Raw genomic sequence first — 57,671 nt, 5'->3', positions numbered from 1 at the left:
TGATAGAGCTAGTGTTTTGATGGATGCTTTCACTTCAGAACTAGATTGGAGAGACCAAGTTGCGTATGTAAATGATTTGTCTAAAATTAAAAAAGAAGACATCGTAGCTTTTGCCAATAAATATTTTGGTGACAATTATGTAGCTGTTTTGAAAAGAAAAGGAGAATCTCCTGCAACTGTAAAAATTGAAAAACCATCAATTACACCAGTAGAAACCAATCCAGATAAGCAATCTTCATTTGTGAAAACAATAAATGAAATGCCTGCAACTGCTGCGAAACCAGTTTTCTTAGATTACAAAAAAGATATTCAGAAATCTAAATTAGGAAAAGCAGAAGTACTTTACGTTCCGAACAAAGACAATGATATTTTCAGATTAAGCTACCGTTACAAAATCGGTTCTTTGAATGATAAAAAACAAGGTTTAGCTTCACAATACATTCAGTTTTTAGGGACTGATAAAATGACAGCCGAAGAAATTTCTAAAGCATTCTACAAAATTGCATGTAGTTTCAATGTTTCTACAGGAGAAGAATATACTACGGTAAACATTGAAGGTTTACAAGAAAATTTCGAAAATGCAGTGAAATTGTATGAAGAAGTGGTAAATAATGTAAAAGCAGATGACAAAGCTTTAGCTGCACTTAAAGCAAGACTAAATAAAGCTAGGAAAGATGCTAAAGCAAATAAAGGAGCTATTTTACAAGGTTTAACAAGTTATGCGCTTTATGGTTCAGAAAATAAATTCAATAATGTTTTGACCAATGAAGAACTGAATGCGGTAACCGCTCAAGAATTAGTAGACAGAATTAAAAATCTTAATAATTATGAGCAAACAGTAATTTATTACGGGCCAACTCCTGTTTATAACGTTGTTTCTCAGTTGAAAACATTGCACCAAGTTCCTGCAAATTTTGCAGTAGCAGCTCCTGCAAAAACTTTCAAACAAGAAGTTCCTGCTAAAAATCAAGTGCTTTTTGCAGATTATGATATGGTTCAGGCAGAAACCAGATGGATTAGAAATACCGAAACTTACAATCCAGAAAAAACGACGATGGTTAATGTGTTTAATAACTATTTCGGTGGAGGTATGGGAAGTTTAGTATTCCAAACGATTAGAGAAAGTAAAGCTTTGGCTTACAGTACTTACGGATATTATGTGCAACCACAGAAAAAAGACCAAGATTACTATTTATTAGGTTATGTAGGTTCTCAAGCAGATAAATTTAATGATGCTACGGTTGCTATGAACGAATTGCTAACCAAAATGCCAGAATTGCCTAAAAATTTAGAATTGGCTAAAAATCAAGTGAAAAAAGATATTCAGACAGAGAGAATTACTCAAGATGGTATCATTTACAACTATTTAAATGCTAAAAATTTAGGTCTTACTGATGATATTAGAAAGAAAATGTACGAAACAGTAGATAAAATTACGATGGCAGATGTTAAGAAATTCCACCAGAATTATTTCTCAGGAAAACCTTACACTTATGCAATTGTAGCTTCAGAAAAAAGAGTTTCTATGGACGATATGAAAAAACTAGGAGAAGTGAAAAAACTTTCTTTAGAAGAAATTTTTGGATACTAGAAACTTTCAAAATATTTTAAAAAAGACCGCAATTTTGCGGTCTTTTTTGGTGAATCATCTTCTTTACATAACAGATTTTTTTCTCGGAATTTTATAAATGCTTACTTTTAAGCATTAATTTTAAACAAGACTTGTCATGAATATGTATACACAACCTATGCTTCAAGAGAACGCATTAAAAGATAAAGTAGCCATCGTTACAGGTGGTGGAAGTGGTTTGGGAAAAGCCATGACTAAATATTTTCTACAACTGGGAGCCAAAGTAGTGATTACTTCTAGAAATTTAGAAAAATTACAAGGAACTGCCGCAGAATTAGAAGCAGAAACTGGCGGTAAAGTGCTTTGTGTTTCTTGCGATGTAAGAAATTGGGACGAAGTAGAAGCGATGAAAGAAGCTGCGATTAAAGAATTTGGTAGAATAGATATTTTGCTCAATAATGCTGCTGGAAATTTTATTTCACCCACCGAAAGATTGACGCATTCTGCTTTTGATTCTATTTTGGATATCGTTTTGAAAGGAACCAAAAACTGTACACTTTCTGTAGGAAAATATTGGATAGACAATAAAATTCCGGGAACTGTGCTTAATATTGTTACCACTTATTCTTGGACGGGTTCTGCTTATGTAGTTCCTTCAGCTTGTGCAAAAGCAGGAGTTCTAGCGATGACCAGGAGTTTAGCTGTAGAGTGGGCGAAATACAATATTCGTTTTAATGCAATTGCACCGGGTCCATTCCCTACAAAAGGAGCTTGGGAAAGATTATTGCCGGGAGATTTAGCCGAAAAATTTGACATGAGAAAAAAAGTACCATTGAGAAGAGTAGGAGAACATCAAGAATTAGCAAACTTAGCAGCATATTTGGTTTCTGATTATTCAGCGTACATTAACGGAGAAGTAGTAACCATCGATGGTGGAGAATGGTTGCAAGGTGCTGGTGAATTTAATATGCTAGAACAAATTCCGCAAGAAATGTGGGATATGCTGGAAATGATGATAAAAGCGAAAAAGAAATCATAAAATATACTTTTAATCCCGGAAATTATTTTCGGGATTTTTAATTTTAAATCCCTAATTTTATCCTTCCAAAAAATGGAGGTTTTGTGAAAAAAAAATACTTTAAATTCCTTTTATTTCTGATTTTTTGTTTTTTAGGAAGAGCAATTTCTCAGACATGTGGAGGTTCTTTTGGAGCCCCTATTTTTATTGAAGATTTTGGTAGGGTAAATAATTCTAATCAAACTATTTCTCCAGCTTTAGTTTCTCCAGCATTTACCAATTATATTTATTCATCAGTAATGCCACCCAATGATGGTTATTATACTATTTCTAATACTACGGAATATTTACCTTGGGGTTGGCAAAAATCATTAGATCATACCAATGATCCGTCTGGAACTTATGGAAATATGTTGGTAGTAAATGCAGATTACAGCCCAGGAGAATTTTATAGAAGAAGGGTTTCTAATCTTTGTTCTAATCAGGTTTACCGTTTTTCTGCTTGGGTTATTAATTTACATAGAACTGGAGCAAATGTGATTAAGCCCAATGTAACTTTTCAAATCAGAAGTACTACTACTGGAGCTATTTTAGGCTCTATTTCTACAGGAATCTTGTCTGAAGAAAACGGAGAAGTTTGGAAAAATTTTTATCTAGATTTTAAATCTGATCCATCATCTTCTGAAGTAGATGTGGTTTTAATAAATAACGCTGCAGGTGGAATAGGAAATGACTTGGCGATAGATGATATTAGTTTTTCACCCTGTGGTCCATCTACATCTATCACTGCTACTTTAGGAAATCTTTTCACTACTGGAGTTTGTGATAATTCACAGAGTTTTATTCTAACTGCGCAAATGAGTTCTAATACTTTTCAAAATGTAAATTTCATTTGGCAAAAAAGTACAGATGGCGGAAATACCTGGTCGAATTTAACTGGCGCAACAAGTAATCCTATTATTACCATTCCCGCAGGTAGTTATCAGAATAATGACCAATTTAGATTTATTGTAGGTGAATCTACTAATATAAATTTGACTTCTTGTAGGGTAATGTCTGGTATTTCTACGGTGAAAATCAATGGATATCCTAATGCACCAAGCAATAGAAGTTTTAGTTTTTGTAAGAACTCTACCGCAACTCTCACGATTCCAGAAAATAATATACTTTGGTATACTTCTGCAACTGGTGGGATAGGAAGTATAAATACTCCAATTATTGATACTTCTGTGGCTGGAACTAAGGATTTTTGGATTACCCAAACGGTTAATGGATGTGAAAGCGCAAGAGCAAAAATTACAGTTAATATTCTTGATAATCCATTGGCTCCTATTGTTTCAAGTTATGAATTTTGTCAAAATTCCACTGCCTCATCTTTGTTAGCAGTTGGAACTGATTTGAAATGGTATACTAGTTCTACAGGAGGTGTAGGAAATACAGTCGCTCCAATTGCTAATACTTCAATTGTTGGAGATTTTTCTTTTTGGGTTACACAAACTATAAATGGCTGCGAAAGTGAAAGAGCAGAAGTAAAAGTTAAAATTCTACAAGCTCCATTTTCTGCTGCTTTAAAAGATACTTCTATTTGTGATGGAGAAACTTTAGAGTTAGATGTGGGGGATGGTTTTATTGCAGAATGGCAAGTAGTGCCTCCTGTAATAAGTAGAACTTTGCCTATTTCTAGTCCAGGCAAGTATTCCGTAAAACTTACAGATGGAAATGGTTGCGTAGCTGTTCAAACAGTAAATATTACTACAGGAATTACTCCGATAATTACCCAAGTGAAAAGTGGAGAAGATTTTCTAGAAATTTTAGCAGAAAATGGGAATCCGCCATATTTTTACTCATTAGATAATGTAAATTGGCAAACTTCTAATATTTTTAAAAATTTGTCCGCTGGGATTTATCAAATTTATGTAAAATCTCAAACCAATAGTTGTACAGCAGTTGCAACTTCGGCTGTGCTTTTTATTCCAAATGCTTTCACACCTAATCAAGATGGTTATAATGATGTGTGGAGAGTTTCTAATATAGAGTTTTTCTCTAAAGTGAAACTTAAAATATTTGATAAATTCGGCACTCAAGTTTTTATGGCAGAAGATGTTTTAAAATTCAATTGGGATGGTCTATATAACGGAAGAATATTACCTTCAGAAACTTATTGGTATGTTATGGAAATTGATGGACATTATACTAGAACGGGTTGGATTTTTCTAAAAAACAGATAAAATAAGAAAGCCGAATCAACGATTCGGCTTTTCTCATTAATGTATAGGATTTTTTATAGATTTCTTAAACCTGCTCTAGCTCCACCTGCAGCTACTACAGCTTGCATTCTGTCTTTTTGACCAGCAGAGAACATATACATTGCAGCATCATCTACATAATCCATGTAGTTCATGAACATTACAGATCTTTGTACACCACCACAAGTGTTGTATAATGGATAAGTTGGTTTGCCATAATTAGCACCTGTTTGAGTAGGAGTATCAGTTACGAAATCATTTCCACAAGTTGCATCTCCCCAAATGTGACGAAGATTTAAGTAGTGACCTACTTCGTGAGTCGCAGTTCTACCTAAGTTATAAGGAGCAGAAGCGCCAGTTACACCTACGAATGGAGCAGCTAATACTACACCATCATTCCATAAACCAGCAGATTCTGGGAATGTAGCGTATCCTAAGATTGAAGACATGTCACCAACTACCCAAATGTTGAAGTATTGAGTAGGATCTGTAGCATCAATTCCTTTAGTAGAAGATTTTTTCATGGCATCGTTAGTTCTCCAAGATCTTACAGTAGTTGATTTTCTTACAGTTTTTACTAATCTAAATCTTACTTTAGTATCACCAGCTGCTACTGTAGAGAATTCTGAAGGGATTTTAGATGCATCCGCATTAATTCCAGCGTAGTCTGCATTTAAAACAGCAATTTGTTCGGCGATTCTTGCATCTGAAATATTTTCAGCGCTTGTTCTGTATAATACATTGAATACAACAGGGATTTCTACAGTTCCATCAGCTAATACTCTTCCTAATTTTTTAGCTTGAATGAATCTTTCAGTTCCTGCTTCAATTGCAGCAAATCTTGCTCTTGCTTTTGCATCATTTTTAAGTAGTTCTGCTCTGATTTCTTCAGACGGACAAAATTTTCTAGATGCAGTTGCTGTTTTTGCGGTACTGTCTGTTAAGTTTGCGGTTTCCTCAGTTGTGTTACAAGCGGCTAACATTCCGAGTGTTATAACACCGAATAATAATTTCTTCATAAAAATAGATTTTAATTAACAATGCGAATATATAAAGTTGTAAATTATTTTGCAATATTTTTTTTTAATTTTTTTTAAATTATACTTGTTTTATATTTAATTTTTTAGATTTTTAATTGTTAATTAACTATCTAGAAGTTTATTATGTTTGTTTATTTGTTAAATATTTTTTTAATTTATTTTTGATGATATTTTATTTTATAGTGTTTTTTTTAGTTTTTAAATTTGATTTTAATCTGATATATTGATAATTTGTTAAAAATAGAAAAATCCGCCTGAAAAATTCCAGACGGATCTCCTATGAAAAACTTAAATGGTTAGTTTTATATGAAAAATATGAATGTTATATTTCAACTGGTCTGAAAACCAGTCCGCTTTCTTCGAAATAATCTAAAATGATTCTGTCTCCATCATTTATCTTTCCTGCGAGAATTTCTTTAGATAATCTGTTCAGGATTTCATGTTGAAGCACTCTTTTCAATGGTCTAGCTCCAAATGTAGGGTCGTAACCTTTGTTGGTTAGGTATTTTAAAGCGTCTTCAGTCGCAGTTAAGATGATGTTTCTCTTTTCTAGCATTTGATTAAAGCCTCTTAATTGGAAATTCACGATTTTACCAATTTCTGATTTGCTTAACGGTTGGAAAAGCACCACTTCATCTATTCTGTTTAAAAATTCTGGACGAAGAGATTGTTTCAATAATCCGAAAACTTCTTCTTTGGTTGCTTCTAGAGTTTCAAAATCGATATTATCATCTTTGTCACGCTGTGCAGCGTCAAAACGTCCCTGAATAATATGCGAACCAAGGTTGGAAGTCATTATAATGATAGAGTTTTTAAAATTCACTACTCTTCCTTTGTTATCAGTTAATCTTCCATCGTCTAAAACTTGTAAAAGCGTGTTGAAAACATCTGGATGCGCTTTTTCTATCTCGTCAAGTAGCACTACAGAATATGGTCTTCTTCTCACTGCTTCGGTTAATTGTCCGCCTTCATCATAACCTACATAACCTGGAGGCGCACCAACTAATCTAGAAACGGAGTGTCTTTCTTGATATTCACTCATGTCAATTCTGGTCATGTTGTTCTCATCGTCGAATAGGAATTCTGCCAAAGCTTTTGCCAATTCTGTTTTACCAACACCAGTGGTTCCTAAGAAAAGGAAACTTCCGATTGGTTTTTTCTCGTCATTTAATCCTGCTCTATTTCTTCTAATAGCATCTGCAACTGCAGATATAGCTTCTTCTTGACCTACTACTCTTTGGTGGAGTTCGGTTTCTAGATTTAATAATTTTTCTCTTTCAGATTGAAGCAACTTGGTTACTGGGATTCCAGTCCATTTTGCGATGACTTCAGAAATATTTTCAGCGGTTACCTCTTCCTTGATGAGCTCATTCTGATGATTTTGCATTTCGAGTTCTAATTTTTTCAAATCTTCCTCTTTTTCTCTAAGTTTACCGTATTGTATTTCGGCAACTTTTGCGTAATCACCGATTCTAGAAGCTCTTTCTGCTTCTAATTTTAGAGACTCTATTTCTTTTTTAATGGCAGTTAAATCTTCAGATTTTTGTTTCTCACCAAGCCATTTTGCATGGATTTCGTTTCTTTGTTCCTGAATTTTCGCAATATCTTCTTTCAGATGATTGATTTTCAATTCGTTTTTTTCTCTAGAAATTGCTGCAAGTTCTATTTCTAACTGCATTAGTTTTCTGTCAAGAATATCGAGTTCTTCAGGCTTAGAATTGATTTCCATTCTTAGTTTTGCTGAAGCTTCATCAATCAAGTCGATGGCTTTATCTGGTAAAAATCTGTCTGAAATATATCTTTGAGACATTTCTACGGCAGCAATAATGGCTTCGTCTTTTATTCTTACTTTGTGGTGTGCTTCGTACTTGTCTTTAATTCCTCTCAGGATAGAAATCGCAGATTCTGTGTCTGGTTCTTCTACCATTACTTTTTGGAAACGTCTCTCTAAAGCTTTATCTTTTTCAAAATATTTTTGATATTCATTTAAAGTAGTTGCACCTACTGCTCTTAATTCACCTCTTGCTAAAGCTGGTTTCAGAATATTTGCAGCATCCATCGCACCTTCGCCACCGCCAGCTCCTACTAAAGTGTGAATTTCATCGATGAAGAGAATGATTTGTCCATCGCTTTTAATGACTTCATTTACTACAGATTTCAAACGCTCCTCGAATTCACCTTTGTATTTTGCGCCAGCAATTAATGCGCCCATATCTAGTGAATAAATGGTTTTGTCCATTAAATTTTCTGGAACGTCTCCTGAAATAATTCTGTGAGCAATTCCTTCTGCAATTGCGGTTTTACCAACACCAGGTTCACCGATAAGAATCGGGTTGTTTTTGGTTCTTCTTGATAAAATTTGTAAAACTCTTCTTATTTCTTCGTCTCTACCAATTACAGGATCTAGTTTTCCTTCTGCTGCGAGTTCGTTGAAGTTTTTAGCATATTTATTTAAACTTTGATAAGTTTCTTCTGAACTTGCCGAAGTTGCTTTGCTCCCTTTTCTTAATTCTTTGATGGCGGCTTCTAATGAATTTTTAGTCACTCCAAAATCTTTTAAAATTTTAGAAACTTCAGAATTTACCTCTAAAAGTGAAAGCCAAAGATGCTCAATGGTTACATATTCATCGCCCATTTTTTTGGCAACATTCGGTGCGTCTAAAAGAATTTTATTTGCTGGTTGAGAAAGGTAAATGTTTCCACCTTCTACTTTTGAAAGTTTTTCTAAGGCTTCACGGTTTTTTTCTCTAATAAGATTAAGGTCTGCTTCTGATTTTTTCATCAAGAATGCAGAGATATTTTCATCTACTTGAAGAATTCCTTCTAATAAATGTTGAGGTTCAATGCTTTGATGGCCGAAATCAAGCGCAATTTGTTGTGCTTTTTGAATGGCTTCTTGTGATTTTGTGGTATATTGATTTAAGTTCATATTAATGGTTTTGATTGGTATGCTTCAAAATGTATTCTAAAGTTATTTTTAGGTCAAAATTTCCTGATTTTTGTAATTTCTTAGGTTTTTTAATGACAAAATTTCTGAATTCTATATATTATTGAGTTTGGATGTTGACATTGTTTCTGATTTCTGGTTAGGTGTTTGATAAATATAATTCATAATTTTTATTTGTTTTATTATATAATGTTAATTTTTTTTAGAAAATTTATATTGTATATTTGTTGGAAACACAAATACCAATGAAGAATCTCACTCCGAGACAACAAGAAATACTAAATGTAGCTCTTGAATTGTTCTATAAAAGAGGTTTTGCAGATACCTCTATGAGAGACATAGCAGAAGTGATGAATGTAAAAGCTGCATCACTTTATGCACACATTAAATCTAAAGAAGAAATTATGGAATGGATTAGTGATGATGTTTCTAACAGATTTATGAAGATATATAACGACCTTAAAAATCCTAACCTATCTGCTTTTGAAAAAGTTAGAATCTTAGTCATCAATCATCTTACCGAAATGTATAATAATGTAAAGATGTTCGATGTTTTTTTTACCAATATTTATAGATTAAAAGTAGATTTTAAAGAGCAGCATATATATTTAGATAGAATTAATGCTTACAAAGATCTTGCAGAAAAAGTGATCAGAGAATATTTACTTTCTTTGGGTTTAGCAGATGACGAAAATTTAATGTTGACCACCAAGTTTTCACTTAATGTCCTGAATAACGTTTACCGATACATTCCCGAAGAAAATTTTGATTTAGAAAAGCATATTCGTTTTCTTCAAAATGTTTTACTCTATGGCGTGATTGGTAAAAAATAAATTTATCTTTTATTTTTCGCATAAAATATTATATTTGTTGACATCGGGTTACTACCGAAGAAATGAATTGATATGAACCATTTTTATACATTAAAAGTAGCTAAAATTCAGAAGGTTACAGGTGAAGCGGTAAAAATCACCTTCGAAATACCTTCTTCTATACAAGATAAATTTAAATTTAAACAAGGGCAATATCTTAACCTCAAGTTTAATTTTGGGGAAGAAGAGTTTCGCCGTTCTTATTCTATCATAGATGCACCTTCCGAAAATTCTCAAACGCTTTCCATTTTAGTTAAACAGATGGAAAATGGTACTATTTCTACCTATCTTAATCAAAATCTTAAAGAAAATGATGAGGTAGAAGTGCAACAACCTATGGGAAATTTCTGTACGAATTATCACTTGTCTAATCACAAAAACTATGTAGGAATTGCAGCGGGAAGTGGTATTTCTCCGGTTTTGTCTAATCTCAAAGAAGCATTGTTTCAAGAACCTAATGCTAAAGTTTTATTGTTTTTTGGCAATAAAGATTCACAAAATATTTTGCTCAAAGAAGAATTAGATGCCTTGAAAGAGCAATTCTCAGAGAGATTTCAGGTTACGCATGTTTTGAGTAGAGAGCCCCAAGAAGATGCTCTTTTTGAAGGAAGAATCACCACTGAAAAGTTAGGTCAACTTTTAGATAAAAATTCCGAAATAAAACCAGAAGATTCTACGTTTTTCATTTGTGGACCTACTGAAATGATTAAGTCCACTTCAGATTTTCTGAAAAAAGAAAGAAAAGTTCCTGCATTGCAGGTTTTATATGAATATTTCTCCGCTCCAGATGATGAAGATAATGCAGAAATGAGCGAAGAATTCAAGAAAATACCCAACTTAGAAAGTTTTGTGACGTTAATTATAGATGATGATGAATATTCTATTCATCTCAATTCTAAAAAAGAAAGTATTTTAGATAAAGCATTGAAAGAAAACTTACCGGTTCCGTTTGCTTGTAAAGGTGGTGTTTGTTGCACCTGCAAAGCCCAAGTGATGGAAGGTGAGGTTTTTATGGAAAAAAACTTTGCGCTTACCGAAGACGAAGTCGCGAGAGGTTTTGTATTAACTTGTCAGTGTCACCCTACTACTAATATCGTGATGCTGAATTATGATGTATAATTCATTCTAAAAAATTAAAAAAATGGTCAATTGGAAATTCGCAAAAGCCATCGATGAAAACGAAGAGTTTAAAATAAATGGCACAAATATTTGGAATCATTATTGGCATTGTGTCAACAAAAAAGTAGAAGTAAAAGGACCTTATGAAGGGCAAGTTTACTTTTTTAAAGAGTATGAAATTACCGACGGAGACCAAAAAATAAACTTCGTTGCAGGAGAATTTGTAAATTCTAAAGTCGGGATTTATATAAAAGACGATTTAAGCGACGGAAAGTTATGATTTGGCTTATCGCTGTCTGCTTTCTGCAACCAGCTGAAAAGAGCTCATAATCAAAAAAATATTGTATTAAAAAATTTAAAAAATGCTGAAAGCAGATTGCCGAAAGCTGAAAGCAAAAATATGGATACAGAAAAATTTTTACAATACGTTCAAGCCGAAAATAAGGTAGAACCCAAAGATATGATGCCAGAAGATTACAGAAAACTTCTGGTAAGACAGATTTCTCAACATGCTCATTCTGAAGTAGTGGGAATGTTGCCAGAAGCCAATTGGATTACCAGAGCGCCAAGTTTGAGAAGAAAAATGGCACTTTTGGCAAAAATTCAAGATGAAGCAGGTCACGGTTTGTATTTATATGCCGCTACAGAAACTTTGAACAACGGAGAAATAGCCGCAGATAGAGATTCTACCTATAATGATATGCTTTCTGGAAAAGCCAAATATTCTAGTATTTTTAATTATCCCGCGTTAAGTTGGGCAGATATTGGAGCGATTGGTTGGTTGGTAGACGGTGCTGCCATTATGAATCAAGTAATGTTGATGGGAAATTCTTACGGCCCTTATTCTAGAGCTATGCTAAGAATTTGTAAAGAAGAATCATTTCATCAAAGACAAGGCTACGAAATCCTGATGACGCTTTGCCGTGGAACCAAAGAACAGAAACAATTGGCTCAAGACGCTTTAGACAGATTTTGGTGGCCAGCTTTGATGATGTTTGGTCCGAATGATGAAGCTTCTCCTAATTCTCAAAAATCAATGAATTACCGAGTAAAAAGAGAAAGTAACGATTCACTCCGCCAAAGATTTGTAGATGTTACCGTTCCTCAAGCAGAATTTTTAGGGCTGAAAGTTCCAGATAAAAATTTAAAATGGAACGAGGAAACGGGACATTATGATTTTGGCGATTTACCTTGGGATGAATTTATGGAAATCTTAAAAGGAAACGGACCGTGCAATAAAAAACGCCTCGAAACCAAGAGAAAAGCACAAGCAGAAAACGCTTGGGTAAAAGAAGCTGCGATTGCGTATGCTGCAAAACAGGAAAATTTAAAAAAAAATAAAATATTATGATGTTATACTCTGAAAATAATAAAAAATTAAAAATTATATTATTAAATATTTGTATTTTGATGGTTTTCAAAAATTTTAGTATTAATTTTAATGAAAACGGGGCATATAATTTTGGATTTTTCTTTGGTCTGTTACTTAGAGCTTATGTTGTTTATTTAATTACAAAGTTTTTTTTAAATAAATACCTTAAAATAATTATTTAAAATTTAAAATATTCATTAAGGCTTAAACAGGGAATAGTGAAAATATATATGTTTTGAATAACAAAATTTTTTACGAAAAAATTAGCTTTAACAAAAACAGCTCCATAGAAGTCGTATTAGAGTATGAAATTTTAAAAAAAATAGTTGTTTTAAACCTTGCCTAAAAACAAAATCAGTGTATCTGTGCGAGCTATGGTAGCGAAAAGTAGGCACTTGAATTAAAAGTAGCTATCCGAGTTTTCGTTTATGTGATTTTGAGGAGCAAAACAAAAATAATCTAAAATCTAAAATTTATAATTTAAAATAATGAATAACCTTGATATGTGGGAAGTTTTTATCCAAACCAAACCAGGACTTTCTCACAAACACGCAGGAACGGTTCAAGCGCCAACTGCAGAACTGGCACTTCAAAACGCTAGAGACGTTTATACAAGACGCGGAGAAGGAACTTCTATTTGGGTAGTTCCCAGCAAATATGTGGTAACAAGCGAAGGAATAGACAAGGAAGCATTCTTTGATCCTGCAGATGACAAACTCTATCGTCATCCTACTTTTTACCAAATTCCTAATGATGTGAAAAACATGTAAAAATTGGTAATTAGACTTTTGGTAATTAGTATTTGGTACTAATTACCAAATACCAAAATACCAACTACCAAAAGTTATGAAGAATTATATCCTAAAACTTGCAGATGATTCCCTGATTATGGGGCAAAGATTGGCAGAATGGTGCGGAAAAGGTCCGTACTTGGAAGAAGATATTGCGGTCATTAACATCGCTCTTGATCAATTGGGTCAAGCCAATAATTTCTACAATTTAGCGGCAAATTTATTTAATGACGGCAGAACTGCTGACGATTTTGCCATGCTTCGTGTAGAAAAAGAATATCTCAATGCACAATTGGTAGAATTACCAAACGGAGATTATGCACAGACTATTATGAAGGCTTATTTATTTGCGGTTTACCAAAATTTATTGTACGAAAATTTAAGCAATTCTGCAGATGAAGAACTGAGAGCTATTGCTCAAAAATCTCTGAAAGAAGTAAAATATCACTACACACATACCGAAACTTGGATGCGTATTTTTGCTCAAGGAACTGAAGAAAGCCGAAAAAGAATAGAAGCGGCTCTCGAAAATCTTTGGGAATACACAGGCGGACTTTTTGATGAAGTAGAAGAAGAGGAAAATTTGGTGGCACTGAATTTAATTCCTTCTTCTAAACAACTTCATGAAGAATGGAAAGCTAAAATCGTAGAAGATTTTGCCAAATTTGGTTTAGAAGTTCCAACTTCAGAATTTATGCAAAAAGGCAGCAGAAAAGGAATTCACAACGAATATTTTGGATATATTTTGTGCGAATTGCAGTACATGCAAAGAACGTATCCTAATTGTGTTTGGTAAAATTGCTGGAAGTCAGAGGTGAGAAGCTGGAAGTTTACAATCTTAGTGCACATTGCAGAACATCTTTGATGTTCCTTTGCGAACTTAAAAATATTTTCAAAGTAGTAAAAAATAAATCTTTGCGCTCTTTGCGTTGAAAAAATATTTAGAATCTTTTTGTGAGTTTTTATAACGATATCACTACCAACTTTAATAATTAAAAAACTTTTGTGCCTTTTGTGGTTTTAAAAAAAGAAGAAATATTGCGGTTACTTAACCAAATTCCAGACCCCGAAATTCCAGTAATTAACATCGTGGAACTCGGGATTGTTCGTGACGCAAAAATGATTTCTGAAACAGAAGCAGAAATCGTCATTACGCCTACTTATTCAGCGTGTCCCGCTATGTTTAATATCGAAGAAGATATTATCAAACTATTTAAAGAAAAAGGAATTTCTGCAAAAGTAGTTACCAAAATCTTTCCGATTTGGACTACCGATTGGATGACTGATGAAGCCAGAGAAAAACTGAGAGCTTACGGAATTGTTCCACCAGAAAAAGGCGCAGATGAAAATCATCTTCACATTCCCAAAAAATGTCCGAGATGTGGCAGTGAAAACACTACGCAAATCAGCAGATTTGGTTCCACACTTTGCAAAGCCAGTTATCAGTGCCAAGATTGTTTAGAACCTTTTGATTATTTTAAATGTCATTAACGTAAAATTGTAGAACTGTAAAGTTGCAAAATCGCAGAACCAAAAAAAATCACATAAAAACATTAGATTTGTAAAAACGACTTTACGATTTTACAAATTAACAATTCTAAAGAAAATGTACACTCAAATAGAAATAGAAACCCATTTCGAGGGTAAGTTGAAAATCGCTTATCTCAATCAGCCCGAAACCTATAATTCACTCAATAAAATTTTACTTCAAGAGTTGAAAAATTTCATTGTAGAATGCAATGAAGATGAAAATGTGCGTTGTGTAGCACTTTCTGGCAGAGGAAAAGCTTTTTGTTCGGGGCAAAATTTGAAAGAAGCACTTTCACTCGGAAATGTAGAGGAAGAAAGAGTGATTCAGAAAATGGTGGTAGACTATTATAATCCTTTGGTTGAAGAAATTGCACATTGCAGAAAACCAGTCGTTTCTTTGGTGAATGGTCCTGCAGTTGGAGCTGGAGCAATGTTAGCGCTGATTTGTGACATTTGTTTGGCTACAGAAAATTCCTATTTCTCTCAAGCTTTTGTAAATATTGGTTTAATTCCAGATACAGGCGGAACGTATTGGTTGCCTAAATTATTAGGACGTCAACAAGCGAATTATCTTGCTTTTACAGGAAAAAAACTCTCGGCAAATGATGCTTTGAAACTGGGGTTAATTGCAGATGTTTTCGGTGATGCAGAATTTTCTGCAAAATCTATGGAAGTGCTGGAAACACTTTCTCATTTACCAACAAAAGCGATTGCGTTAACCAAAAAAGCATTCAATCATTCTTATGAAAACGATTTAAAAGAGCAATTGGATTTAGAAGGAATTTATCAACAAGACGCAGCAGAAACCCAAGATTTCAAAGAAGGCGTTACTGCATTTTTAGAAAAAAGAAAACCGAATTATACAGGAAAATAACAAAGATGCAAGAATCAAGAATCAAGAACCAAGAGTCTAGAGTCTCGAATCTCGAATCTGGAATCTCAAAAATAGGAATCATCGGCTCAGGAACTATGGGAATTGGCATTGCGCAAGTAGCAGCTACTGCACATTGCGAGGTTTTTTTATACGATGCCAACTTCTCACAAACCGAAAAATCGCTTAAAAATTTAAAATCCACATTAGATAAATTAGCGGAAAAAGGAAAAATTTCTATTGAAAAATCCTTAGAAATTTTCAGCCAAATTAAGCCTTGTCAAGAAATCAAAAAATTAAAAGACTGTGATTTGGTTATAGAAGCCATCATCGAAAATAAAGAAAGCAAGCAAAAAGTTTTCGCCGAGTTAGAAACTTATGTTTCAGAAAAATGTGTTTTGGCTTCTAATACTTCGTCTATTTCCATTACTTCGCTTCAGTCAGAACTTAAAAATCCTGAACGTTTTATCGGAATTCATTTTTTCAATCCAGCGCCATTAATGCCCTTAGTTGAGGTAATTCCTGGGTTATTGACTGAAAATAATTTGGTTCAAGAAATCGTAGATTATATGAAATCTTGGGGCAAATCTCCTATCATTGCTAAAGATGTTCCTGGTTTTATTGTCAACAGAATTGCAAGACCTTTTTATGGTGAAGCATTGAGAATTGTAGAAGAAAATTTGGCAACACCAGAACAAGTAGATGATGCGATGAAATCTCTTGGAAATTTCAAAATGGGACCATTTGAATTGATGGATTTAATCGGAATTGATGTTAATTTTTCGGTAACGAAAACGGTTTATCAGGATTATTTTTTCGATCCCAAATATAAACCTTCCTTGCTTCAACAAAGAATGAATGAAGCCAAATTACTTGGCAGAAAAACAGGTAAAGGTTTTTATGATTATTCTGAACAGAGCCAAGAATCAAGAACCGAGAACCAATATTTAAAAACCGAGAACCAACAGCTGATAACCGATAACCAAATCTTTATGAGAATTATTTCTATGCTCATCAATGAAGCGGTGGAAGCAAAAAGATTAGGAATTGCCAATGATGAAGACATAGAAACAGCAATGCAAAAAGGCGTAAATTATCCGAAAGGATTATTGAATTGGGGAAAAGAAATTGGCTTTTCAAAAATTTCGGAAGTCTTACAAAATCTCTACGAAGAATACCAAGAAGAACGCTACAGACAAAGTCCGTTGCTTAGAAAATTGAATTAAAATCTATTGATTATGAAAAAAGAATTGATAAAAAGTCTAATCCAATCCGTAACCTTTGTTTTGATTTATTCTGTTCTGGGATATTTTTACAACGAAATTGATGTATCAATAATAGAATATTTTAAAAACGAATTAAATAAAAACTTGGTTGTTCTAGGATTAATGTTTATACTTTTTTTCATAGGAAATTACATCAATAGAAATAAAGAAATCACTTGGGAAACTATATTTAAAAAACATAAAAGAGAATGAATCCAAAACTAATTATTGCAATCATAAACGCAATTGTATCTTTCGTCATTATTGTTCCGATGAGTTTTTTCATGAATAAATTCATCAACAATTCTGAGGATACTTTTGTACAGTTTTTCCAAGATAAATGGTTGATTTTAACAGTATTTGTTTTAATTTTTACCATATACAACAGCTTTTTAAAAGGCAGAAAACTTAAATAAATCAACTACACAATTTTACAAATTAACGACTTTACAATTTTATAATAAATGACACCATTAGAAACCGCACAATACATGCTCAATCAAGATTTTTTCTCTCAATGGATGGAGATAAAACTGGTTGAGGTTCGTGAATATTACTGTTTGATTGAAATGCCCATCAAAAAAGAGATGATTAATGGCTTAAAAACGGTTCATGGCGGAGTAACTTTTGCTTTTGCGGATTCTGCATTGGCATTTTCTTCTAACAATACGGGAGATGCAGCAGTTGCGCTCAATTGCATGATTAATTTTACCAAAGCGGTACGTTTAGGAGATACGCTTTTTGCCGAGAGTATTCTCATGGCAGATACCAGAAAAACAGCAGTTTATGATATTACGATTACCAATCAGCATAAAGTGGTGGTCGCAAGTTTCAGAGGAACTGTTTATAAAATTGATAAAAAAGTAGTTGATTTATAATTTCGAAATCAGATATGAAACAAGTATACATCATAGATTATATCAGAACACCGATTGCTAAATTTCAAGGTGGTTTATCAGAAGTAAGAGCAGATGATTTAGCAGCCATCGTTTTGAAGGAAATTGTAAAGAGAAATCCACAAATTCCCGCCGAAGAAATAGAAGATGTGATTTTAGGTTGTGCCAATCAAGCAGGCGAAGATAACCGAAATGTCGCAAGAATGGCTTCACTTTTGGCAGAACTTCCTGTAAAAATTGGTGGAGAAACCGTGAACAGATTATGCGCTTCTGGAATGGCAGCAATTACCAATGCGTACAGAGCGATTGCAATTGGAGAAGGCGAAATTTATTTGGCTGGGGGAGTTGAACAGATGACTAGAGCGCCTTATGTTTTGAGTAAATCTGCTCAGCCTTTTGGCAGAGACGTACAGTTGTTTGATAGCAGTTTCGGGTGGAGGTTTGTTAATCCTAAAATGAAAGAACTCTACGGAGTAGATGGAATGGGTGAAACCGCGGAAAATCTAGCCGAAATCTATAAAATTTCCAGAGAAGCGCAAGATGAATTCGCTTTACATTCTCAACAAAAAGCTACTTCTGCTCAAAATTCAGGAAGATTAGCTCAAGAAATTGTAAACGTAGAAATTCCACAAAAAAAAGCCGAGCCAAAAATCTTTTCACAAGACGAATTTGTAAAATCAGATACTACTTTAGATATATTGGCGAAGCTAAGACCTGCTTTCAAAAAAGATGGAGGAAGTGTTACTGCAGGAAATTCTTCGGGCTTAAATGACGGAGCTGCTGCCATGATTTTGGCAAGTGAAGACGCCGTAAAAAAATATAATTTGAAGCCATTGGCAAAAATTATTTCAAGCGCAGTGGTTGGTGTAGAACCTAGAATTATGGGAATAGGTCCAGTAGAAGCGACTAAAAAAGCACTTTCTAGAGCCAATCTTTCGTTGGAAGATATGGATATTATTGAACTCAACGAAGCTTTTGCAGCTCAAGCATTATCTGTTTTACAAGAATTAGGAATCGATGCAAACGACGAACGCCTAAATCCAAATGGTGGCGCGATTGCATTAGGTCATCCTCTCGGAATGTCAGGAACTAGAATTGTAGGAACTGCTGCTTTAGAATTACAGAGAAAAAACAAAAAATATGCACTTTGTACACTCTGCATCGGAGTGGGACAAGGTTACGCAATGATCATTGAAAACGTAAATCTGTAAAAATGAACATTTATTCATACCACGGCATAAAACCCATCATCAAAAAATCAGCATACATTCATCCTCAAGCGGTAATTATAGGAAATGTAGAAATTGGGGAAGAAGTATACATCGGCCCCAATGCTGTTTTGCGTGGAGATTGGGGAAAAATCATTATCAAAGACGGCGCAAACGTTCAAGAAAACTGTACGCTTCACGTTTTTCCGGGAATTCCTACTGTTTTAGAAGAATCGGCGCATATTGGTCATGGTGCGATTATTCATTCGGCGCACATTGGCAAAAATTGTTTGGTTGGGATGAATGCCGTAGTAATGGACAATGCCAAAATCGGAGACGAATGTATTATTGGTGCTTTGAGTTTTGTTCCCACTGGTTTTATTTCGGAAAATAGAAAATTGATAGTTGGTAGTCCTGCGAAAATTATTCGCGAAGTTTCAGACGAAATGATTGCTTGGAAAACCAAAGGAACCGCTATTTATCAAGAACTGGCTCGTGAAGGTCACATTGCCATTCAACCGTGCGAACCGTACACAGAATTTGTAGAACAAACTCCCACAAAAATTGTAGATTACTCCGTTTGGACTAAGTAATAGCGCCAAATTTCCAGCTTTCCACTACAATCTTTTATTTTTCCACTTCTGTCAGTCTGAGCGGAGTCGAAGACAAAGAAAAATAAAAGGATTTCCGTTGCAATCTGGGGCGCAATTTCGTTGCAATTTCACCATTTTCCCAAAATTTAAAATTTGAGTATCTTAACAACGAAAAATAGATTAAATAGAAACGGGCTTTAGCAAAATTTAAAATGAAATATTCAAAAACTACACTTTTGTTAATTTTCATAGTATTGATTCTCATTAATATTATTTCATTTTATTTTCTGAGCGAAAGTATTAGAATTGCTGATACTTTAGAACATATAGAATCAGATACTACTGAAAAAACTTTAAGACTTAAAAAAAACTTATTTGAATTTTTTATTTATGTTACAATAATATTGGATTTCGTTTTTTTAATATTAATTATTTATTCAATATTTAAAAAAACATCCATCACCAAACATCAAACACCCCACATAAAATGAAACTAAAAAACTACATATCAGGACAATGGATTGAAGGAAACGGACACGAAATTCCTCTTTACAATGCTGTAAACGGAGAATTGGTCGCCATTTCAGATACTTCGGGACTAGATTTTGAAGAAGCATTGCATTTTGGTAGAACCATAGGTTATAAAAACTTGTCTTCTATGACTTTCTACGACCGTGGAGAAATGCTCAAAAAAATTGCATTGTATCTTTTAGAAAGAAAGAAAAAATATTATGAACTTTCTTATAAAACAGGAGCCACTCATGTTGATTCTTGGGTAGATATAGAAGGAGGTTTCGGTACTTTTTTCACCTATTCAGGTTTGGCGAAAAGAATGCTTCCCAATACACCATTTTGGGTAGATGGAGAAACTCAGAAAATTTCTGCCAGCGGAACGCATCTCGGAACACATATTCTCACACCAAGTGAAGGTGTTTCTGTACAAATCAATGCGTATAATTTTCCAGTTTGGGGAATGTTAGAAAAATTATCTACATCACTTTTGGCGGGAGTTCCAGCCGTTGTAAAACCTTCGCCGTACAGTTCTTATCTTACGAATGAGGTTTTCAAAGATATGATAGAAAGCGGTTATCTTCCTGAAGGTGCAGTTCAATTGATTTGTGGCGAACCTGGCAATATTTTGGATTTCGTAAAAGATGGAGATTCTGTAGTTTTCACAGGTTCCGCAAATACTGGTAGAAAACTGAAAGCGCTACCTTCAATTTCGGGAAATGCAGTTCGTTTTAATATGGAAGCCGATTCTTTGAACTGTTCTATTCTTGGGTTAGATGCCAAACCGGGAACTCCAGAATTTGATTTGTTCATCAAAGAAGTTAAAAATGAAATGACCACCAAAGCAGGACAAAAATGTACGGCAATTCGTAGAATTATTGTTCCTGAAAATTTAGTTGGTGATGTTCAAAATGCGTTATCAAAAGCTCTTGACCAAACAAAAATTGGAAATCCATTAAGCAGAGAAACCAAAATGGGCTCTATTGTTGGAAAAGAACAAATGCAGATTTTAGAAGAAAAAGTAAATCTTTTAAAAGCTGAAACAGAACTCATCTACGATGGAAAGCATGATTTGGTAGAAGCAAATTATGAAAACGGAGCTTTCTTTACTCCGAAAGTTTTCTATAATGATAAACCTTTTGAAAAAAATATATCTCACGAACTCGAAGCTTTTGGTCCAGTTTCTACCATTATGCCATACAAAGATGCTGAAGAAGCTGCTGCTTTAGCAAAAAGAGGAAAAGGAAGTTTAGTTGGTTCTATTGTATCTCACGATGAAAAATTTGTGGCAGAAACTTCTTGGAAAATGGCGAGTTCTCATGGTAGAATCTTTGTTTTGAATAGAGATAATGCCAAAGAAAGCACAGGTCACGGTTCTCCGTTGCCAACTTTAATGCATGGTGGTCCTGGTAGAGCTGGTGGTGGCGAAGAAATGGGTGGTTTAAATGGACTTCACTTTTTCCTTCAAAAAACGGCGATTCAAGGTTCGCCAGATGTTTTAACGGCGATTACTAAAGTTTATACACAAGGTGCAGAAAAGAAATTCAGTGATAAACATCCTTTCCAGAAATATTTTGAAGAAGTGGAAGTTGGAGATTCTCTAGAAACCGCAGGTAGAACTGTTACGGAAGCAGATATTGTGAATTTTTCTAATGTTTCTTGGGATCATTTTTATGCACATACAGATGCAACCAGTTTAAACGGAACTATTTTTGACAAGACCGTTGCACACGGATATTTTATCCTTTCTGCAGCGGCAGGTTTATTCGTTTCAGGGAAAAAAGGGCCAGTTATTGCGAATTATGGACTGGAAAATGCAAGTTTCTTTAAGCCAGTTTATGCTGGAGATACCATTACCGTTTATTTGACGGCGAAAGAAAAAATCAACAGAGGTGTAAAAGGTAGAAATATTCCAAGTGGAGTAGTAAAATGGTTGGTTGAGGTAGTGAATCAAAGAGAAGAAGTGGTTTGTGTCGCTACCATTTTGACTTTGGTGGCAAAAAAATCTCCTTTCATTGAACTAAATAGAAGAAATATTCAAAAATTATTGAATGGTTTAACTGAAAATACGAAGCCGAATTGGGGAAAAATGACTGCTCAACAAATGTTGGAACATCTAGAAACTACATTGTTGTACAGCATAGGTGAACCAGAAGCTGAGAAATGTTTCACTCCAGAAGAACATTTAGAAAAGTATCAAGATTCTCTATACAATCACCGAAAAATGCCAAAAGATTTTCCTGCGCCGTTCCTTCCAGAAGATGGAACTTTACCAGTGTTGAAGTATAAAAATCTGGAGCAAGCCAAAGAGAAATTTTTAGAAAATCTTCAGAAATATCAGATTTATTATAGAGAAAATCCAGAAGCGGAGCATATGCATTTTGTCTTTGGAAAACTCAATAAAGAAATGATGGAGTTGATGCACAGAAAACATTTTACACATCATTTTGAACAATTTAATCTAATTTAAAAAAACTAGTTATGCTACCATTTGTAACATCAGAAATTAAAAATAATATCTCCGAAATCACTTTCGGGACGCCAAAAAGTAATTCATTGCCCGGAGAAATTTTAGAAAAATTAGCACAAACCATATTAGACGAAGCGGCAAAAGAAGAAGTGAAAGCTATTTTACTAAAATCTGAAGGAGAAAAAGCGTTTTGTGCAGGAGCAAGTTTTGATGAATTGTTAGCAATAAACGATTTAGAAACATCAAAAGCTTTCTTTGGAGGTTTTGCAAAAGTGCTTAATGCCATGAGAACTTGCCGAAAAATTGTAGTGGTAAGAGTTCAGGGAAAAACGACTGGAGGTGGAGTAGGAATTGCATGTGCTGCAGATTATTGCTTCGCTACAGAAAATGCAAGTTTAGCACTTACCGAAATTAATCTGGGAATCGGTCCGTTTGTGATTGGACCTTATGTTGAAAGAAAAATCGGTAAATCACAATTCACTGCGATGGCGATAGATGCCGATTTCCGAAGCGCAAATTGGGCAGAACAGCATAATATTTACCATTCGGTTTCTCCAACGATTGCAGAAATGGATTCGGAAATTGCTCAATTTTTAGAAAAATTAGCAAGTAGAAGTTCAGATGCTTTAGCTTTAATCAAAAAAGTTTCTTGGGAAGGAACAGAGCACTTTACAGAGCTTTCTCCAGAAAGAATTCACATGAGCGCAAGTCTTATTTTAGAAGATACAGCCAAGAAAAATATTGAAATGATAAAAGAAAATCTTAGAGCTAAATAAGAAAGAAACTGCAAATTAATTTTGCAGTTTCAAAATAAATAGTAACTTTGTATTTCAAAGTGCTTTATTTATGGAAAATAAAAACTACCAAGAAGACTTGCACCACATCAGAAAAATGATGGAAAAAAGCTCTCGATTTATTTCTTTGAGCGGAATTTCTGGCGTTTTTGCAGGATTATTTGCTTTAGCTGGTGCTATTTATGTTTATTTCTTTTTCAAAAAAAATGGAGTAGATTATTTCGAGGGAACGGTAAAATACTATGAAATAGATATCATTACTCATTTGGTTATCGTAGCGATGGTTGTCATGGTTTTAGCGATTTCTTCGGGAGCCTATTTTACCATTAAAAAGAGCAAAGCCCATCATCTCCAAATTTGGGATGCTACCACCAAAAAATTGTTGTATAATTTTGCCATTCCATTAGGAATTGGAGGTTTATTTTGCGCAGGATTATTGTATCACGGTTTACATAGTTTACTTTCTCCAGCCACTTTAATTTTCTATGGATTAGCGCTATTTAATGCAGGAAATTACACTTTTTCTGACATTAAATATTTAGGATTGTGCGAAATGGCATTAGGAATTGTATCACTGTTCTTTTTAGGGTATGGTTTATTTTTCTGGGCGATTGGTTTTGGAGTTTTGCATATTGTTTATGGTTTGATAATGCATAAGAAGTATAAGTAAAATCAAAAATAAATTAGTAAAAGAATTGATTAAATGTTAAAGATTTCTCAACTCAACAAAGAATTTGAAAGCCGTGTCAGATTGGGTATAATGTCCGTTCTGATGGTTAACGATTGGGTTGATTTTAATGAAATGAAGCAACTTTTAGAAGTAACAGACGGGAATTTAGCAAGTCATAGTTCTGCATTAGAAAAATCTAATTACATAGAAATCAAGAAGGAATTTGTAGGCAAAAAACCAAAAACATCTTACCGAGTTACACAAGCAGGAAGAAGAGCTTTCGAAGAACATTTATCTGCGCTGGAAAGATTACTTGGAAAGTAGAAAACTATACATTCAGTTTGTCATGCTGAAAGCATCTAAATTATTTAGATTCCTACGGAATGACAAATAGACTGCAAAAATTTAAAAAGGAAATAACTTCCTTTAATTTTTTAGAAATTAACTTTGTAACTCAAAGTACTTTAAGTAAAATTTAAATTAAAAATTATGATAACAAACAAACAAAGAAGCTTCGTCATTTATGGATTGGCAGCTTTACTATTAGTTATTCCGTTTATTGGGATGCAGTTTACTAAAGAAATTAATTGGTCTGGTATTGACTTTTTAATCGCTGGAATTCTTCTTTTTGGAACCGCATTTTGCGTAGATATGGTTCTAAAAATGGAGAAAAAGAATGCCAAAAGAATGTTTTACATCGTAATAATTCTTTTAGCATTATTTCTGATTTGGGCAGAATTAGCGGTAGGAATTTTCGGAAGTCCAGTTGCGGGAAGTTAAAATGAAATTCATAAAAATGGATCGTAGGGATTTTTTGAAAAAATTTACTCAATTGACTGTTTTAGGAGCTTTCCCTTTTTTATATTCTTGGCAAATTGAACCTTTTTGGGTAGAATTTGTATATAAAAAAATGCCTATTAAAAATTTACCTGAAGAATTAGAGGGAAAAACCTTGATTCAGATTTCCGATTTACATGTTGGAAATCGGTTCGATTGGAAGTTTCTAATTGATTCTTTTAGAAAAGCACAGAAGCTGAAACCTGATTTTGTAGTTTATACGGGAGATTTTGTTCAGCATGGAAATCAATCCGAAAGAAAAGATTTAGAAACTGTTTTACAAAATGCCGTTTTCGGAAAATTGGGGACTGTAGGAATTCTCGGGAATCACGATTATGGGAAAAATTGGTCGGAACCTGATATTGCTGATGAGATTGTGAAAATTGCTGAAAATTCCGGAATAAAAATGCTTCTTAATGAAGAATTTGAAGTTTTTGGGTTGAATTTCATTGGTTTTGAAGATTTATGGAGTAATAGATTTCAACCTGAAAAAGTAATGCAGTATTTCAGTTCTGAAAAAGCAAATTTGGTGCTTTGTCACAATCCAGATGCTTGTGATTTGGATATTTGGAACGGTTATCAAGGCTGGATTCTTAGCGGTCATACTCATGGTGGACAATGCAGAATTCCTGGAGTTGTTACGCCATTTCTTCCAGTGAAAAATAGAAAATATATTTCTGGCAAAATTAATTTAGAAGATGGCAGAACACTATACATTAATCGTGCGATTGGTCATTCTTATCAAGTCAGATTTATGGTTCGTCCAGAAATTACAGTTTTTACATTAACTCAATCTTAAAAAAAAATTATGAAAACACATCACTTAATCTTTTTAGTTACAGCAATGTTTGTTGTACTGTTTTATGACCAAGAACCTGGATTAAATATCGGTATTTTAGGAATTTTGGTTGCGGTTCTTACTTATTTTAATACCGAAAAAAGATTCAAAACCCGAACTTTTTATTCAGTTTTGGCCACCAGCATTTTTAGCAGTATTGCTTTTGCTTGGTATGGTGATTTTGCCTCTTTTTTTGCTATTTTCACTTCGCTTTTTTTATTGGGTTTCACTTCCAAAAACAAAGAACTTAAATCTATTCTCGTGATTCCAGTTTTTGCAATTAATTTTGTGACTTTTATTTACCTTGTTTTTCAGTTGGAACAATGGTTGCCACAGAGAAAAACCGAAAGTTTTTGGCAAAAAGTTTTAGCGGTGGTTTTAATCCCAGCTTTTCTGCTGTTGATTTTCTTTGCGATTTATACACACGGAAGTTCACATTTTGCTTCGCTTTTTTCTGATTATGAATTAGATATTAATCTTTGGCAAGTTATTGCATTAAGTATTTTAGGGTTTTTCTTGGCTTTTAATTATTTCAATTTTTCGATTTATGAATTTTTTATCAAGAACAATCATTATCTGAAAAACGATTTTTTGAATGAAGACAAAAAACTGAAACCTACTTACGATTTTCTAGACCTTCCTTTTGAAAGATTGAGTGGTGTAGTATCCTTTGTAGCATTGAATATTTTATTGTTATTCTTCATCGTTACGTTTAATTATGAGCAGTTTGTAGAATTGTCAAAAGCTACTGCCAATCAACTTGCCGAAGAAACGCACGAAAGAGTAGGAGCGGTAATTGCGAGTATTGTGATGGCAATAGGTGTGATTATGTTCTATTTTAAAGGCAGTTTCAATTTTGATAATCAAACGAAATCTTTGAAAAATTTGGCAAAAATTTGGGTATTTCTGAATGCCGTTTTAGTGATTTCGGCTTTTGTGAAAAATTCTGAATACGTATTCAATTTAGGCTTAACCTACAAAAGATTAGGTGTTTATGCGTTTTTAATTTTAGCCATTATTGGATTGATTTTCACTTTCATTAAAATTCATCAGCAAAAAACCAATGCTTATCTTTTTAACCAAATGGTTTGGTATTTCTACGGAACGATTTTGGTGTGTAGTTTTATCAATTGGGGAAATCTTGCCACCGTTTACAATATTAAGAACGAAAAAGCAGATTTTAAATTTCTGTATTCTTTGAATTACAATGATAAAATTCTTCAAAAAAATTTTCCGAAAGAAATAGCTGAAAGAGCGAATTACGAAAAAGAATTGAATGATAAAAAGCCTTTTTTATCAAAAATTCTTTACTACGAAACATTAGATTTTTAGAATTCTAACGAATTGTTACAACATTTACATCAAGCTGAATATTCTACAATTTATTAAGTAACTTTGGTATAATATTAGCTCGCTAATGATAAACCAGATGATATGAAAATTTTAATTAATGTTTTGTGGAGTTCTATTTTGGGAGTGAGTTGTTGTACAAACAACGGAATTTCTCAAAATGCAAATACAACTACCACTAAAACAGAAATCATGGAAAATAATTCTTCTCAACCATCACAAGGAAGACGAGGTGCAATGAGAACGGTAGAAGGCAATAAAATCATCAGAACTTTAGATGCTTCTCAACTTCCATTTACCATTGGTGAAGAGTTTACAGATGAGAACCAGCAATTTATTCTGGTGCTTAAAAATTTTAATAAACCCACTCTTTCTGCTAAAATCAATAGCGTAGAGAAAGATAGAAATCTCCGAATTAACCAAATTATTTTACCAGATGGTTCAGCAGACGGTCCTTTTTCGAGAGAAATGAAATATGCTCAAAAACAAAGCGGAACCTATAAGATTGTTTTTGGCAAAAATCTGATGGCAGAAGGAAAATTGAAGGGAAATATTTCCGTGACAGTAGAATAAAATAAAAAAAATGTAAATATGAAAAATTTAATTTTATCAGCTTTTGTAATTGCAGCTACCACAGTAAGTTGTGGTACAGTGCAAAGTATCGTTCAGAATACCGTTCCTTATACCACGAATGTTTTGGTTTCTTCGGGTGTTCCTGCCAATCAAGAATTTCTGTAACGTCTTCTGCTACGAGTTTCGCTCAATATGTAGGAGCGGGAACCAGCATGGTTCAAGATATTAGAATTTCTAGTGCTAAAGCAACTGCTACCAACTTGAGAACGAATGGCGAATTGGGAATTTTTAAATCCATCAAAGTTTATCTTTCTGGAAACAACACTGGTGAAATTTTAGTGGCTCAAAGAACAGATATTGGCTCTAATATTGGGAATACGCTCAACTTAGATCCTGATACTTCTAAAATTTTAGACCAAATTGTAAAAAGCGGTTCTGTAAAAGCTAGAGTAGCTTATGTATTGAAAAATACGGCGACTAATGATACTAATCTCACTATTAGCATGAGATTTTCAAGTATTCCTGCGCCAAATTAATAGACAATAGAAAAATAATCCAAGAATTTGGATCAAAAGAATTATTTAAAAATATAAAAGCATCCTAAAAAAGGATGCTTTTTTTAATTTTATACTTCGTCGTCAGATTCGATTGTGAAAGATCTAGACTTAAAGTCTTTGTCATGTTTTTCAGAAATTACGTCCTCACCTTTTTGAGCGATGATAAAATCTGTAGATTCATTAAACATTTCTCTGAAACTTGCAAAATCTTCTTTGTATAAATAGATTTTATGCTTCTCGAAAGTTGCTTCTCCATTCTCACCAAAATTCTTTTTACTTTCTGTAATGGTAAGATAATAGTCTCCTGCTTTTGTTTCGCGCACATCAAAGAAATAAGTTCTTCTACCTGCCTTCAACACCTTTGTGAAAATTTCATTTTCGTTTCTCTCCTTGTAATCACTCATTGTTACTTATTTTAGAAATCCTATTGAACAAATATAAAAGATTTCTTTTAATCTCAAAATAAATTTTAAAGAAATTGATATTTTAGCGTAATTTTTAAGTTTCTACGAAGTTTCCGTAGTGTCTAAATCACTAAGATTTAATATGAAGTCTGCTCTTTTTGCGCTTGATTCTCTGTGAGTTATGATAATAGAAGTGCAAGATTTAATATCTTTTTCTATGTTTTGAAGGATGTTTTCTTCGGTCTCTGTATCGAGTGCAGAAAGCGAATCATCAAAGATGAGAATTTCTGGTTTTTTGATGAGTGCTCTTGCGATACAAATACGCTGTTTTTGCCCTCCAGAAAGCATTACGCCACGTTCGCCAACCATGGTTTTGTATTGGTCTTTGAATTCTACAATATTCTTATGCACATCTGCTTTTTTTGCAAATTCTTCTACCAAATCATGCGTAGGATGGTCTATAGCAAAGCCAATGTTATTCTCAATCGTATCCGAGAATAAGTAACTTTCCTGAGGAATATAACCAATGTGTTTTCTGTATAATTCTAGATTATGGTCTTTGAGATTTTTCCCATCAATTAAAATTTCTCCTTCATCGGGATCAATTAACCTGCATAGTAACAATGCGATAGTAGATTTTCCGCTGCCCGTTTTTCCCATAATTGCCATAGATTTTCCAGCTTCTAGTTTGAAACTTAGATTTTCTAAAGCTTTTATTCCTGTATTAGGATAGGTGTAAGAAACATTTCTGAATTCTATATCGCCTTTAATTTCATATTGGTCGAAATTTTTGTTGACGATTTCAGATTTTATGTCCAAAAATTCATTCACTCTGGTCATAGAAGCAGCAGCTCTTTGATTAACAGATGAAACCCAACCTACCATAGAAAATGGCCAAATCAGAATGTTAATATACATAAAGAAATCTGCAATGGTTCCTACTGTAAGTTTTCCTTCAAAATAATTTTTACCACCGATATATAAAATGGCAACATTTAATAAACCAATAACAAATAAAATAATGGTGAAGAAATACGCTTCTGTTTTGGCTAAATCTAATGCTTTGTCTTGATAATCTTTTACCTTTTCGCCGTAATTTTTTTCGATGTATTTTTCTTTGTTGAAAAATTTCACCACTCTAATCCCCGAAAAACTGTCTTGTACAAATGTAGAAATCGCACTTTGGCTTTTCTGCATAATTTTAGATTTTCGGTTGATAATAGAGCTTACTTTATAAATCAAAAAAGACAAAATAGGAAGTGGAATAAGTGTCCAAAGTGTCATTTGCACATTGGTCATGAGCATGTAAATGCTAGTGATGACTAATAAAATCACCAAGTTCACCACATACATTACACCAGGACCAAGGTACATTCTAATCGCCACTACATCTTCAGAAAGTCTGTTCAGTAAATCACCAATTGTGGTTTTTTTATAAGTAGTAAGCGAAAGCTCTTGATAATGTCTGTAAATTTTATTTTTGAGTTCGTATTCTATTCTTCTAGAAGCTACAATAATGGTTTGTCTCATCATAAATCTGAAAACTCCAGACAAAACCGAAGTTCCCACAATAATGGCTCCGTTAATCAGTAAGGTATTGAATAATAATTCTTTATCTACATTTTTCTTATCTAAAACACTTTTGATAACATCTACACTCTGCCCTACAAACTGTACTTGATAAATAGCAAAAAAGTTAGATGCTATGATAAATAGCAAGCCCCAAAATAGCAGAACTCTGTGTTTCCAAAAGTAAGGATTAAGCGTTTTAAGTGAATTCATAGTTGCAAAAATACAGAAAATATAAGTTTGAAAAAGAAGCAAAAATAACTTCTGACTTCATGTTTCTTACTTCCAGCATTTTTTTCTATCTTTGCACCATCTTATTAAAAGCTCTTTGAAAATGTTAGGAAGAAGACAAATCCGCGAAAAAGTAGTGCAGACACTATATTCTTATCATCAGAATCCTATAAAAACTGATGTTTTAGAGAAAAATATGTTTACAGAGATTGAAAAAATCTATTATCTCTATATTTATCAACTCAACTTCTTGGTTGCATTAAAAGATCTTGCCGAAAGACAAATTGAAATCGGTAAAAATAAATTTATTAAGACTGAAGAAGACCTTAATCCTAACATGAAATTCGTGAATAATCAAGTTTTTTTACAACTTGATCAAAACGAAGAAAGACTTTCCTTTAACTCAAAACACAAAAAATATCAGTGGGACTTACACGATGAATTGTTAGTAAAAACATTTCAGAGAATCGTTGCGAGTAAGCGTTACCAAGAATATATGGCTGAAGAAAGCCTAAGTTTTGAAGAAGACCAAAAGTTTGTTGGGAAATTATTTCTAAAATATGTTGCCGAAAATGAAGATTTTCATGAGCGTTTAGAGGAATTAGAATTGTCTTGGGCAGATGATTTCCATATTTCGAATTCTATGATTCAGAAGACCATTGGTTTTATGAAACAAAATCAGCCGAGTCATACTTTAATCAAAATGCTTAAAGATGAAGAAGACAGACATTTTGCTAAAAAATTATTACTACAAAGCATTTCTCACTGGGAAAATTCTGAGAAAAAAATCGAAGAAAGACTGGAAAATTGGGATTTAGAAAGAATTTCTTTAATGGATAGATTGATTTTGATCACAGCTATTACAGAGATAGATAATTTCCCTCTCACTCCAGCAAAAGTGATTATCAATGAATATATAGAGGTTTCTAAAGTTTTTGCTACCGATAGAAGTCAGATTTTTGTGAACGGAATCTTAGATAAATACACGAAAGATATTTCTAGAGCATAAATTTTGATTAAATTTGAGGAAATTTTAAAAAATCAGAATCAATGAAAAGAATATTAGGTTTAAGCTTACTAGCTGTTTTGACTTTAGCTTCTTGTAAAAAAAATGAAGCAACCGAAACATCAACTGCTACTACTACAACAGAGCAAAAAGATCCTTTTGCAGATGATAGAGTAGTAAAACAAAGTGACTTGGTAAGCGAAGCAAAAAATCATGCAGAAACTACATTAGCACTTTCTGAACCAGACTTTAATTTCGGAAAAATCAAAAAAGGAGATGTGGTAGAACACGTTTACGAAGTAACCAACACAGGTAAAAATCCTTTGATTATTTCTGCGGTAAAACCAGGTTGCGGATGTACAGCTCCAGATTATACTAAAGAACCAATTATGCCTGGTCAAAAAGGTCAAATTACGCTAAAATTTGATTCTACAAATTTTGATGGTGTAGTATATAAATCAGCAGAAGTGTATGCAAACGTAGCACAAGTTCCTATCGAAATTAGATTCTCAGCAGATATTCAACCTTAAAAAATAAAAAAATGTTTACAACAATATTTCTACAAGCACAAGGTGGAGGTGATTTCTTCTCAATGATTTTACCATTTGTCTTAATGATTGTGATTTTCTACTTCTTAATCTTGAGACCACAGACTACGAAGCAAAAGAAAGAAAGACAATTTCAAGATTCTCTAAAACCAGGCGCTAGAGTAGTAACCACTTCTGGTATGCATGCTAAAATTGTACAAGTAGTAGAAGATGGAGTGATTTTAGAAACCATGAGCGGTAAATTAAAATTCGAAAAAGCTGCAATTTCTAGAGAATTTACAGAAGCTAGATTCCCTGAAACAGTAGGAAAATAATTCAAAAAATTTAGAAATTCTATAAAATAAAAATTCCATCAAATTATTGATGGAATTTTTTTATTTGGTATAATATTATTTTTTTAAGTCAATAGCAAGATTAATAAACTTGCGGTAAAAATTCTGGCAATGGTAACCAAAGGATAAACTTGCGCGTAGCTTTGGATTGGAATATCTGAATCTAAATAATTAGTACTGAATGATAATGCAGCTGGGTCTGTATAACTTCCGCTCATAATTCCTACCAATTGTAAATAATTGATTTTTAAGAAAAATCTTCCTACAATCACCATCAGGATTAATGGAATGAAAGTTACTGCAGAACCATATAAAATCCATAGCCAACCGTTATATTTGATGAAATTTTCATAGAATCCTTCTCCTGCATGAATACCTACTGCTGCAAAGAATAGACAGATTCCTAAATCTTTCATGAAATAAATCGCTCCGTTATTGATATAAGAGTGAATGAAAGAAATACCTCCATATCTAGAAATAAGCAATGCTACAATCAGTGGTCCTGCTGCAAATCCTAGTTTTAAAGGAATTGGTAAACCAGGAATCATCAATGGAATAGAGCCTACAATAATCCCGATTAATAAACCACCAAAAAGTGATAAGAAGTCTGGCTCTATTAATTTTTTCTCTTGATTACCAATGATTTTTTCTGCTTCTTTAATACCTTGATCCGTACCGATAACTCTCAAAATATCTCCGTAGAAAAGTTCTAAACTTGGTCTAGGAATCATTTCTTTACCCGCTCTGAAAACTCTAGTTACTTTTACATCATAAGCATTATACAAGTCTAAATCTGAGAGTGTTTTGTGAACTGCAGAAGGTTTGGTCACGAAAATATTTTTCTTGTTAATATCAGAATCAGATTCTATGAAAGAGTCGGTAGAAGGTCTTCCTACTTTTTTGATGAAGTCTTCTAAATCGGCTTCTTTTCCTACAATCATCAGTACGTCTCTGTCTTGAAGTTCTGTGTCTAATTTTGGCGAAAAAACAGAAACCTCGCCACTGTGTTTTAATCTAGAAACTACAATTTCATGACCTATACTGTTAATTACTTCTCCTAATGGAATTCCAAAATATTGAGGATTCGTAACTCTTAGTTTTTTGTGGACTAATGGTTCTTCGCGATTAATTTTGTTCATTCTGAATTTTCTCATTTCTACATCAGGATGAATTTTTAGAAGAACTTTAGATAAAATAATAACACCAATGATTCCAAAAACACCTAAAGGATAAGTGATGGCGTAACCAATTGTTGGGTCGTCAAATGTTTTATCTGGAAACTGATTTTTTAATTCTACAATGGTATTTTTAGCAGCTCCTAAACCTGGTGTATTGGTTACAGCACCACTCATAATTCCCACCAAGTTTTCTATGCTCACTCCTGTGAATTTAAAGAGTAGAAAAGTGATGAATCCGCCAAATAAAACTGTAGAAACAGCAAGAATATTAAACTTTAAACCTTCATTTCTAAAAGAAGAGAAGAAAGATGGTCCTACTTGTAATCCGATACCATAAACAAACAAAATTAAACCAAAATCTCTAATGAAATCGAATATTTCTTCATTCATTCTATAGCCAAAATGGCCCAAGATTAATCCAGTAAACATCACTGCAGAAACACCGAAGGTAATTTTGCCCATTTTCAATCTTCCAAAGAAAACTCCAGTACCTATTGCAAGCATTATGGTAACTAATGATTGAATTACACTTGGGTCTTCAGTTGGGAAAAGTAAGGTTTTAAGCCACTCGAACATAATAATAGTTTTTTAGTAGTGCAAAGTTACGCTATTGCTATTGCGTGAATAATATTTTTAAACTGAAATATATCAGAAATCAAATAATCGTTTAATTTCCAAAAAAAGCGAGGAAAAAACCTCGCTCTAATTTATAAAAATCAATTTAATTTTCTTTTTCTTTCTCGCTTTTCTATGTAATCTAGAACAGCTTCTTTGGTTGTAAGCCAGTTTCTACCTTCCTTGAAAGCGTCTATTTTTCCCTTTCTAGCCAATAAACTTACGTATTCTTGTCCATAAGGTAGCCTTTCTTCTTCTACAATATTAGAAATCGGGCGATAATTATCATACGTATTATTGAGAGAACCTAAATAAATGTCTAAACTTCTCTCCAAAGCTTGAAGAACTAATAATAAAATTTTAGAATAATCTCCATTATTTGCTAAGTTTAAAGCATCATAATACTTTTTTCTATCATTTTTAAGGATAATTGCAGGAGGAAATCCTTCTCTCATTAATAAAAGATTGAAAATCAAACGCACCGTTCTACCATTTCCATCGAAAAACGGATGAATCCAAACAAATCTGTGGTGAAAAATTGCCGCTTTTATAATAATATTTATATCTGATGAATTTACCCAATCAATTAATTCTGTTACCAGTTCATCTACTTTAAAAGCGTTTGGTTGAGTAAAATTTGCTCCAGAAATTCTTACACCAGAAGTTCTGAACATTCCAGCAAAATCTTTTTCAATTTTTTGTAAAACCAAATAATGAACTCTCATAATATCGGTTTTATTTAAATTATTTTTATCCGATATTAAAGATTCTACAAATTCTATGGCTTCCTGATGATTTATGGCTTCGAAATGTTCTCTCAAAGATTTTCCTTTGATGGTAAAACCTTCTTCAATCACCATTTTTGTTTCGTGAAGTGTCAAAGTATTTCCTTCGATGCTATTAGAATTATACGTCCATTCTAGCATTAAACTTTCTTTAATACCTTTCACAGCATAACTCGGAATTGGACGTAATTTATCCAATTCTGCTTTTTTTTGCAGAATTCTTTCGAGGTGTTTCTCTAAACCTTCAAAGTGATAAGGATAATTTTGCCAATTCATTTAACAAAGGTAAGAAAATTTTCTTAATATCGGATGTATTTAATTTTAGTTTTATCCGATGTTAATAATATTGAAAAATAAAAAAGCGAGGAAAAAGCCTCGCTCTAATTTATACATTTATTTTTTTTCTTTGGAGTACATTTTTACTATTGAAATTAATTTGTTGAAATTGTCTTTACCAATTTCTTTTTCTTCAAATAAAAATGATTGCAATGAGTTTTCAAAATTTACAATAAATAAATTATCAACAAATTCAAAATTTGTTTTTTTCCAGATTGATTTTTGTTCGATAAATTTATTTTTAAAGAAGATATCATTTTCAGTTAATTCCAAAAATCCGATGTTATTGAATTCTTTACATTCTTTCAATGTCTCATCTACTTTTCTAAAATACATTTTTTTATTTTTGAAAAACTGGAAAAGCTGAACATATAATATTGTGGCTAATATTGTTGTAAGAATTATGTATAAAGTTGATATATCTCCTTTACCGAAGTAAGATAATAAGGTTAGAATAAGCATAACCGAAACATAAATTATACTTCGTTTAATTTCTCCTAAACCTTTTTTCCAACGAAGATAAAAGAATTTTTTTAGTTGTTCGCGATAAAGGTTCTCATTAAGAGGGATTTCTAAAGTTAATAGTTTTTCTTTCATAAAAATTCATTAAAAAAGCGAGGAAAAAATCTCGCTCTAATTTATAAATTCACTTTCAATGCCAATTCATTAAGTTGTTCGTCGTGAATTGGTGAAGGCGCATCAATCATCACATCTCGTCCAGAATTATTTTTCGGGAAAGCAATGTAATCTCTAATCACTTCGTTTCCGTCGAGAATGGCAACTAATCTATCAAAACCGAAAGCCAATCCAGCATGAGGTGGCGCTCCGAATTTGAAAGCATTCATCAAGAAACCAAACTGCGCTTCTGCTTCTTCTTTAGAAAATCCTAATAAATCAAACATTTTAGACTGCAATTCTTTATTGAAAATTCTTACAGAACCACCGCCAATTTCGTTGCCGTTAAGAACCATGTCGTAAGCGTTTGCTCTGGCTTTTCCTGGTTCAGTTTCTAATAAATGTACATCTTCTGGTTTTGGCGAAGTAAAAGGATGGTGCATTGCGTGATATCTTCCAGTTTCTTCGTCCCATTCTAAAAGTGGAAAATCCACAACCCAAAGTGGAGCAAATTCATCACCTTTTCTTAAACCTAATCTGTTCCCCAATTCCATTCTTAATGCAGAAAGTTGAGTTCTTACTTTATTAGCGTTTCCGCTCATTAATAACATTAGATCTCCTTCTTTTGCTCCGAATTTCTCTGTAATTTTTTTAAGGTCTTCTTCGCTGTAGAATTTATTGACAGATGAAGTAATTACACCATCATTTTGGAATTTAATCCAAACCATTCCAGAAGCACCAATTTGAGGGCGTTTTACCCAATCAATTAACTCGTCAATTTGTTTTCTGGTATAATCTGCGCAACCTTCTACATTAATCCCAACAACCAATTCTGCTTCGTCAAATATTTTGAAATCTTTTCCTTGAACCAATTCATTTACTTCCACGAATTTCATTCCAAATCTGATGTCTGGTTTGTCATTTCCGTAAGTTCTCATCGCTTCATCAAAAGTCATTCTTGGGAATTTCCCGAATTCTTTTCCAGTAATGTCTTTCAGTAAATGCGCCGTCATTCCTTCGAAAATTTCTAAAACATCTTCTTGTTCTACGAATGCCATTTCGCAATCGATTTGGGTAAATTCTGGTTGACGGTCTGCACGCAAATCTTCGTCACGGAAACATTTTACAATTTGGAAATATCTGTCCATTCCACCAACCATCAATAATTGTTTGAAAGTTTGTGGAGATTGTGGAAGCGCATAAAACTGACCTTGATTCATTCTACTAGGTACTACGAAATCTCTCGCTCCTTCTGGTGTAGACTTTATCAAAACTGGCGTTTCTACTTCAATAAATCCTTTGTCTGAAAGATAATTTCTCACTTTTTGCGCCATTTTGTGACGGAAAATCAGTTTATCTTTCACAGGATTTCTACGGATGTCTAAATATCTGTATTTCATTCTCAATTCTTCGCCGCCATCCGTTTCGTCTTCGATGGTGAAAGGTGGCAATTCTGCGCTGTTGAGAATCGTTAATTTTTCAACTAAAATTTCAATTTCACCGGTTGGGATTTTTGGGTTTTTAGAAGCACGTTCAATTACGGTTCCTTCTGCCTGAATCACAAATTCACGACCGAGTTTTTTCGCATTTTCTAGAATTTCTGCCGAAGTTCTGTCTGCATCGAAAACCAATTGTGTAATTCCGTAACGGTCTCGCAAATCTATCCAAACCATAAAACCCTTGTCTCTGATGGTTTGTACCCAACCAGAAAGTGTAACTTTTTCATTAAGATTTTTGAGTGTAAGTTCTCCGTTAGTGTGCGTTCTGAACATTTTTTTTAGATTTTAGATTTTAGATTTTAGATTTTAGATATTTCAATTTATGAAATTCAATTTCAAAATTTGAAGAATATATAATCTCCTAATTCCCAAAAATTAGGTTGCAAAGATAAGATTTTAGGATGGAAGATGGAAGTGAGATTATAGAAGTTTTTTTGATGATTAAAAACTATTTTTCTGGAATATATTCTAATAAATCTGCGGGTTGACAATCCAAAGCTTTACAAATGGCTTCTAAAGTCGAAAGTTTTATTGCTTTGGCTTTACCTGTTTTTAGTATGGAAAGATTGGCTTGTGTAATGCCAATTTTATCTGCGAGTTCTTGCGATTGCATTTTACGTTTGGCAAGCATTACGTCTAGGTTGATGATGATTGGCATATTTCTAAATTGTTAAATCGTTTTCGGATTGAAGTTCGTAGCCTTTTTTGAAGAAAGCAATAATAAAAAATATAGCTATTCCTAAACTTAAAAATATAAAACAGATGTAAAATATATCTGCACTAAATTTTAAATTTAAATTATAAAACCAATTAATAATTTGAATAGGAACGAATATAATGCTCAGCCAAGCCAATTTTTTGAACCAATTTATTGTTTTTAAGTTAAAAATATAATCTTTACCTAAAGCTTCGGTAATTTTATAGCATACAAAACTGAAAATTGTAAAAAAGCTAGAGCTTATTAAGCTGTTGATAATGAAACTTTTAGTATAAATTCCAGTTAATAGATTTTGTTCTGTAAATGGATAATAAATTTTAAATTTCAGAACATCTTTTATTGGATTGGTATATTCATTTTTTGCCCAACCTACATCATTTCCTAGAAGAAAGTATTCTGATAAAATATTGCTTCCTGTTTTGTATTTGTAATAAAGTACCGAAAATCCAATGATCTCATAAATAAAATGGAAAACAATAAACCAAAAAAGAATTAAAAAAAAGTAACTAAAATACTTTGAAATAGAATTTTGTCCTATAAGTTTCATAATTATTTGTTTTAAATGGTTAATTCGTTTTCTGATTTTAAGTATAGTGCTTTTTTATAAACCTGCCCAATAATATATAGTAATGCAGATAAAAAAAGGAAATTAAGTTCTGTAACTTGATAGGAAAGAATGAGTTCATTTTTTACTGAAAATTCTATGTAAAAGTGCAAAAGCCAATTAATAATTCCTATGATTAAAGAAATTTTACTGATGGATATAATTAGAGAATAAAATACATCTTCAAATGGATTTTGTAGATTAAGATTTTTTAAAATTTTGATGATTTTGTTCACAAAATCTATTTTTAGAAGTGTAGTTATAAATACACCAATAAGAATAACGTTGAAAGCGGAAATATCTTCATTAAATATTTTAGAGAAATTTACACTAGAAAAATATTTTCTTTGTGAAGACCAATCTAAATAATGTGAAAAGTAAACCCATAAAATAGAAATAATATCTACAAAAAGTCCAAATAATGTTATCCAAAATATAAATTTTAGGAAAGTTAAAGTTTTTTTTGATAAGTTTTTCATAATTATTATTTTAAAAATATATCGCAAATATATAAATAATTATTGTAAAACAATAAAATATTTTAAATTTTGATAAAATTTATTTTTCTGCGTTGCATTTTGCGTGAGGGCGTAACCGGAAATCCCGCAGTAAGCGTTGGCAAAAGCTTTGGCACGAGGAATTGCAGGTGAAGACCGACTTTTTGTTTTTTTTGGAAAGGAATGAAGTGGCTAAAAACAAAAAGGCACGCCCAAAAAATATACATTTTTAAGATGATAAAATGCATTTGTGTACTATTTTAATTTTATTAACTTTGTAAGAACCAATCATTTAAAACTAATATTTATGGGAAAAGGCGATAAAAAAACGAGAAGAGGAAAAGTAACCGCAGGGAGTTACGGGAAAACAAGACCAAGAAAATCCGGGACATCTAAAGTAGCGGCTCCAAAAGTGGAAGCAAAAGCTGAAAAACCTAAAAAAGCAGCGAAACCGAAAGAAGAAGTAGCTGAAGAAAAGCCAAAAACTACTAGAAAGAAAAAAACCGAAGAATAATCTTCGGTTTTTTTAATGTTTTTTTATTTCATCTTCTGGGATGTTTTTTGTTTTCAATAGGTTGATGTATTCCAAAGCGCTGTAAGTCATCCAATTAACTTTTTCGGGAGCTTTTCTATTTTCCATAGTAAATTCTACAATTCCTACGTTTTCATTCATCCATGGTAGAAGGTAATAATTCAACCCTCCTTTATAGGATTTGAATTCACCAAAATTTTTTCCTTTTTCTGTATTCTGAGCGATGCTAAAACTGAAAATATAAAATAAAGGAATCAAGAAAGCGATAAAACTAAAACTTTTTAACATTATTTTATTTTGGATTTTAGAAAGTCCAACTCCTATTAAAATGGCAAATAATATATTGAAAGGAATGAAAAACACATAATTATCTGAAACGGCATAGAATGTAGAAAACCCGTAAACAGCTAATGAAGCAGTTAATATGAACCAAGCGATTCTTGGTTGAGTAGTAAACAGTAAATAAAATCCGTATATGCCAATAATTACAAATAGATTGAAATTATAAATTAAATATCCTAAGGATTTTATAAAATCATATAAATAAGTAGATAAATCTTTCTTAAAAGAATTAGATACCCAATTGCCTTGTTCTGAAGTAAAAACTGAATGAAAGGATAGGTTTTGGCTTATATTTACCACAAAAAGCAATCCGAAAAGAATGCAAAAAGCTAATAGAGGAAAAAGGTAAGCGTTTGTTTTCTTCTTAAAATAAAAAAGTAACAATAAATAAGAAGGAATAAGCAATATGTTTTGGATATGTGCCCATAAACTTATCCCTAAAAATATACTTGAAATGAATAGATGTTTAGGAGAATTTTTATTGTAAGCTTTTAATGCAAAATAATAATAGAGTGTAATCCAAACCGCATTAAAAGTATATACCTCCACAATTTCTGCATTTCTCCAAAAAGAAAAACTGAAGCCAAAAACCACAGCAGATATGAAGGATGTTAATTGTTTTTTGGTCATCTCAAATACAATTAAATATATCAAGGAAACGACTGCTGCTCCTGATGTAATCACTAAGATTTTATTTGCTAAAACACCATCGATAAATAGTAATTTTTTAATTAAAATGGCTGTATTAATATATAAGATGTGTGAAGTTGCAGTAGCTTCTTTTATGAATATTTCTTTTTCTGTTGTTAAAACATAGCCCACACAATCTCCAAAAGGGATCTTACTGAAACTTCCTAAGCTATATACAATGATAAAAAAGATAAATAAAAAGATAAATTGGCTATTAGTAGATTTCATTTTTTAATTTTTAAAAATTGGGACATTAGAACAAGCTTCACCGAACATGAGCGATTTTACAATAGGTTTCAGTTTTTCTACCAATTCTATGTAAGCATTTTCGGGAATGTCTTCTTCGCTGCAACCTTTTACGAGAACGCGTTTTGCTTCTAAATCTGCGAAATTATAATGAGAAATTGCTTCGTGCATTAAAACCACTTCTAAATCTTTTTTGGTTCCGTAAACTATCTTTTTAGCAACTCCGGTAAGTTTGGAAGTGATGAGGAAATAAGCCCAAATCGGAACAATAGCGTCTACCGAACAATAAACGTAAACAAAGGCGTCACGATAGATTTCAGAGTCTATTTCTGCAACTTTTTCGCGGAAATCTTTTTCTTTCAAAATCATTTCCATGAAAAGAAATTCTTTCAAATCTATTCCAATTCTTTTGCCTTTAGGAGAAAGTTCTGATAAATCAAAATTCACCAAACCGCTTTCTGCTACTTTATTTTTTATTTCGAAATCTTGTGACATTTTTTATTATTATCTTTGAGCAAAATTAAGTCAAATTTTTAGAATAAAAATTTTTAGTCCATCTGAAAATCTAAAATCTAAAATCTAAAAAATCTAAAATCTTGAAATACTATATCATCGCAGGAGAAGCATCAGGAGACTTACACGCTTCTAATTTAATGAAAGCCATTTTACAGAAAGACCAAAATGCAGAATTCAGATTTTGGGGAGGAGATTTAATGGCGAAAGTTGCGGGTGAAAAACCTGTAAAACACTATAAAGAACTCGCTTTTATGGGCTTCTTGGAAGTGGCGATGAACCTTAGAACGATTTTAAAAAACATAAAACTTTGTAAGGAAGATGTTAAAAATTATCAACCAGATGTTTTGGTCTTGGTAGATTATCCAGGTTTTAATTTGAGGATTGCAGAGTTTGCCAAAAATCTTGGAATAAAAGTAGTTTACTATATTTCTCCACAATTATGGGCTTGGAAAGAAGGCAGAGTAGAAACCATCAAAAAATATGTAGACGAAATGCTGGTGATTCTTCCTTTCGAGAAAGATTTTTATAAAAAACATCAAGTCAATGCGCATTTTGTGGGGCATCCATTGCTAGATGCGATTTCTGATTTGCCAGAAATTTCTGTTGAAAATTTCAAAAAGGAAAATGGCTTAAATGAAAAAGAAATTATTGCACTTTTACCCGGTTCTCGAGAGCAGGAAGTGGAAAAAATGTTGAGTTTGATGCTATCGGTTAGAGATTCTTTTAAAAATTATCAATTTGTAATTGCAGGAGCGCCAAGTTTATCTAAAGAATTTTATCAAAAATTTGTAGATGATGATGTGCATTTTGTTTCCAATAAAACCTATGATTTATTGAGATGTTCTAGAGCAGCTTTGGTAACTTCGGGAACGGCAACTCTAGAAACAGCTTTGCTGAATGTTCCGGAAATTGTGTGTTACCGAACCAGTAAAATTTCTTACGAAATCGGGAAACGTGTGGTGAAAAATATCAAATTTATTTCTCTGGTGAATTTGATTATGGATCGAGAAGTGGTAAAGGAATTGATTCAAAATCAACTCAATACAGAAAATTTAGTTGATGAACTTCAAAAAATTCTGGAAGGGCCAAAACGTGACAAAATACTTCAGGATTATGAACTTCTCAGAGAAAAATTAGGTGGAAAAGGAGCAAGTAATCACGCTGCAGAAATTATTGTTAATCTATGATGAAAAAAATAATTGCACAACTCGCAGAAATAGAAAATTTAAAACAATTTTCCCATAAAAATGCTCCTGAAATTTCAGAAGCGAGTATTGGTTGGCATTTAGAACACTCGCTTTTGGTGATTTCTAGAATTTTGGAAGGTTTACCACTTTCTCATCCAGAAAAATATCAACCTAAATTTTCTTGGACAAAATTTATGGTCATGACTTCGGGATATATACCTAGAAAAAAAGGAAAAGCTCCGAAATTCACTATTCCTACAAATGAAAACTTTCTAGAAAATATAGATAATTATCTAAATTCCGTTAGAGAAAATTTGCAAATGATTAAGAATCTCCCTTCTCAATCTTATATAGAACATCCTTATTTCGGACATTTAGATGTAAAACAAACTTTAAAATTTTTAAAAATTCATACTCAGCATCATCTTAAAATTGCAAAAGACATACTGGCTAAATCTCATTAGAGAATTTTAATGAAGAATAAATGATAAATAAAAGAGTAACAATAGGTTGCTCTTTTTTATTTTGGAGTGATAAGTTTCAGAGTAGTTTCTTCATGTTTTAATCAATTTCATTGCGTAAATTTGTTAAAAATTAAGAATTATGGCTTTTAACGAAAAGGATTATCAGAAAATTTCTACGGACCGTAAATTCATCATTGATTGCTATACAGAAATGTTGTCTAGAATTAATGAAAAGGAACTAGTAGATTTAATCAACAATTCAGAAGAAGGGAAAAAGTTCGAAGAAAATGAATTGTCTAGTGAGAAAATTATACAATCATTAAGTATCTATTTTCAATTGATGACATTGGTAGAAGAAAACGGAGCTACACAATATAGAAGAAGATTAGAAGACCAAGAAAAAATCACTGCAATTCGTGGTTCATGGGGAGAAGCATTCCATTTTTGGAAAAATTCTAATGTGACAGAAGAAGATATGCTGAACGCGGTTTCTGCTACACATGTTATTCCTGTTCTTACTGCGCATCCTACTGAAGCAAAAAGAGTTACGGTTATAGAATTGCATAGAGAATTGTACTTGCTTTTGGTGAAAAAAGAGAATACTTCTCTCAGTAAATTGGAGCAAAATGAAATTAAAGAAAAAATTATTCAGCTTCTAGAAAGATGGTGGAGAACAGGCGAAATTTACCTGGAAAAGCCAGACATTAAAGACGAAAGAGCAAATGTTTTATATTATCTTACCAAGATTTTCCCGAATGTTTTGGTGAAAAGTGACCAAGAAATCATCAATTCTTGGATTGAGTTAGGGCTTAATCCTCAGAAAATTAAAAATCCAGATTATTTTCCGAAAATTAATTTTGGAAGTTGGGTTGGTGGTGACAGAGATGGTCATCCTTTTGTAACACCAGCAGTGACTAAGGAAACACTTTTGCTTCATCGAAAAGCTGCATTAACATTGATTAAAGAAGATTTAATTCATTTGGCTAAGAAAATTTCTATTTCGGCGGTGTCTAATCCTGTTCCTTTTCAGCTTTCTGAAATGATTCAGGAGAAAGTTTCTGCATTAGGTGAAATGGGCAAAAAAGCAGTTGAAAGAAATCATTATGAACCGTGGAGACAATTCGTGAATCTTATGATTTGTCAACTAGAAAATACCATTACAGAAAATTTTGAAGATTCTAAAACCTATTATAAATCTAGCAAAGCGCTTCAAGAAGATTTAAAAAATTTAAGAGAAGTTTTGGTGCAAAATGGTTTCCAAAGCATTGCCGAAGATTTATTATTCTCTGTAGAAAGAGCGGTTCAATGTTTCGGATTTCATTTGGCTAAATTAGATATTAGACAAAATAGCGCTTTCCATGATAAAGCTATTTCGCAGATTCTTAAAGCCAGCGGTGAAACAGATTATGATTTCGAAAACTGGGAAGAAGAAAAAAGAGTAAATTACCTGAACCAAGTCTTGAGCAACAATGCTTTTATTACAGATGTTACCATTTCTTACGGTCCAGAAGCAGATAATGTTTTAGATTGTTATAGGGTCATCCGTCAGCATATCAGTCAATACGGAGCAGAAGGAATAGGTTCTTTTATTGTAAGTATGACCAGAAATTTAAGTGATTTATTGGTGGTTTATCTATTGATGAGAGAAACTCAACTTCTTAACACCAAAATAAGAGTAGTTCCACTTTTGGAAACTATCGAAGATTTACAAAATGGTTCAGAAATTTTAGAAAAATTCTTGCAACATCCTATCACAATTAGCAGAGCTAAAAATTTAGATGGAAAACAAGAAGTAATGTTAGGTTATAGTGATAGCAATAAAGATGGAGGAACCATTGCAAGCAAGTGGAATCTTCATAAAGCAGAAATTGCCTTATCAGAAATCGGTAAGAAACATAATACCGAAATTTATTTCTTCCACGGAACTGGTGGAACCATCAGTAGAGGTGGTGGTAAATATCATCGTTTCTTAGAAAGTATGCCAGAACAAACCGTTTTTGGAACGGTGAAAATTACAGTTCAAGGCGAATCTGTAGCGCAACTTTTCGGAAATCCTATGACAGCGAAATATAATCTCAATGCACTTTCATCTGGAACAGCAAGACATATTATTCAAAATAAATACAAAACCGAAAAACCACAATATCCATTTGAATCTATGGAATTTCTGGCTCAAAAATCCTTTGAACATTATAGAAATTTAATAGAAACTCCAGGATTTATCAATTTTTATGGAAAAGCAACGTGCATAGATGTTTTAGAGAAAAGTAAAATAGGTTCTAGACCAGCCAGAAGAACGGGAACCAGAACATTGCAGGATTTACGTGCGATTCCTTGGGTTTTCAGCTGGAATCTTTCTCGTATTGCACTCACAGGTTGGTACGGTTTAGGTGAAGCGCTCAAAATTTTGAAATCAGAAAAACCGCAAGAATATCAAAAGTTAAAAGAAGCGGCTCAAAACTGGAATTTCTTCAAATTTTTAATGATTCAGACCGAGACCAATCTTATTTTGTCTAATCTAGAAATTATGAAAAAATATGCAGAATTAGACCCAAATGAAGAAGAAAGAAACCTATTGATGGATAAATTTCTTACCGACCATCAAAATGGAGTTCAGCTGATAGAAGAATTGTTCGGTGAAGCTGCTCTGGAAAGAAGAAGCGGACAATATGATAACTTGAAATGGAGAAACCAAAAACTAGATGTTTTACACCATTTACACCTTCATTATCTACAACAATGGAGAAATTTAGATGACGAAAATAAACTAGAAAAAGACAAAATTCTCAATAAATTATTAAGTTTAATCAATGCTATTTCTAGTGGTTTGAAAAACACTGGATAAGAGTATAAAATTCCTTAAATGTAACGTTTAAGGAATTTTTTTGTTTAAAAATGGAGAAAAAGAACTTACAAGTTCAATAAATTTTTATATTTGGTTAAATTAATAGTCAAATCGCATGAACAAGCAACCACTTTTGATTTTGTGGATTTGTTTTATTTTCGGGATTCTTATTTCCGAAAAGTTGAGCTTGTCAACGGTTTTAGTCAATGTGTTTTTGAGTTTTAGCTTCCTGTTTTTAGTTTTTAGCTTTTTAAAAATTGATTTTTTCTTCAAAATCAAAGATTATGTATTGGCAATTTTCTTTTTGGTATTAGGAATTTTTGCGCATGAACTCCATAATAAAGAACAAGTTTTTCCAAATTTTCCTAATTCTTCGGAAGTGGTTTTTACTTTGGATAAAAAGCTGAATTCCAACGAGAAAAATAAACGCTACGAAGTCAAAATTTTGAAAGTTAATGACGAAATAAACCATTTAGGTTTGGTTTTGTCGGTTCCAAAAGAAGAAAAGGAACTGGATTTCAAACATTTTTATAAAGCCGAAATTTATCTCAACAAAGTAAAACCGAATGCGCAGGATTTTGGATTTGATTATCAAAAATATCTTGATAGAAAGCAGATTTATTTTCAAGGATATGCTCCTAATTCTTTTCAAGTTGCGGAGAAAGAAAACCTTACTTTGTCCGAAAAAATTAAACAAAAACGCTTAGAAGTTTTGCAAAATATTGACCAAGCAAAACTTTCTGAAAAATCTAAAGAATTTACCAAAGGAATTATATTGGCAGACAGAACAGAAATGGACCGAGAAACGGTAGAAGATTTTAGCAAATCTGGATTGGTGCATATTTTGGCGATTTCAGGTTCGCACATGGCAATTATTTTTTGGTTGATTTTACTGCTTATGAAACCAATTTTTCCTGCAAGTTTTAGAAATGTTCCGATTGTTATTTCTTTGATATTCATTTGGCTATTTGCAATTTTTATAGATTTTGGAAGTTCTGTGATTCGTTCGTGTATTATGATTTCTGCGTATTATTTCTATGTTTTATTACAACGAAAACCAGATTTGTTACATGCAATGGCGATTTCTGGTTTAGCGATTTTGATTTTTGACACGAATCAACTTTTTGATGTGGGATTTCAATTGAGTTTTATTGCGGTTTTCGGAATTTTTTGGCTCAATGAACCGATTTTGAAATATTTACCAAAGCCTAAAAATACTGTTCAGAATTTTTTTGTGAATGTAATTTCGATTAGTATTGCTGCGCAAGTGGCGACTTTACCATTGGTTATTTATTATTTTCATCAATATTCTCTGATTTCGGTTATTGCGAATCTGGTGGTGATTCCTTTTTCTGAAGTAATTATCGTTTTTGCATTGTTGATGACCATTTTGTTGGGTTTTGGCTTCGATATTTCTTGGTTAAATGCTTTTTACGATTATGGAGTTCAACTGGTTTTGAAAGTGATTCATTTTTTCGCTAGCCTTGATGTTTTCTTCTTTAAAAACATACCAATGCATTGGTCAGAAGTCATCGTTCTTTTTCTTATGATTTATTTTTTGAGGAGATTTTTAACACACCATCATTTAAAATCACTCATCAAAGTAGGATTTTTGGTCATTTTATTTTTAATGCTTAGAATAGGATTTAACTACTATGAAAATTCTAAATCCGAAATCTTAGTGCACGAATTTTTTAAAGAAAAAATAATTTCTGTTAAAGAAAAAGATAAAGTAGTCTTTTTTGTGAAAAATTCTAAAAATTTAGAAAAGCAGAAAAAATACATCATAGAGCCTTATTTGGTTGCTAGAAGAGTGAATGATTTTAAAATTATCTTTGTTCCTCAAAACGTAAAATCATTAGTAATAAATAAGAAAAATTATAAACTAGAATAATTTATTTAGAATAGTTATAAACTGATAAACATGACATTTGTCATACTTTCAAACGTTAACAAATTCTTAATTTTGTGAAAATTCAAAAAATAAATAAACAATGGCAGGATTAACTCAATCTACAATTGGTAGAAAGTTTTTAATGGCGCTTTCAGCAATGTTTTTGCTTGTCTTTTTGTTGATTCACTTGTCGGTAAATTTACTATCGATATTTAGTGAAGATGCATTTAACACAGCGTCTCATTTTATGGGATACAATCCTTTAATACAATTTGTGATGCAGCCGGTTTTAGTAGCGGGTGTTATCTTTCACTTTGTAATGGGCTTCGTTTTAGAAATGAAAAACAAAAACGCAAGACCAGTAAAGTATGCTGTAGCAAATAACAGCGGAAATTCTAGTTGGTCTTCTAGAAATATGATTATTTCTGGAGCAGTAATTTTAGCTTTCTTAGGACTGCATATGTATGATTTCTGGATGCATGAAATGAATTATAAGTATGTAGAAGCTCTATCAATCAATGAAACAAGATATTGGGAAGAGTTACATGCTAAGTTTGCAGATTTATGGAGAGTGATTTTTTACGCAGTTTCTTTTGTTTTATTAGGATTGCACTTATCACACGGTTTCCAATCATCATTCCAATCGATTGGAGCGAGACATCCTAAATATTTAAAATGTGTAAACACTTTAGGAACTTGGTATTCTATTTTAATTCCGCTAGGATTTATCGTAGTAGCTGTATTTCATTTCGTAACTCAATAATTTACATAATATTATGAGCAAATTAGATTCAAAAATTCCAGCAGGTCCTTTAGCAGACAAATGGAAAAATCATAAAGCACACATGAATTTGGTTGCACCAAATAACCGTGATAAAATAGATATTATTGTAGTAGGAACTGGTTTAGCTGGTGGTTCTGCTGCGGCAACTCTTGCAGAGCAAGGATATAATGTAAAAGCATTTTGCTACCAAGATTCACCAAGAAGAGCACACTCTATTGCAGCTCAAGGTGGTATTAATGCAGCTAAAAATTATCAAAATGATGGTGACTCTGTTTACAGATTATTCTATGATACCATCAAAGGTGGAGATTATAGAGCAAGAGAAGCTAACGTACACAGATTAGCAGAAGTTTCTGCAAATATCATTGACCAATGTGTAGCACAAGGTGTTCCTTTCGGTAGAGAATACGGCGGTCAGTTAGATAACCGTTCTTTCGGTGGAACTCAGGTGAAGAGAACTTTCTACGCAAAAGGTCAAACAGGTCAGCAATTACTATTAGGTGCATATTCTGCAATGAGCCGTCAAATCGGTAAAGGTAGAATTAAAATGTACAACCGTCACGAAATGATGGACTTAGTAATGGTAGATGGTAAAGCTAGAGGTATTATCGCAAGAAACTTAGTAACAGGAGAAATCGAAAGACATTCTGCTCACGCTGTAGTGATTGCTTCTGGTGGTTACGGAAACGTATATTTCCTTTCTACTAACGCGATGGGTTCTAACGTTTCTGCAGCTTGGAAAATTCACAAAAAAGGAGCGTATTTCGCAAATCCTTGTTTCGTACAGATTCACCCAACTTGTATTCCAGTTCACGGAACACAACAGTCTAAACTGACTCTGATGTCTGAATCTCTTAGAAACTCTGGAAGAATTTGGGTTCCTAAAAAATTAGAAGATGCTCAAGCAATCAGAGAAGGAAAACTTAGACCAGAAAGTATAAAAGAAGAAGATAGAGATTACTATTTAGAAAGAAGATATCCTGCATTCGGTAACTTAGTACCTAGAGACGTAGCTTCTAGAGCTGCTAAAGAAAGATGTGATGCTGGTTTCGGAATCGAAAATAATGATACTAAAGAAGGTGTATTCTTAGATTTCTCTACAGAAATTATGAAAAAAGGTAGAGAAGCAGCGACTGAGAAAAATATTCACAATCCTTCTGAACAACAAATATATGCTTTGGGTAAAAAATGGGTGGAAGAAAAATACGGAAACCTATTCCAAATGTATGAGAAAATTACAGCAGACGATCCATACGTAACTCCTATGAAAATTTATCCTGCAGTTCACTATACCATGGGAGGAGTTTGGGTAGATTATAACTTAATGAGTACTATTCCTGGTTGTTTCGTAATTGGTGAGGCTAATTTCTCAGACCACGGAGCAAACAGATTAGGAGCTTCTGCTTTAATGCAAGGTTTAGCAGACGGTTATTTCGTATTGCCTTACACGATTGCAGATTATCTTTCTGCAGATATCAGAACAGGACAAATTCCTACCAATTCTTCAGAATTTGAAGCTGCTGAAAAAGAAATTAAAGATAAAGTAAACTTCTTCTTAACCAATAAAGGAACTCATTCTGTAGACTACTTCCACAAAAAACTAGGAAACGTAATGTGGAACAAAGTAGGTATGGGTAGAACTCCAGAAGGTTTAGCAGAAGCAATTAAAGAAATAGAAGAAATCAGAAACGATTTCTGGAAAAATGTAAAAGTTCCTGGCGAAGCAGATGGAATGAATACAGAACTTGAAAAAGCATTCAGAGTGGCAGATTTCTTAGAACTGGGTCAATTAATGGCGAAAGATGCTCTCGAAAGAAAAGAATCTTGTGGAGGACATTTCCGTTGGGATCACGCTACTCCAGAAGGTGAAGCAGAAAGAGATGACGAGAACTACAAATATGTAGCAGCTTGGGAATACAAAGGTTATGATATCAACGCCGAAGTATTGCACAAAGAAGAATTGGTGTACGAGAATATTGAAGTGAAAACGAGAAGTTATAAATAATCTCCATAAAATAATTTAAAAAATGAGTGCAAAAAAAGGATTAAACCTGACTCTAAAAATTTGGAGACAGAAAAATAATAAATCAAAAGGTCAGTTCGAGACCTACAAAATATCAGATGTTTCTACGGATTCTTCTTTCCTTGAAATGCTAGATATGCTAAACGAACAATTGGTAAATAACGGAAGCGAACCAGTAGCATTCGACCACGATTGTAGAGAAGGAATCTGCGGTATGTGTTCATTGTACATTAATGGTAGAGCTCACGGTCCAGATACAGGAATCACAACTTGCCAATTGCACATGAGAATGTTCAAAGATGGCGAAACTATCACTATTGAACCTTGGAGAAGTGCTGCGTTCCCAGTAATCAAAGACTTGGTAGTAGACAGAAGCGCATTTGACAGAATTATGGCTGCAGGTGGTTTCGTTTCTGTAAATACTTCAGGAAATACACTTGATGCAAACGCAATTCCAGTGCCTAAAGAAGATGCAGATAAAGCAATGGATGCTGCAGCCTGTATTGGTTGCGGAGCTTGTGTTGCTACTTGTAAAAACGGTTCAGCAATGTTATTTGTAGGAGCTAAAGTTTCTCAGTTTGCTCTTTTACCACAAGGTAGAGTAGAAGCAAATAGAAGAGTACTGAACATGGTAAAACAAATGGACGAAGAAGGCTTCGGTAACTGTTCTAACACAGGTGCTTGCGAAGTAGAATGTCCTAAAGGAATTTCTCTAGAAAACATCGCTAGAATGAACAGAGAATTTCTTGCGGCTAAATTTACTACTGTAGATTAACCTTATAAATGAAATAATTTAAAAATCACCTCTTTCTTTGAGGTGATTTTTCGTTAAAACTTTCCCAAAACACAAAGTTTTTTTCTGCAAATAAAACTAAAAGTATATTTTTGCGTGATTAAAAACAAAAACAACTTTTTTAAAGAAATGAAAAAATATTTTTTATTATTCTTATTCTCCATTTTATTGCTATCATGTTCTAAAGGTGGCAAAGTAACCATAAATGGTAAAGTGACTAATGGCTCACCATTAGAAAGATTAGAAATTATAGATGCTTCAGGAATTGCAACTTTACCGCTTGCTAATTTTGGCGTAGATGCCAAAGGAAATTTCTCAGAAACCATAGAAATTCCTAGAGATGGAGTTTATGTAATTACTTACGCAGGAAACACAGGTTTTCTTTATCTAAAAGGTGGTGATCAAGTAAATCTTGATTTTGAAGCGATGCTTTTCCCTCAAGGAATGAAAATTACTGGTGATGCTAAAGGAAATACAGAATACTTAATGGAATCTCAGCAATTCATTAACCAATATATGTCTAAATTAGACCAATCTGTTATTTCTAAAAAAGAAGAAGATTTCCTAAAAGAATTAGAAAAATATAAAGGTGATATTACCAAAAAAATGGACGAAATCGCTAAGGTGAAAAAGCCAGACAGCGATGTAGAAAAATTCAATAAAAGAGAACTAGATGTAACTTTATTGATGATTTCTTCTCAGTACGAAAGCATGCATGGTCCAGCTACCAATGATCCAAAATACAAAGCAGGAGCTAAATTATTAGATTTCCAAAAAGGTCTAGAAAACGAAAGTTATGTAGAAGATATGCCTAATTACAGAAACTATGTTATCAGTAAATTAAGTGCAGGTTTCCAAAAATTCTTCGAAGGACAAAAGAATGCTGCTCCGACTTCTAATGTGCAAATGTTCTCTAAATTCTTAGACACCCAAAAAGATGTTTCAGATAAAACTAAAGAATACCTTCTTGCTGCGGTAGCTGCTCAATATGATTTAAGAGAGCCTGCTAATCCTAAATTACAAGAAGTTTTCAAATTTTTAGATACTAAAATCAAAAATTCTGCAATCAAATCTGAGTTGAAAAATTTAGAAGAAGCTATTTACGGAATTGAGCAAGGAACTGATGTTTCTGGTTTAAATTTAGTAAAACAAGATGGTGCTAAAACAACTTTAGCAGATCTTAAAGGAAAACCTACAGCATTAGTGTTCTACGCTTCTTGGAATCCTTACATCACAGAAAGCACAATGCCTGTTCTTAAAGAAATGGTGAAATTCTATGGTTCAAAAATGAATTTTGCTTTCATTAACTTAGATGATACTCAAGACCAATTCGTGAAAACTTCTAAAGCGATGTTTACAGGAATTCAAGGGAATAATTATTATGCAACGGGTGGTATGAAATCTGAAGTTGCTAAGAAATTTGCTGTTTACGGATTTAAAATGCCAAGTTTCATCATCATTGATAAAGACGGTAAAATTTCTAGTAAAACTTACTTAAATATCGCAGACCCAGCTCTAGTAGATGGATTGAACAAAGCTTCTGGTTTACAAGCTCCAACTGGAATTCCTCAAACTCCAGAAATGATGGCTCCACCAATTGAGCATTCTGCAAATGATGGTCACGGTCACTAAAAAAGATAAAAATATCATATCAAAAAGCGGACTAAAGTCCGCTTTTTATTTTTTCAAAATTTATGAAAATCAACAAACACACTGAAAATTAGTTTTAAAACATTAATTTTGCATCGTTATGAGTAAGAAAAAGAAAAACATTATTTTAGAAAATATTAAATTAATTACTGCTGGTGCAAAAGGTGTAGCCGTGGGAAAAACTGAAGAAGGAAAAACGGTTTTAGTTTCTGGTGCGGTTCCGGGTGATGTAGTTAATGCCAGAGTGAAAAAATCTAAATCTAAATACTTCGAAGCAGAAGCCATAGAAATTTTAGAAAAATCACCTTACAGAGTAGAGCCGAAATGTATTCATTTTGGAGTTTGTGGTGGTTGCAAATGGCAGAACCTTTCTTACCAAAAACAACTCGATTTCAAGCAAGAAGAAGTTTATAACAATATCAAACGAATCGGTGGAATCGAAAATTTTGAAACCTTACCTATTCTCGGTTCAGAGCAAGAATATTTCTACAGAAATAAAATGGAGTTTTCTTTTTCTAACGCTCGTTGGCTTACTCAATACGAAATCAGTTCCGAAGAAAATTTCGGGAATAAAGATGCTTTAGGATTCCATATTCCAGGAATGTGGAGTAAGATTTTAGATTTACAAGAATGCTTCCTTCAAGAAGCGCCATCTAATGATTTAAGATTAGCTGTAAGAAATTACGCCATCGAAAATGGTCTAGATTTTTTTGATGTAAGAAATCAAGAAGGCTTTTTGAGAACTTTAATGCTTCGTCAAAACTCTCAAGGAGAATGGATGGTTTTATTCCAATTGTATAGAGAAGAAAAAGAAAACAGAGAACAATTATTCGATTATATTTTAGAGAAATTCCCGCAAATCAAAACATTGGTTTTTGCCATCAATCCGAAACAGAATGATTCTATTTATGATTTAGATGTGCAAACGTATTTTGGCGAAGGTTTTATTTATGAAGAAATGGATGGTTTGAAATTTAAAATCGGGCCAAAATCTTTCTTCCAAACCAATTATAAGCAAGCGCTTAATTTGTACAGAAAAACACTAGAATTTGCAGAAATTTCTGAAAATGATGTGGTTTATGATTTGTATACAGGGACAGGAACGATTGCGCAATATATTGCCAAAAAAGCAAAATACGTAATCGGGATAGAATCGGTGCAAGAAGCGATTGATGCAGCAAAAGAACATGCTAAACTCAATGGTTTGGATAATTGCGAGTTTTATTGTGGCGATATGAAAGACGTTTTCACAGAAGAGTTTTTAGCCAATCATCCAAAACCAAATGTTTTGGTTACCGATCCGCCAAGAGACGGAATGCACCAAAAAGTGGTTGAACAAATTCTGAAATTAGCACCGCCAAAAATTGTCTATGTTAGCTGTAATTCTGCTACTCAAGCTAGAGATTTAGCACTGATGAAGGAACATTATGATGTGGTGAAGATTTTGCCAGTAGATATGTTTCCGCAGACACATCATGTAGAAAATATAGCGCTATTAATAAAAAAATAACTAAATTGGGGGTTCGAAACAGAATCCTCAATTTTTTTATCTTATAGTTGAGGTATTTTAACCAAATAAAAATTTAAAATATCGAATGAAAAATGTACTGAATTTGTTTTGCGCATTGTCATTAATGATGTCAGCGAGCGCATTTTCTCAACAGAAAGACAGTGTGAAAGTAGATGTAAAAGCTAAAAAAGACACCGTAAACACTGCAAAACCAAAAGACAAAAAACCAGAAAAAATTCAACCTTTCGAGAAAGTAATTACCAACAAAGCAGTTAGCGATGAAGGTATTATTACGGTGCATAAGGTAGAAGACAAATACTATTTCGAAATTCCGGATAAAGCACTGAAAAAAGAATTTTTGGTAGTCACCAGATTGACCAAAGCTGGTGCTGAAATGAGAATGGGAACAGTAGGTTATGCCGGAGATCAAATCAGTCAAAACGTTATCAGTTTCGAGAAAGGGCCAAATGATAAAGTGTTTTTACGCTCTATTTCTTACGTAGATTATGCTAAAGATTCTACCTCTGCAATGTATAAAACAGTGATGAGAAATAATGTAAATGCTATAGAACAAGCTTTTGACATTAAAGCTTTCGGTAAAGAAAAAAACTCTACAGTGATAGATGTTACAGATTTTATCAATGCAGATAATGATGTGGTTTCTTTTGATACTCGTTTCAAGAAAGGATTTAGAGTAGGCGCTTTTCAAAAAGATAAATCTTTTGTCAATTTCGTGAAATCTTTTCCTACCAATATCGAAATTAATACGACTAAAACCTACAACAGAAGTGCAGGAGAAGCTTCGCCAATTCCAGGTGCTCCAAAACCAGAAGTGAGCGGAAATTATACGGTAGAAGTCAATTCTTCAATCATTCTTTTGCCAGAAAATAAAATGCAGGCAAGGTATTTCGATCCTAGAGTAGGTTATTTTACAGTAGGTTATACCGATTTTGATGAAAATCCTCAAGGCGTAGAAAGAGTTTCTTTGGTGAAAAGATGGAGACTGGAACCCAAAGCAAAAGATTTAGAAAAATATAAAAGAGGCGAATTGGTAGAACCAGAAAAACCAATAGTTTTTTACATAGACCCATTAACTCCGAAAAAATGGATTCCCTATTTAATTCAAGGAGTGAATGATTGGCAAAAAGCTTTCGAAAAAGCAGGTTTCAAAAACGCGATTTATGCAAAAGTTCCGAATGCAAAAGAAGATCTAGAATGGAGTTTAGAAGATGCAAGATTCTCGGCTATCGTTTATAAACCTTCAGATGTTCCTAATGCTTCTGGTCCTTCAATTGCAGATCCTAGAACTGGTGAGATTTTAGAAAGTCACATCAATTGGTATCACAATGTGATGAAATTGTTGAACGATTGGTATTTCGTACAAGCGTCACCGAATGATCCTAGAGCTAGAAAAGTAGATTTTGATGATGAATTAATGGGACAATTAATCAGATTTGTTTCTTCACACGAAGTAGGTCATACCCTTGGTTTGAGACATAATTTCGGGTCTAGTTCTACGGTTCCTGTAGAAAATCTTAGAAATAAAGCTTGGTTAAAAGCCAATGGACACACTCCTTCAATCATGGATTATGCGAGATTTAACTACGTTGCACAACCAGAAGATAATGTAGGAGAAGCTGGATTAATGCCAAGAATTGGTGATTATGATGATTGGGCAATAGAATGGGGTTACAGAAGATTTTACAACTATAATTCTCCAGAAAAAGAAAAAGCTCATCTTAATAAATGGGTGATGGAAAAATTACAGAATCCAAGACTTTGGTTTGGTACAGAAACCAATCCTTATGATCCGCGTTCGCAGAGCGAACAAGTAGGAGATAATCCTATGATTGCTGGAAAATACGGAGTGAAAAATCTTCAGCGAATCATGGAAAACATAGAAGCGTGGAGTACAAAACCAAATGAAGATTACAGCAGTCTTAATAATAGATTTACTCAAGTTTCTGGTCAGTTTGCTAGATATTTAGGTCATGTTTCTAAATACATTGGTGGCGTAAAAGAAACGCCGAAAATGGTGGAACAAAAAGGAGCTATTTATGAATTGGTTTCTAAATCAGAGCAAAAAGAAGCTTTGAAATTTTTATCAGAAAATGTATTTACCACTCCAAATTGGTTGTTAAAAACTTCTGTTTTAACCAAAATAGATAAATCGCCTGTAGAAGTGGTAGAAAATCTTCAAAAAACAGTGCTCAATAGAGTTTTAAGCGAAGGTGTTTTGAATAAATTATACGAAGGAGAATCTTTAGATGCTAATGCTTACGCTGTGTATGATTATCTTCAAGATATTAAAAACAGTGTATTTTCTGAGTTGAAATCTTCTTCTAAAATTGATATTTACAGAAGAAATTTACAGAAAAATTTTGTAGAAACTTTAATTGCGAGAACTCAAGCAAGTAAACCAAGCACTGGTAGAAATGCTGAGACGATTTCTGATAACTCTGATGTGAAATCATTAACACGAGGAGTTTTAAGAGAAATAAAAGCAGATGCTTCTAAAAATGCACAAAATGCACAAGATGCAGTGACCAAATATCATTTAGAAGATTTGGTTTATAGGATAGATAAAGCTTTAGAAGTAAAATAATTCAAAAATAAAGTTCATCATTTCCAGAAAATGGTGAACTTTGTTTTATAAAAGAGATTTTTCTAGAAATTTGAAATAAGAAAAGTCAAAATAGTAAGTTAAATATCTGAAACAGACTTTCATATTACTAGGAAGTTTTCAGAATATTATTTCCTCGTTAAAAAATGAAAAAATTAATCTTTCCCTTTTTGATTTTAGGGTTTTTGCTCACTTCTTGCGAAAACGATGACGATGTTTGCGTAAGCGGAGAAGCTACACCTCGACTAAAAATTAAATTTAAAAGTGCAGATAATAAAGTGCTGACTCTAGAGTCACTTTATTTAGATGTAGATTACGGTAATAATAATATTTTAACGGTTGTAGAAGCTACAAAAGTAGATTCCGTATTGGTTCCTATTCGGGTAGACGATGCAGGTTTTACTGAATTATATGTTAGAAAAACTAAAAATGGCAAAGTTTCTAAAATAAAACTGAATTATAATACCACTTCTGAGTATGTTTCGCCAGCTTGTGGTTTCAAAAGGCTTTACCAAAACCTTACTGGAACTCTAGAAACTGCCAATCCAGTCACTAAAGTAGAACTCAATCAAAATCAAATTATCAATGAAAACAAAGCTCACCTTTATCTTGTTTTTTAGTTTTTGTTTGGGTTTTTCTCAAGAGAAAGATTCAGTAAAAACCAAATATCAATATAAACCTAATTTTACTGTAGGAGT

General features: G+C 32.9%; 56 protein-coding genes (2 of these 56 cut by a window edge). 43 read left to right on the top strand and 13 right to left on the bottom strand.

The features are described from left to right. The 3 genes from QO190_RS07930 to QO190_RS07920 all read left to right on the top strand — a co-directional run. Window positions 1-1,591, top strand: the 3' portion of a protein-coding gene (locus tag QO190_RS07930; protein WP_371462312.1) for a M16 family metallopeptidase. It extends 1,337 nt beyond the left edge of the window; 1,591 of the gene's 2,928 nt are visible here — the last part of the coding sequence; its start codon lies beyond the left edge, outside the window; its stop codon occupies window positions 1,589-1,591. A 136-nt stretch (window positions 1,592-1,727) separates the two neighbouring features. Next, a complete protein-coding gene (locus QO190_RS07925; RefSeq protein WP_213190523.1) occupies window positions 1,728-2,609 on the top strand; it encodes an SDR family oxidoreductase in 882 nt (293 codons plus the stop codon). Between the two features lie 83 nt (window positions 2,610-2,692). Beyond that, window positions 2,693-4,816, top strand: coding sequence for a T9SS type B sorting domain-containing protein (locus tag QO190_RS07920; protein WP_371462310.1), 2,124 nt, complete (start codon window positions 2,693-2,695; stop codon window positions 4,814-4,816). Window positions 4,817-4,869: 53 nt separating this feature from the next. On the opposite strand, the gene QO190_RS07915 is transcribed toward QO190_RS07920, so the two are convergent. Together QO190_RS07915 and clpB are read right to left on the bottom strand one after the other, a co-directional pair. Then, entirely contained in the window at window positions 4,870-5,853 is a 984-nt protein-coding gene (locus tag QO190_RS07915; protein ID WP_371462309.1) for a zinc metalloprotease, read from the bottom strand. A gap of 343 nt (window positions 5,854-6,196) precedes the next feature. Beyond that, a complete protein-coding gene (gene clpB / locus QO190_RS07910) occupies window positions 6,197-8,803 on the bottom strand; it encodes an ATP-dependent chaperone ClpB (protein ID WP_371462308.1) in 2,607 nt (868 codons plus the stop codon). A gap of 263 nt (window positions 8,804-9,066) precedes the next feature. Between clpB and QO190_RS07905 the strand changes: the two genes are divergently transcribed. The 24 genes from QO190_RS07905 to QO190_RS07790 all read left to right on the top strand — a co-directional run bounded on the left by QO190_RS07905 (window position 9,067) and on the right by QO190_RS07790 (window position 27,916). After that, on the top strand, window positions 9,067-9,654 hold the full coding sequence (locus QO190_RS07905) for a TetR/AcrR family transcriptional regulator (RefSeq protein WP_371462307.1): 588 nt from the start codon (window positions 9,067-9,069) through the stop codon (window positions 9,652-9,654). Window positions 9,655-9,726: 72 nt separating this feature from the next. Continuing rightward, on the top strand, window positions 9,727-10,812 hold the full coding sequence (locus QO190_RS07900; RefSeq protein ID WP_371462306.1) for a 2Fe-2S iron-sulfur cluster-binding protein: 1,086 nt from the start codon (window positions 9,727-9,729) through the stop codon (window positions 10,810-10,812). Between the two features lie 22 nt (window positions 10,813-10,834). Further along, window positions 10,835-11,092, top strand: a complete 258-nt coding sequence (locus QO190_RS07895; protein ID WP_371462305.1) for a hypothetical protein — start codon at window positions 10,835-10,837, stop codon at window positions 11,090-11,092. A gap of 120 nt (window positions 11,093-11,212) precedes the next feature. Then, entirely contained in the window at window positions 11,213-12,163 is a 951-nt protein-coding gene (paaA, locus tag QO190_RS07890; protein WP_371462304.1) for a 1,2-phenylacetyl-CoA epoxidase subunit PaaA, read from the top strand. 509 nt (window positions 12,164-12,672) lie between these two features. Next, complete coding sequence (gene paaB / locus QO190_RS07885; protein WP_104794144.1) at window positions 12,673-12,954, top strand: 1,2-phenylacetyl-CoA epoxidase subunit PaaB; 282 nt, start codon at window positions 12,673-12,675, stop codon at window positions 12,952-12,954. A 76-nt stretch (window positions 12,955-13,030) separates the two neighbouring features. After that, window positions 13,031-13,771 carry a 1,2-phenylacetyl-CoA epoxidase subunit PaaC gene (gene paaC, locus QO190_RS07880; RefSeq protein WP_371462303.1) on the top strand — a complete coding sequence of 247 codons (741 nt, stop codon included), beginning with the start codon at window positions 13,031-13,033 and terminating at the stop codon, window positions 13,769-13,771. A 242-nt stretch (window positions 13,772-14,013) separates the two neighbouring features. Beyond that, window positions 14,014-14,466, top strand: coding sequence for a 1,2-phenylacetyl-CoA epoxidase subunit PaaD (paaD, locus tag QO190_RS07875; RefSeq protein WP_371462302.1), 453 nt, complete (start codon window positions 14,014-14,016; stop codon window positions 14,464-14,466). A 115-nt stretch (window positions 14,467-14,581) separates the two neighbouring features. Then, a complete protein-coding gene (locus QO190_RS07870) occupies window positions 14,582-15,379 on the top strand; it encodes an enoyl-CoA hydratase/isomerase family protein (protein ID WP_371462301.1) in 798 nt (265 codons plus the stop codon). Between the two features lie 95 nt (window positions 15,380-15,474). Then, window positions 15,475-16,602 carry a 3-hydroxyacyl-CoA dehydrogenase NAD-binding domain-containing protein gene (locus QO190_RS07865; RefSeq protein WP_371462352.1) on the top strand — a complete coding sequence of 376 codons (1,128 nt, stop codon included), beginning with the start codon at window positions 15,475-15,477 and terminating at the stop codon, window positions 16,600-16,602. Window positions 16,603-16,614: 12 nt separating this feature from the next. Further along, the gene (locus tag QO190_RS07860) at window positions 16,615-16,854 is read left to right on the top strand and encodes a hypothetical protein (RefSeq protein ID WP_371462300.1); all 240 of its coding nucleotides are present in this window, start codon (window positions 16,615-16,617) and stop codon (window positions 16,852-16,854) included. Continuing rightward, window positions 16,851-17,057 carry a hypothetical protein gene (locus tag QO190_RS07855; RefSeq protein WP_371462299.1) on the top strand — a complete coding sequence of 69 codons (207 nt, stop codon included), beginning with the start codon at window positions 16,851-16,853 and terminating at the stop codon, window positions 17,055-17,057. Before QO190_RS07860 ends, QO190_RS07855 begins: the two co-directional genes overlap by 4 nt. A 48-nt stretch (window positions 17,058-17,105) precedes the next feature. Next, entirely contained in the window at window positions 17,106-17,519 is a 414-nt protein-coding gene (locus tag QO190_RS07850; protein ID WP_371462298.1) for a PaaI family thioesterase, read from the top strand. A gap of 14 nt (window positions 17,520-17,533) precedes the next feature. Continuing rightward, on the top strand, window positions 17,534-18,748 hold the full coding sequence (gene pcaF / locus QO190_RS07845; protein WP_371462297.1) for a 3-oxoadipyl-CoA thiolase: 1,215 nt from the start codon (window positions 17,534-17,536) through the stop codon (window positions 18,746-18,748). Between the two features lie 2 nt (window positions 18,749-18,750). Further along, window positions 18,751-19,338, top strand: coding sequence for a transferase hexapeptide repeat family protein (locus QO190_RS07840; protein ID WP_371462296.1), 588 nt, complete (start codon window positions 18,751-18,753; stop codon window positions 19,336-19,338). A 487-nt stretch (window positions 19,339-19,825) separates the two neighbouring features. After that, window positions 19,826-22,318, top strand: coding sequence for a phenylacetic acid degradation bifunctional protein PaaZ (gene paaZ, locus QO190_RS07835; protein ID WP_371462295.1), 2,493 nt, complete (start codon window positions 19,826-19,828; stop codon window positions 22,316-22,318). 11 nt (window positions 22,319-22,329) lie between these two features. Continuing rightward, complete coding sequence (locus tag QO190_RS07830) at window positions 22,330-23,094, top strand: enoyl-CoA hydratase/isomerase family protein (protein WP_371462294.1); 765 nt, start codon at window positions 22,330-22,332, stop codon at window positions 23,092-23,094. A 70-nt stretch (window positions 23,095-23,164) separates the two neighbouring features. Then, complete coding sequence (locus QO190_RS07825; protein ID WP_371462293.1) at window positions 23,165-23,782, top strand: hypothetical protein; 618 nt, start codon at window positions 23,165-23,167, stop codon at window positions 23,780-23,782. A 33-nt stretch (window positions 23,783-23,815) separates the two neighbouring features. Then, window positions 23,816-24,106: a winged helix-turn-helix domain-containing protein gene (locus QO190_RS07820; RefSeq protein WP_371462292.1), complete on the top strand. Its 291-nt coding sequence runs from the start codon at window positions 23,816-23,818 to the stop codon at window positions 24,104-24,106. Window positions 24,107-24,271: 165 nt separating this feature from the next. Next, window positions 24,272-24,562: a hypothetical protein gene (locus QO190_RS07815; RefSeq protein WP_371462291.1), complete on the top strand. Its 291-nt coding sequence runs from the start codon at window positions 24,272-24,274 to the stop codon at window positions 24,560-24,562. A 16-nt stretch (window positions 24,563-24,578) separates the two neighbouring features. Then, window positions 24,579-25,418 carry a metallophosphoesterase gene (locus tag QO190_RS07810; RefSeq protein ID WP_371462350.1) on the top strand — a complete coding sequence of 280 codons (840 nt, stop codon included), beginning with the start codon at window positions 24,579-24,581 and terminating at the stop codon, window positions 25,416-25,418. 9 nt (window positions 25,419-25,427) lie between these two features. Beyond that, the gene (locus QO190_RS07805) at window positions 25,428-26,789 is read left to right on the top strand and encodes a DUF4153 domain-containing protein (protein WP_371462290.1); all 1,362 of its coding nucleotides are present in this window, start codon (window positions 25,428-25,430) and stop codon (window positions 26,787-26,789) included. A gap of 102 nt (window positions 26,790-26,891) precedes the next feature. Next, window positions 26,892-27,380, top strand: coding sequence for a hypothetical protein (locus tag QO190_RS07800; RefSeq protein WP_371462289.1), 489 nt, complete (start codon window positions 26,892-26,894; stop codon window positions 27,378-27,380). An 18-nt stretch (window positions 27,381-27,398) separates the two neighbouring features. Beyond that, complete coding sequence (locus tag QO190_RS07795) at window positions 27,399-27,545, top strand: hypothetical protein (RefSeq protein WP_371462288.1); 147 nt, start codon at window positions 27,399-27,401, stop codon at window positions 27,543-27,545. Between the two features lie 47 nt (window positions 27,546-27,592). After that, a complete protein-coding gene (locus QO190_RS07790; protein WP_371462287.1) occupies window positions 27,593-27,916 on the top strand; it encodes a hypothetical protein in 324 nt (107 codons plus the stop codon). An 89-nt stretch (window positions 27,917-28,005) separates the two neighbouring features. Here QO190_RS07790 and QO190_RS07785 read toward each other — a convergent pair whose 3' ends face one another. Together QO190_RS07785 and QO190_RS07780 are read right to left on the bottom strand one after the other, a co-directional pair. Further along, window positions 28,006-28,341 carry a DUF3276 family protein gene (locus QO190_RS07785; RefSeq protein WP_069800699.1) on the bottom strand — a complete coding sequence of 112 codons (336 nt, stop codon included), beginning with the start codon at window positions 28,339-28,341 and terminating at the stop codon, window positions 28,006-28,008. Window positions 28,342-28,443: 102 nt separating this feature from the next. Beyond that, the gene (locus tag QO190_RS07780) at window positions 28,444-30,123 is read right to left on the bottom strand and encodes an ABC transporter ATP-binding protein (RefSeq protein WP_104794129.1); all 1,680 of its coding nucleotides are present in this window, start codon (window positions 30,121-30,123) and stop codon (window positions 28,444-28,446) included. A gap of 121 nt (window positions 30,124-30,244) precedes the next feature. Between QO190_RS07780 and nusB the strand changes: the two genes are divergently transcribed. The 3 genes from nusB to yajC are packed head-to-tail and all read left to right on the top strand — an operon-like array spanning window position 30,245 to window position 32,009. Beyond that, window positions 30,245-31,150 carry a transcription antitermination factor NusB gene (gene nusB / locus QO190_RS07775; protein ID WP_069800703.1) on the top strand — a complete coding sequence of 302 codons (906 nt, stop codon included), beginning with the start codon at window positions 30,245-30,247 and terminating at the stop codon, window positions 31,148-31,150. Between the two features lie 41 nt (window positions 31,151-31,191). Then, the gene (locus QO190_RS07770; RefSeq protein ID WP_213195287.1) at window positions 31,192-31,677 is read left to right on the top strand and encodes a DUF1573 domain-containing protein; all 486 of its coding nucleotides are present in this window, start codon (window positions 31,192-31,194) and stop codon (window positions 31,675-31,677) included. 11 nt (window positions 31,678-31,688) lie between these two features. After that, complete coding sequence (yajC, locus tag QO190_RS07765; protein WP_069800706.1) at window positions 31,689-32,009, top strand: preprotein translocase subunit YajC; 321 nt, start codon at window positions 31,689-31,691, stop codon at window positions 32,007-32,009. An 83-nt stretch (window positions 32,010-32,092) separates the two neighbouring features. On the opposite strand, the gene QO190_RS07760 is transcribed toward yajC, so the two are convergent. The 7 genes from QO190_RS07760 to QO190_RS07730 form a co-directional block, all read right to left on the bottom strand. Further along, the gene (locus tag QO190_RS07760) at window positions 32,093-33,781 is read right to left on the bottom strand and encodes a putative transporter (RefSeq protein WP_371462286.1); all 1,689 of its coding nucleotides are present in this window, start codon (window positions 33,779-33,781) and stop codon (window positions 32,093-32,095) included. A gap of 140 nt (window positions 33,782-33,921) precedes the next feature. Beyond that, a complete protein-coding gene (locus QO190_RS07755) occupies window positions 33,922-34,881 on the bottom strand; it encodes a Fic family protein (protein ID WP_371462285.1) in 960 nt (319 codons plus the stop codon). 117 nt (window positions 34,882-34,998) lie between these two features. Next, entirely contained in the window at window positions 34,999-35,538 is a 540-nt protein-coding gene (locus QO190_RS07750; RefSeq protein ID WP_371462284.1) for a hypothetical protein, read from the bottom strand. A 41-nt stretch (window positions 35,539-35,579) separates the two neighbouring features. Beyond that, entirely contained in the window at window positions 35,580-37,328 is a 1,749-nt protein-coding gene (gene aspS, locus QO190_RS07745; protein WP_371462283.1) for an aspartate--tRNA ligase, read from the bottom strand. Between the two features lie 175 nt (window positions 37,329-37,503). Next, window positions 37,504-37,713 carry a helix-turn-helix domain-containing protein gene (locus QO190_RS07740; protein WP_371462282.1) on the bottom strand — a complete coding sequence of 70 codons (210 nt, stop codon included), beginning with the start codon at window positions 37,711-37,713 and terminating at the stop codon, window positions 37,504-37,506. A gap of 4 nt (window positions 37,714-37,717) precedes the next feature. Then, window positions 37,718-38,320, bottom strand: a complete 603-nt coding sequence (locus QO190_RS07735; protein WP_371462281.1) for a DUF2975 domain-containing protein — start codon at window positions 38,318-38,320, stop codon at window positions 37,718-37,720. An 11-nt stretch (window positions 38,321-38,331) separates the two neighbouring features. Then, entirely contained in the window at window positions 38,332-38,856 is a 525-nt protein-coding gene (locus QO190_RS07730) for a hypothetical protein (protein WP_371462280.1), read from the bottom strand. 325 nt (window positions 38,857-39,181) lie between these two features. Here QO190_RS07730 and QO190_RS07725 point away from each other — a divergent pair, with 325 nt between their 5' ends. Next, entirely contained in the window at window positions 39,182-39,388 is a 207-nt protein-coding gene (locus QO190_RS07725) for a 30S ribosomal protein THX (RefSeq protein ID WP_104794121.1), read from the top strand. Between the two features lie 12 nt (window positions 39,389-39,400). On the opposite strand, the gene QO190_RS07720 is transcribed toward QO190_RS07725, so the two are convergent. Continuing rightward, on the bottom strand, window positions 39,401-40,666 hold the full coding sequence (locus QO190_RS07720; protein ID WP_371462279.1) for a protein O-mannosyl-transferase family: 1,266 nt from the start codon (window positions 40,664-40,666) through the stop codon (window positions 39,401-39,403). 3 nt (window positions 40,667-40,669) lie between these two features. Continuing rightward, window positions 40,670-41,179 carry a DUF2480 family protein gene (locus QO190_RS07715; RefSeq protein ID WP_371462278.1) on the bottom strand — a complete coding sequence of 170 codons (510 nt, stop codon included), beginning with the start codon at window positions 41,177-41,179 and terminating at the stop codon, window positions 40,670-40,672. A gap of 101 nt (window positions 41,180-41,280) precedes the next feature. Between QO190_RS07715 and lpxB the strand changes: the two genes are divergently transcribed. From lpxB to QO190_RS07655, 12 genes are all read left to right on the top strand, one after another. After that, complete coding sequence (lpxB, locus tag QO190_RS07710) at window positions 41,281-42,387, top strand: lipid-A-disaccharide synthase (protein ID WP_371462277.1); 1,107 nt, start codon at window positions 41,281-41,283, stop codon at window positions 42,385-42,387. Further along, window positions 42,384-42,851 carry a DUF1569 domain-containing protein gene (locus tag QO190_RS07705; protein ID WP_371462276.1) on the top strand — a complete coding sequence of 156 codons (468 nt, stop codon included), beginning with the start codon at window positions 42,384-42,386 and terminating at the stop codon, window positions 42,849-42,851. The genes lpxB and QO190_RS07705 overlap by 4 nt, the downstream gene beginning before the upstream one ends. Window positions 42,852-42,990: 139 nt before the next feature. Continuing rightward, the gene (locus QO190_RS07700; protein WP_371462275.1) at window positions 42,991-45,696 is read left to right on the top strand and encodes a phosphoenolpyruvate carboxylase; all 2,706 of its coding nucleotides are present in this window, start codon (window positions 42,991-42,993) and stop codon (window positions 45,694-45,696) included. Window positions 45,697-45,811: 115 nt separating this feature from the next. Then, window positions 45,812-47,590 carry a ComEC/Rec2 family competence protein gene (locus tag QO190_RS07695; RefSeq protein WP_371462274.1) on the top strand — a complete coding sequence of 593 codons (1,779 nt, stop codon included), beginning with the start codon at window positions 45,812-45,814 and terminating at the stop codon, window positions 47,588-47,590. Between the two features lie 100 nt (window positions 47,591-47,690). After that, window positions 47,691-48,353 (top strand): succinate dehydrogenase cytochrome b subunit, encoded by a 663-nt coding sequence (locus tag QO190_RS07690; RefSeq protein WP_069800732.1) that lies wholly within the window; start codon window positions 47,691-47,693, stop codon window positions 48,351-48,353. Between the two features lie 13 nt (window positions 48,354-48,366). After that, the gene (locus QO190_RS07685; protein ID WP_371462273.1) at window positions 48,367-50,379 is read left to right on the top strand and encodes a fumarate reductase/succinate dehydrogenase flavoprotein subunit; all 2,013 of its coding nucleotides are present in this window, start codon (window positions 48,367-48,369) and stop codon (window positions 50,377-50,379) included. A gap of 22 nt (window positions 50,380-50,401) precedes the next feature. Further along, entirely contained in the window at window positions 50,402-51,172 is a 771-nt protein-coding gene (locus QO190_RS07680; protein ID WP_213195303.1) for a succinate dehydrogenase/fumarate reductase iron-sulfur subunit, read from the top strand. Window positions 51,173-51,319: 147 nt separating this feature from the next. Then, window positions 51,320-52,822, top strand: coding sequence for a TlpA family protein disulfide reductase (locus tag QO190_RS07675; protein WP_371462272.1), 1,503 nt, complete (start codon window positions 51,320-51,322; stop codon window positions 52,820-52,822). A gap of 118 nt (window positions 52,823-52,940) precedes the next feature. Next, window positions 52,941-54,350 (top strand): 23S rRNA (uracil(1939)-C(5))-methyltransferase RlmD, encoded by a 1,410-nt coding sequence (rlmD, locus tag QO190_RS07670; protein ID WP_371462271.1) that lies wholly within the window; start codon window positions 52,941-52,943, stop codon window positions 54,348-54,350. An 85-nt stretch (window positions 54,351-54,435) separates the two neighbouring features. Then, window positions 54,436-56,955, top strand: a complete 2,520-nt coding sequence (locus QO190_RS07665) for a zinc-dependent metalloprotease (protein ID WP_371481291.1) — start codon at window positions 54,436-54,438, stop codon at window positions 56,953-56,955. Window positions 56,956-57,119: 164 nt separating this feature from the next. Further along, the gene (locus tag QO190_RS07660) at window positions 57,120-57,593 is read left to right on the top strand and encodes a DUF6452 family protein (protein ID WP_371462269.1); all 474 of its coding nucleotides are present in this window, start codon (window positions 57,120-57,122) and stop codon (window positions 57,591-57,593) included. Then, window positions 57,559-57,671, top strand: partial view of a DUF6048 family protein gene (locus QO190_RS07655; protein WP_371462268.1) — the 5' end (the start) only. The gene runs 538 nt beyond the window's last position; 113 of the gene's 651 nt are visible here — the first part of the coding sequence; its start codon is at window positions 57,559-57,561; its stop codon lies beyond the right edge, outside the window. Before QO190_RS07660 ends, QO190_RS07655 begins: the two co-directional genes overlap by 35 nt.

The sequence above is a fragment of the Cloacibacterium sp. Arc13 genome, assembly GCF_041431305.1.
Lineage (GTDB): Bacteria > Bacteroidota > Bacteroidia > Flavobacteriales > Weeksellaceae > Cloacibacterium > Cloacibacterium caeni_B.
Note: the sequence above shows the minus strand (reverse complement) of the source record. Positions and strands in the feature narration are given on the sequence as shown.

Excerpts from the sequence above, each read along its gene's own strand:
- QO190_RS07900 (WP_371462306.1), top strand. The coding sequence starts at position 9,727 with ATGAACCATTTTTATACATTAAAAGTAGCTAAAATTCAGAAGGTTACA.
- paaC (WP_371462303.1), top strand. The coding sequence starts at position 13,031 with ATGAAGAATTATATCCTAAAACTTGCAGATGATTCCCTGATTATGGGG.
- QO190_RS07810 (WP_371462350.1), top strand. The coding sequence starts at position 24,579 with ATGGATCGTAGGGATTTTTTGAAAAAATTTACTCAATTGACTGTTTTA.
- paaZ (WP_371462295.1), top strand. The coding sequence starts at position 19,826 with ATGAAACTAAAAAACTACATATCAGGACAATGGATTGAAGGAAACGGA.
- QO190_RS07820 (WP_371462292.1), top strand. The coding sequence starts at position 23,816 with ATGTTAAAGATTTCTCAACTCAACAAAGAATTTGAAAGCCGTGTCAGA.
- QO190_RS07665 (WP_371481291.1), top strand. The coding sequence starts at position 54,436 with ATGAAAAATGTACTGAATTTGTTTTGCGCATTGTCATTAATGATGTCA.
- paaA (WP_371462304.1), top strand. The coding sequence starts at position 11,213 with ATGGATACAGAAAAATTTTTACAATACGTTCAAGCCGAAAATAAGGTA.
- QO190_RS07860 (WP_371462300.1), top strand. The coding sequence starts at position 16,615 with ATGAAAAAAGAATTGATAAAAAGTCTAATCCAATCCGTAACCTTTGTT.
- QO190_RS07915 (WP_371462309.1), bottom strand. The coding sequence starts at position 5,853 with ATGAAGAAATTATTATTCGGTGTTATAACACTCGGAATGTTAGCCGCT.
- QO190_RS07705 (WP_371462276.1), top strand. The coding sequence starts at position 42,384 with ATGATGAAAAAAATAATTGCACAACTCGCAGAAATAGAAAATTTAAAA.
- QO190_RS07755 (WP_371462285.1), bottom strand. The coding sequence starts at position 34,881 with ATGAATTGGCAAAATTATCCTTATCACTTTGAAGGTTTAGAGAAACAC.
- QO190_RS07850 (WP_371462298.1), top strand. The coding sequence starts at position 17,106 with ATGACACCATTAGAAACCGCACAATACATGCTCAATCAAGATTTTTTC.
- pcaF (WP_371462297.1), top strand. The coding sequence starts at position 17,534 with ATGAAACAAGTATACATCATAGATTATATCAGAACACCGATTGCTAAA.
- QO190_RS07855 (WP_371462299.1), top strand. The coding sequence starts at position 16,851 with ATGAATCCAAAACTAATTATTGCAATCATAAACGCAATTGTATCTTTC.
- QO190_RS07825 (WP_371462293.1), top strand. The coding sequence starts at position 23,165 with ATGGAAAATAAAAACTACCAAGAAGACTTGCACCACATCAGAAAAATG.
- QO190_RS07895 (WP_371462305.1), top strand. The coding sequence starts at position 10,835 with ATGGTCAATTGGAAATTCGCAAAAGCCATCGATGAAAACGAAGAGTTT.
- QO190_RS07840 (WP_371462296.1), top strand. The coding sequence starts at position 18,751 with ATGAACATTTATTCATACCACGGCATAAAACCCATCATCAAAAAATCA.
- QO190_RS07830 (WP_371462294.1), top strand. The coding sequence starts at position 22,330 with ATGCTACCATTTGTAACATCAGAAATTAAAAATAATATCTCCGAAATC.
- QO190_RS07690 (WP_069800732.1), top strand. The coding sequence starts at position 47,691 with ATGGCAGGATTAACTCAATCTACAATTGGTAGAAAGTTTTTAATGGCG.
- QO190_RS07785 (WP_069800699.1), bottom strand. The coding sequence starts at position 28,341 with ATGAGTGATTACAAGGAGAGAAACGAAAATGAAATTTTCACAAAGGTG.
- QO190_RS07795 (WP_371462288.1), top strand. The coding sequence starts at position 27,399 with ATGAAAAATTTAATTTTATCAGCTTTTGTAATTGCAGCTACCACAGTA.
- QO190_RS07805 (WP_371462290.1), top strand. The coding sequence starts at position 25,428 with ATGAAAACACATCACTTAATCTTTTTAGTTACAGCAATGTTTGTTGTA.
- QO190_RS07870 (WP_371462301.1), top strand. The coding sequence starts at position 14,582 with ATGTACACTCAAATAGAAATAGAAACCCATTTCGAGGGTAAGTTGAAA.
- QO190_RS07660 (WP_371462269.1), top strand. The coding sequence starts at position 57,120 with ATGAAAAAATTAATCTTTCCCTTTTTGATTTTAGGGTTTTTGCTCACT.
- QO190_RS07700 (WP_371462275.1), top strand. The coding sequence starts at position 42,991 with ATGGCTTTTAACGAAAAGGATTATCAGAAAATTTCTACGGACCGTAAA.
- QO190_RS07685 (WP_371462273.1), top strand. The coding sequence starts at position 48,367 with ATGAGCAAATTAGATTCAAAAATTCCAGCAGGTCCTTTAGCAGACAAA.
- clpB (WP_371462308.1), bottom strand. The coding sequence starts at position 8,803 with ATGAACTTAAATCAATATACCACAAAATCACAAGAAGCCATTCAAAAA.
- QO190_RS07800 (WP_371462289.1), top strand. The coding sequence starts at position 26,892 with ATGAAAATTTTAATTAATGTTTTGTGGAGTTCTATTTTGGGAGTGAGT.
- QO190_RS07815 (WP_371462291.1), top strand. The coding sequence starts at position 24,272 with ATGATAACAAACAAACAAAGAAGCTTCGTCATTTATGGATTGGCAGCT.
- rlmD (WP_371462271.1), top strand. The coding sequence starts at position 52,941 with ATGAGTAAGAAAAAGAAAAACATTATTTTAGAAAATATTAAATTAATT.
- QO190_RS07925 (WP_213190523.1), top strand. The coding sequence starts at position 1,728 with ATGAATATGTATACACAACCTATGCTTCAAGAGAACGCATTAAAAGAT.
- QO190_RS07730 (WP_371462280.1), bottom strand. The coding sequence starts at position 38,856 with ATGAAAAACTTATCAAAAAAAACTTTAACTTTCCTAAAATTTATATTT.
- QO190_RS07725 (WP_104794121.1), top strand. The coding sequence starts at position 39,182 with ATGGGAAAAGGCGATAAAAAAACGAGAAGAGGAAAAGTAACCGCAGGG.
- QO190_RS07790 (WP_371462287.1), top strand. The coding sequence starts at position 27,593 with ATGGTTCAAGATATTAGAATTTCTAGTGCTAAAGCAACTGCTACCAAC.
- QO190_RS07740 (WP_371462282.1), bottom strand. The coding sequence starts at position 37,713 with ATGCCAATCATCATCAACCTAGACGTAATGCTTGCCAAACGTAAAATG.
- QO190_RS07695 (WP_371462274.1), top strand. The coding sequence starts at position 45,812 with ATGAACAAGCAACCACTTTTGATTTTGTGGATTTGTTTTATTTTCGGG.
- QO190_RS07720 (WP_371462279.1), bottom strand. The coding sequence starts at position 40,666 with ATGAAATCTACTAATAGCCAATTTATCTTTTTATTTATCTTTTTTATC.
- QO190_RS07780 (WP_104794129.1), bottom strand. The coding sequence starts at position 30,123 with ATGAATTCACTTAAAACGCTTAATCCTTACTTTTGGAAACACAGAGTT.
- QO190_RS07760 (WP_371462286.1), bottom strand. The coding sequence starts at position 33,781 with ATGTTCGAGTGGCTTAAAACCTTACTTTTCCCAACTGAAGACCCAAGT.
- QO190_RS07715 (WP_371462278.1), bottom strand. The coding sequence starts at position 41,179 with ATGTCACAAGATTTCGAAATAAAAAATAAAGTAGCAGAAAGCGGTTTG.
- paaB (WP_104794144.1), top strand. The coding sequence starts at position 12,673 with ATGAATAACCTTGATATGTGGGAAGTTTTTATCCAAACCAAACCAGGA.
- QO190_RS07770 (WP_213195287.1), top strand. The coding sequence starts at position 31,192 with ATGAAAAGAATATTAGGTTTAAGCTTACTAGCTGTTTTGACTTTAGCT.
- QO190_RS07675 (WP_371462272.1), top strand. The coding sequence starts at position 51,320 with ATGAAAAAATATTTTTTATTATTCTTATTCTCCATTTTATTGCTATCA.
- QO190_RS07865 (WP_371462352.1), top strand. The coding sequence starts at position 15,475 with ATGGGAATTGGCATTGCGCAAGTAGCAGCTACTGCACATTGCGAGGTT.
- yajC (WP_069800706.1), top strand. The coding sequence starts at position 31,689 with ATGTTTACAACAATATTTCTACAAGCACAAGGTGGAGGTGATTTCTTC.
- QO190_RS07750 (WP_371462284.1), bottom strand. The coding sequence starts at position 35,538 with ATGAAAGAAAAACTATTAACTTTAGAAATCCCTCTTAATGAGAACCTT.
- aspS (WP_371462283.1), bottom strand. The coding sequence starts at position 37,328 with ATGTTCAGAACGCACACTAACGGAGAACTTACACTCAAAAATCTTAAT.
- QO190_RS07680 (WP_213195303.1), top strand. The coding sequence starts at position 50,402 with ATGAGTGCAAAAAAAGGATTAAACCTGACTCTAAAAATTTGGAGACAG.
- QO190_RS07905 (WP_371462307.1), top strand. The coding sequence starts at position 9,067 with ATGAAGAATCTCACTCCGAGACAACAAGAAATACTAAATGTAGCTCTT.
- QO190_RS07735 (WP_371462281.1), bottom strand. The coding sequence starts at position 38,320 with ATGAAACTTATAGGACAAAATTCTATTTCAAAGTATTTTAGTTACTTT.
- nusB (WP_069800703.1), top strand. The coding sequence starts at position 30,245 with ATGTTAGGAAGAAGACAAATCCGCGAAAAAGTAGTGCAGACACTATAT.